The 57,671-nt window shown below is 40.7% G+C and carries 49 protein-coding genes (1 of these 49 running past the window's edge); 31 read left to right on the top strand and 18 right to left on the bottom strand.

Translation table 11 applies throughout. The features are described 5' to 3' along the window. From H5187_RS04125 to H5187_RS04140, 4 genes are all read left to right on the top strand, one after another. The coding region (locus H5187_RS04125; protein ID WP_182761394.1) for an IS3 family transposase at positions 1 to 95 on the top strand (95 nt) is incomplete at its 5' end. Further along, positions 85 to 702 carry a hypothetical protein gene (locus H5187_RS04130; protein ID WP_182797565.1) on the top strand — a complete coding sequence of 206 codons (618 nt, stop codon included), beginning with the start codon at positions 85 to 87 and terminating at the stop codon, positions 700 to 702. The genes H5187_RS04125 and H5187_RS04130, both read left to right, overlap by 11 nt. 36 nt (positions 703 to 738) lie before the next feature. Then, positions 739 to 2,136, top strand: a complete 1,398-nt coding sequence (locus H5187_RS25030) for an RHS repeat-associated core domain-containing protein (protein ID WP_220493235.1) — start codon at positions 739 to 741, stop codon at positions 2,134 to 2,136. Beyond that, the gene (locus H5187_RS04140) at positions 2,133 to 2,627 is read left to right on the top strand and encodes a hypothetical protein (RefSeq protein WP_182761392.1); all 495 of its coding nucleotides are present in this window, start codon (positions 2,133 to 2,135) and stop codon (positions 2,625 to 2,627) included. Before H5187_RS25030 ends, H5187_RS04140 begins: the two co-directional genes overlap by 4 nt. A gap of 100 nt (positions 2,628 to 2,727) precedes the next feature. Here H5187_RS04140 and H5187_RS04145 read toward each other — a convergent pair whose 3' ends face one another. Genes H5187_RS04145 through H5187_RS04155 form a run of 3 tightly spaced genes read right to left on the bottom strand, consistent with a single transcriptional unit; the run spans position 2,728 to position 5,056 of the window. Continuing rightward, positions 2,728 to 3,915, bottom strand: coding sequence for a VWA domain-containing protein (locus tag H5187_RS04145; protein WP_182761391.1), 1,188 nt, complete (start codon positions 3,913 to 3,915; stop codon positions 2,728 to 2,730). 1 nt (position 3,916) lies between these two features. After that, complete coding sequence (locus H5187_RS04150) at positions 3,917 to 4,765, bottom strand: MoxR family ATPase (protein WP_182761390.1); 849 nt, start codon at positions 4,763 to 4,765, stop codon at positions 3,917 to 3,919. Positions 4,766 to 4,816: 51 nt separating this feature from the next. After that, positions 4,817 to 5,056: a DUF1653 domain-containing protein gene (locus H5187_RS04155; protein ID WP_182767256.1), complete on the bottom strand. Its 240-nt coding sequence runs from the start codon at positions 5,054 to 5,056 to the stop codon at positions 4,817 to 4,819. Positions 5,057 to 5,116: 60 nt separating this feature from the next. Between H5187_RS04155 and H5187_RS04160 the strand changes: the two genes are divergently transcribed. The 11 genes from H5187_RS04160 to rpoS all read left to right on the top strand — a co-directional run bounded on the left by H5187_RS04160 (position 5,117) and on the right by rpoS (position 12,769). Further along, a complete protein-coding gene (locus H5187_RS04160) occupies positions 5,117 to 5,599 on the top strand; it encodes a DUF2947 domain-containing protein (protein ID WP_182761389.1) in 483 nt (160 codons plus the stop codon). A 90-nt stretch (positions 5,600 to 5,689) separates the two neighbouring features. Beyond that, positions 5,690 to 6,319: a hypothetical protein gene (locus H5187_RS04165; RefSeq protein WP_182731534.1), complete on the top strand. Its 630-nt coding sequence runs from the start codon at positions 5,690 to 5,692 to the stop codon at positions 6,317 to 6,319. Positions 6,320 to 6,380: 61 nt separating this feature from the next. Beyond that, complete coding sequence (gene ftsB, locus H5187_RS04170; RefSeq protein ID WP_145235264.1) at positions 6,381 to 6,671, top strand: cell division protein FtsB; 291 nt, start codon at positions 6,381 to 6,383, stop codon at positions 6,669 to 6,671. After that, complete coding sequence (gene ispD, locus H5187_RS04175; protein ID WP_182761388.1) at positions 6,661 to 7,362, top strand: 2-C-methyl-D-erythritol 4-phosphate cytidylyltransferase; 702 nt, start codon at positions 6,661 to 6,663, stop codon at positions 7,360 to 7,362. The genes ftsB and ispD overlap by 11 nt, the downstream gene beginning before the upstream one ends. Further along, complete coding sequence (gene ispF / locus H5187_RS04180) at positions 7,359 to 7,841, top strand: 2-C-methyl-D-erythritol 2,4-cyclodiphosphate synthase (RefSeq protein WP_182761387.1); 483 nt, start codon at positions 7,359 to 7,361, stop codon at positions 7,839 to 7,841. Before ispD ends, ispF begins: the two co-directional genes overlap by 4 nt. After that, positions 7,838 to 8,887, top strand: coding sequence for a tRNA pseudouridine(13) synthase TruD (gene truD / locus H5187_RS04185; protein ID WP_182794133.1), 1,050 nt, complete (start codon positions 7,838 to 7,840; stop codon positions 8,885 to 8,887). The genes ispF and truD overlap by 4 nt, the downstream gene beginning before the upstream one ends. After that, positions 8,868 to 9,632 carry a 5'/3'-nucleotidase SurE gene (gene surE / locus H5187_RS04190; protein WP_182797566.1) on the top strand — a complete coding sequence of 255 codons (765 nt, stop codon included), beginning with the start codon at positions 8,868 to 8,870 and terminating at the stop codon, positions 9,630 to 9,632. The genes truD and surE overlap by 20 nt, the downstream gene beginning before the upstream one ends. Beyond that, entirely contained in the window at positions 9,622 to 10,260 is a 639-nt protein-coding gene (locus H5187_RS04195) for a protein-L-isoaspartate(D-aspartate) O-methyltransferase (RefSeq protein ID WP_145235274.1), read from the top strand. The genes surE and H5187_RS04195 overlap by 11 nt, the downstream gene beginning before the upstream one ends. Positions 10,261 to 10,269: 9 nt before the next feature. After that, positions 10,270 to 10,848, top strand: coding sequence for a YqaA family protein (locus tag H5187_RS04200; RefSeq protein WP_182761386.1), 579 nt, complete (start codon positions 10,270 to 10,272; stop codon positions 10,846 to 10,848). 40 nt (positions 10,849 to 10,888) lie between these two features. Continuing rightward, complete coding sequence (locus H5187_RS04205) at positions 10,889 to 11,713, top strand: peptidoglycan DD-metalloendopeptidase family protein (RefSeq protein ID WP_182761385.1); 825 nt, start codon at positions 10,889 to 10,891, stop codon at positions 11,711 to 11,713. 60 nt (positions 11,714 to 11,773) lie between these two features. Then, entirely contained in the window at positions 11,774 to 12,769 is a 996-nt protein-coding gene (gene rpoS, locus H5187_RS04210; RefSeq protein ID WP_145235280.1) for an RNA polymerase sigma factor RpoS, read from the top strand. A 103-nt stretch (positions 12,770 to 12,872) separates the two neighbouring features. Here rpoS and mutS read toward each other — a convergent pair whose 3' ends face one another. Next, on the bottom strand, positions 12,873 to 15,443 hold the full coding sequence (gene mutS / locus H5187_RS04215; RefSeq protein WP_182797567.1) for a DNA mismatch repair protein MutS: 2,571 nt from the start codon (positions 15,441 to 15,443) through the stop codon (positions 12,873 to 12,875). A gap of 21 nt (positions 15,444 to 15,464) precedes the next feature. Between mutS and H5187_RS04220 the strand changes: the two genes are divergently transcribed. Beyond that, complete coding sequence (locus H5187_RS04220) at positions 15,465 to 15,953, top strand: CinA family protein (RefSeq protein ID WP_145235284.1); 489 nt, start codon at positions 15,465 to 15,467, stop codon at positions 15,951 to 15,953. Between the two features lie 68 nt (positions 15,954 to 16,021). Continuing rightward, positions 16,022 to 17,068, top strand: coding sequence for a recombinase RecA (gene recA, locus H5187_RS04225; RefSeq protein ID WP_145235287.1), 1,047 nt, complete (start codon positions 16,022 to 16,024; stop codon positions 17,066 to 17,068). A 198-nt stretch (positions 17,069 to 17,266) separates the two neighbouring features. On the opposite strand, the gene H5187_RS04230 is transcribed toward recA, so the two are convergent. Further along, on the bottom strand, positions 17,267 to 18,430 hold the full coding sequence (locus H5187_RS04230; RefSeq protein WP_145235291.1) for a DcaP family trimeric outer membrane transporter: 1,164 nt from the start codon (positions 18,428 to 18,430) through the stop codon (positions 17,267 to 17,269). A 307-nt stretch (positions 18,431 to 18,737) separates the two neighbouring features. Here H5187_RS04230 and acs point away from each other — a divergent pair, with 307 nt between their 5' ends. Continuing rightward, positions 18,738 to 20,678 (top strand): acetate--CoA ligase, encoded by a 1,941-nt coding sequence (gene acs, locus H5187_RS04235; RefSeq protein ID WP_182783735.1) that lies wholly within the window; start codon positions 18,738 to 18,740, stop codon positions 20,676 to 20,678. A gap of 97 nt (positions 20,679 to 20,775) precedes the next feature. Next, positions 20,776 to 21,429 (top strand): response regulator transcription factor, encoded by a 654-nt coding sequence (locus tag H5187_RS04240; protein WP_145235295.1) that lies wholly within the window; start codon positions 20,776 to 20,778, stop codon positions 21,427 to 21,429. Positions 21,430 to 21,505: 76 nt separating this feature from the next. On the opposite strand, the gene purU is transcribed toward H5187_RS04240, so the two are convergent. Further along, positions 21,506 to 22,336 carry a formyltetrahydrofolate deformylase gene (gene purU, locus H5187_RS04245; RefSeq protein WP_182783733.1) on the bottom strand — a complete coding sequence of 277 codons (831 nt, stop codon included), beginning with the start codon at positions 22,334 to 22,336 and terminating at the stop codon, positions 21,506 to 21,508. Positions 22,337 to 22,565: 229 nt separating this feature from the next. Here purU and H5187_RS04250 point away from each other — a divergent pair, with 229 nt between their 5' ends. The 3 genes from H5187_RS04250 (at position 22,566) to H5187_RS24550 (ending at position 27,441) form a co-directional block, all read left to right on the top strand. Then, on the top strand, positions 22,566 to 25,463 hold the full coding sequence (locus H5187_RS04250; RefSeq protein WP_182797568.1) for a PKD domain-containing protein: 2,898 nt from the start codon (positions 22,566 to 22,568) through the stop codon (positions 25,461 to 25,463). A gap of 207 nt (positions 25,464 to 25,670) precedes the next feature. Next, on the top strand, positions 25,671 to 25,940 hold the full coding sequence (locus H5187_RS04255; RefSeq protein ID WP_145235301.1) for a hypothetical protein: 270 nt from the start codon (positions 25,671 to 25,673) through the stop codon (positions 25,938 to 25,940). A 148-nt stretch (positions 25,941 to 26,088) separates the two neighbouring features. After that, the gene (locus H5187_RS24550) at positions 26,089 to 27,441 is read left to right on the top strand and encodes a PQQ-binding-like beta-propeller repeat protein (RefSeq protein WP_259398733.1); all 1,353 of its coding nucleotides are present in this window, start codon (positions 26,089 to 26,091) and stop codon (positions 27,439 to 27,441) included. Between the two features lie 47 nt (positions 27,442 to 27,488). On the opposite strand, the gene H5187_RS04265 is transcribed toward H5187_RS24550, so the two are convergent. The 4 genes from H5187_RS04265 to H5187_RS04280 form a co-directional block, all read right to left on the bottom strand. Next, on the bottom strand, positions 27,489 to 30,713 hold the full coding sequence (locus H5187_RS04265) for a serine/threonine-protein kinase (RefSeq protein ID WP_182797569.1): 3,225 nt from the start codon (positions 30,711 to 30,713) through the stop codon (positions 27,489 to 27,491). Between the two features lie 8 nt (positions 30,714 to 30,721). Further along, positions 30,722 to 31,291, bottom strand: coding sequence for a sigma-70 family RNA polymerase sigma factor (locus tag H5187_RS04270; RefSeq protein ID WP_145235307.1), 570 nt, complete (start codon positions 31,289 to 31,291; stop codon positions 30,722 to 30,724). Between the two features lie 68 nt (positions 31,292 to 31,359). Next, the gene (locus H5187_RS25035; RefSeq protein WP_182797570.1) at positions 31,360 to 32,385 is read right to left on the bottom strand and encodes an AraC family transcriptional regulator; all 1,026 of its coding nucleotides are present in this window, start codon (positions 32,383 to 32,385) and stop codon (positions 31,360 to 31,362) included. Next, positions 32,382 to 33,302 carry a GGDEF domain-containing protein gene (locus tag H5187_RS04280; protein WP_182797571.1) on the bottom strand — a complete coding sequence of 307 codons (921 nt, stop codon included), beginning with the start codon at positions 33,300 to 33,302 and terminating at the stop codon, positions 32,382 to 32,384. Before H5187_RS04280 ends, H5187_RS25035 begins: the two co-directional genes overlap by 4 nt. Before the next feature lie 335 nt (positions 33,303 to 33,637). Here H5187_RS04280 and H5187_RS04285 point away from each other — a divergent pair, with 335 nt between their 5' ends. The 4 genes from H5187_RS04285 (at position 33,638) to H5187_RS04300 (ending at position 42,106) form a co-directional block, all read left to right on the top strand. Continuing rightward, complete coding sequence (locus tag H5187_RS04285; RefSeq protein ID WP_182797572.1) at positions 33,638 to 36,409, top strand: TonB-dependent receptor; 2,772 nt, start codon at positions 33,638 to 33,640, stop codon at positions 36,407 to 36,409. A gap of 48 nt (positions 36,410 to 36,457) precedes the next feature. Further along, the gene (locus tag H5187_RS04290) at positions 36,458 to 37,780 is read left to right on the top strand and encodes a metallophosphoesterase (protein ID WP_182797573.1); all 1,323 of its coding nucleotides are present in this window, start codon (positions 36,458 to 36,460) and stop codon (positions 37,778 to 37,780) included. A gap of 203 nt (positions 37,781 to 37,983) precedes the next feature. Continuing rightward, a complete protein-coding gene (locus H5187_RS04295; RefSeq protein WP_182797574.1) occupies positions 37,984 to 39,348 on the top strand; it encodes a hypothetical protein in 1,365 nt (454 codons plus the stop codon). A gap of 106 nt (positions 39,349 to 39,454) precedes the next feature. Continuing rightward, positions 39,455 to 42,106, top strand: coding sequence for a DUF2339 domain-containing protein (locus H5187_RS04300; RefSeq protein ID WP_182797575.1), 2,652 nt, complete (start codon positions 39,455 to 39,457; stop codon positions 42,104 to 42,106). 97 nt (positions 42,107 to 42,203) lie between these two features. Here the strand turns inward: H5187_RS04300 and H5187_RS04305 are convergent, their stop codons facing one another. Beyond that, entirely contained in the window at positions 42,204 to 45,644 is a 3,441-nt protein-coding gene (locus tag H5187_RS04305) for a PAS-domain containing protein (protein WP_182797576.1), read from the bottom strand. 389 nt (positions 45,645 to 46,033) lie between these two features. On the opposite strand from H5187_RS04305, the gene H5187_RS04310 reads away from it, so the two are divergent. From H5187_RS04310 to H5187_RS04330, 5 genes are all read left to right on the top strand, one after another. After that, positions 46,034 to 46,297: a DUF4212 domain-containing protein gene (locus tag H5187_RS04310; RefSeq protein ID WP_004586074.1), complete on the top strand. Its 264-nt coding sequence runs from the start codon at positions 46,034 to 46,036 to the stop codon at positions 46,295 to 46,297. 10 nt (positions 46,298 to 46,307) lie between these two features. Further along, positions 46,308 to 48,032 carry a sodium:solute symporter family protein gene (locus H5187_RS04315; protein ID WP_149982128.1) on the top strand — a complete coding sequence of 575 codons (1,725 nt, stop codon included), beginning with the start codon at positions 46,308 to 46,310 and terminating at the stop codon, positions 48,030 to 48,032. A 119-nt stretch (positions 48,033 to 48,151) separates the two neighbouring features. After that, positions 48,152 to 49,990 carry a DUF294 nucleotidyltransferase-like domain-containing protein gene (locus H5187_RS04320; protein ID WP_182797577.1) on the top strand — a complete coding sequence of 613 codons (1,839 nt, stop codon included), beginning with the start codon at positions 48,152 to 48,154 and terminating at the stop codon, positions 49,988 to 49,990. A gap of 35 nt (positions 49,991 to 50,025) precedes the next feature. Next, positions 50,026 to 50,649, top strand: a complete 624-nt coding sequence (locus H5187_RS04325) for a 3'-5' exonuclease (protein WP_182797578.1) — start codon at positions 50,026 to 50,028, stop codon at positions 50,647 to 50,649. A gap of 203 nt (positions 50,650 to 50,852) precedes the next feature. Then, a complete protein-coding gene (locus H5187_RS04330) occupies positions 50,853 to 51,113 on the top strand; it encodes a hypothetical protein (RefSeq protein WP_149982125.1) in 261 nt (86 codons plus the stop codon). 48 nt (positions 51,114 to 51,161) lie between these two features. On the opposite strand, the gene H5187_RS04335 is transcribed toward H5187_RS04330, so the two are convergent. From H5187_RS04335 to H5187_RS04365, 7 genes are all read right to left on the bottom strand, one after another. Further along, positions 51,162 to 51,653 carry a PaaI family thioesterase gene (locus H5187_RS04335; protein ID WP_145235331.1) on the bottom strand — a complete coding sequence of 164 codons (492 nt, stop codon included), beginning with the start codon at positions 51,651 to 51,653 and terminating at the stop codon, positions 51,162 to 51,164. 23 nt (positions 51,654 to 51,676) lie between these two features. Beyond that, positions 51,677 to 52,924 (bottom strand): phenylacetate--CoA ligase family protein, encoded by a 1,248-nt coding sequence (locus tag H5187_RS04340; protein ID WP_182767249.1) that lies wholly within the window; start codon positions 52,922 to 52,924, stop codon positions 51,677 to 51,679. A 45-nt stretch (positions 52,925 to 52,969) separates the two neighbouring features. Then, positions 52,970 to 53,791 (bottom strand): ABC transporter ATP-binding protein, encoded by an 822-nt coding sequence (locus H5187_RS04345; RefSeq protein ID WP_145235336.1) that lies wholly within the window; start codon positions 53,789 to 53,791, stop codon positions 52,970 to 52,972. A gap of 82 nt (positions 53,792 to 53,873) precedes the next feature. Next, complete coding sequence (locus H5187_RS04350; RefSeq protein WP_145235338.1) at positions 53,874 to 55,124, bottom strand: ABC transporter substrate-binding protein; 1,251 nt, start codon at positions 55,122 to 55,124, stop codon at positions 53,874 to 53,876. A gap of 96 nt (positions 55,125 to 55,220) precedes the next feature. Then, a complete protein-coding gene (locus H5187_RS04355) occupies positions 55,221 to 56,294 on the bottom strand; it encodes a branched-chain amino acid ABC transporter permease (RefSeq protein WP_149982122.1) in 1,074 nt (357 codons plus the stop codon). Between the two features lie 68 nt (positions 56,295 to 56,362). Then, positions 56,363 to 57,256, bottom strand: coding sequence for a branched-chain amino acid ABC transporter permease (locus H5187_RS04360; RefSeq protein WP_182797579.1), 894 nt, complete (start codon positions 57,254 to 57,256; stop codon positions 56,363 to 56,365). Further along, positions 57,253 to 57,671 carry the 3' end of a long-chain fatty acid--CoA ligase gene (locus H5187_RS04365; protein ID WP_182797580.1) on the bottom strand. The gene runs 1,543 nt beyond the window's last position, so 419 of the gene's 1,962 nt are visible here — the last part of the coding sequence; its start codon lies beyond the right edge, outside the window; its stop codon occupies positions 57,253 to 57,255. Before H5187_RS04365 ends, H5187_RS04360 begins: the two co-directional genes overlap by 4 nt.

Raw genomic sequence — 57,671 nt, forward strand, 5'->3', positions numbered from 1 at the left:
TTGAATACATCGAGGTTGATTATAATCGGACAAGAAGGCACAGTGCTCTCGGGTATCTAAGTCCAGTTAACTTTGAAAATAAAAATGTCGCTTAATGAAGTGTCCAGTCTGGCTGGAGCAGATCAAAATGGTGTCGGACAGTTAACTAAAGTTACTGATTCTACAGGAATTAAAGAGTATTTTTATACACCACATGGTGAGATAAAAGAAACAAAACACCTACCAACTGGCACAGACTTTGTACAGATCGTTAAATATAACTATAACAATGTTGGTGATTTATCGCAGCAAACATACCCAAGTGGAATGATTGTAAATTATAGTTATAACTCTATAGGGAATATAATTAGCGTTAGTGCTCAAAAAAATAACACAAGCAATATTATTGCAACTAATCTTGATTACTTACCTTATGGCCCTTTAAGTCATTTAGAGTACGGAAATAGCCTAACCCTAGAACAAGGCTATGATAATGCTTATCGGCTGACTAATAAAAAGGTGACTGATACATTTGATAAAAAATATATTTATAACTACCTTAATATTCAGTCAATTGATGACTTATTGCATTCGAGTTTATCGCAAAGTTATGAATATGATTTGATTGATAGGTTAACAAACGCACAAGGCCGCTACGGTGACTTAAGCTACACTTACGACAGTATTAGCAATCGCACAAACAAAGTAGTTAATTCGGTATAAATACCATACACCTACAGCGATGGCGTATTAAACAGCGTGAATGGCGTAAATAGATCATATGATGCTATAGGAAATACGCTTAATGATGGCACAAGAACCTATCAGCACAATCAAGCTGGGCGTTTAATAAAAACTAAATCCGGTACAGTTGAATATGACTACCAATATAATTTTCTTGGTCAACGAACTAACAAACAATGGCAAACAGCTAACTCAAATCAAAACGACCACTGCAAAGTAGTTGAAGTCATTAAAAATGTGAAGGTTCGGTCTGAGCCTGATAAAAACAGTACAAAAGTTGGCTATATAAAAGTCGGGCAAAAGTATGTTGAAACCGGCCTGCAAGGAAATTGGCGACGTATTTGGTATCAAAATGAGCAACGTTGGGTATACGGAAGAGGATATTTAGAGGGATCTATAGAGCAATGTTTTGAAATTGCAAATACTAGAACAGGCAATGTTAATGTCAGAGCAAGTAATACCAGTAGCTCTGATAAAAGAGGTACAGCACCAGAGGGTTCTATGTGGGTTTTAGATAACTCTCAAGGTGATTGGCTTAGCTTTTGGTATGGTGCAGAGCTCAGTTTTGTTCATAGTAATTATGCTGTTATAGATGAAAAAAACAGTAGTAATCAACGTTATTATCAATATGATTCATCAGGTATGTTAATTGCGGAATTGGATGGCAGTGGTAAACCGTTAATTGAATATATCTATTTAAATGGTAAGCGTATCGCATTTGTAACAGCGGATGAAATTTATTACATCCATACTAACCATTTAGATGCGCCTGTTGCAATAACTAACAGTAATGGCGAACCTGTTTGGACTGGTTACTATACACCTTTTGGTAAGTTAGTTGAAACTAAAAATGAGCTCTCAGAAGAAATGGCATTACGCTTCCCTGGTCAATATGCCGATGCTGAAGCCGGTTTATATTACAACTACTTTAGGGATTACGATCCCGAATTGGGGAGATACATTCAGTCTGACCCGATTGGTTTAGCGGGTGGCATTAATACTTACGAGTATGTTAGTGGTAATCCGGTGAGCTTTATAGATCCATTCGGTTTAGCAAAAATATGTACAAGACCGTTAAATGGATTTAAAGGCTTTAGAACTAGTGGCGTATCAAACACTAATATAGGAATTTTTCATGAGCAGATTTTGTATAAGGATGGAACCAATAGTGGCTTTTCTGGTGATGGGTTGTTCGCTGATGGGTTCGCTTATACAGACTCTGAGACAAGTGCATATTCTTGCAAAAGCAAAGAATATGATGATGCTTTAATGAAAAAAGCAGAAGCTCGCGCTCAAATTTCATTTGACATGAAAAACTATAATGTTGTAGCTAATAACTGTCAGGATTACGTTGATGAAGTAATAAAACAATATTACAACGTGCTCGCTGATAAACAGAGAATGCAACGGTGAAAATAAAATATATTACACCAATATTGATTTTGTTGTTAATAATGGTACATCCTTTAAATATATATGCCAAATGGCATTTAAAAACATTTTCTGGTGGTTTTGTTTATACACTATTAAACTTAACTTATGTTCCGTATGACTATTATCGGCAAATAGGGGAAGTTTGGGTTGATACAGATGAAAGTAGAACCGAGTATTTAAATCTAAAGCATCGCTATAAAGGAAATTATGGAGTTTATATCGCTAGTGAAGCCGTTCGAAATAAAAATCATACTTTTTCGGCAACAATGAATTGTTTAGATAAAGCAATTGAGCTGGAATCTAGTTTTAGTAATCTTACTGATTTAAATAGAGAAAAAGCTACTTCACTATTAATTGGAATGTATAGCGTAGGTGATGAATTTTCTAGTGAAATTAAATGCTCAATATCAATTAGCGAGAAAACACAGGGCCAGTTTTTTGTCTTTGTTAAGAAGTTGATACATTACTAATAAAAGAAAAGTTGTTTGAATCTAAAGCCTCACTAGCCGACGCTGTTAGGCAAATTAACAATAGAAAGATTAAACTTCTCAGGATTGAGCCACATTAGTTTCAACTCAGCTCTTTAATCGCATTACTTATGCCATCTAAACTCAGTGGGTACATGCGGTTGTTCATTAGCTGCTTTATAAAATCAATTGATTGATAGTAACGCCAGTGTTCAACCGGTTGTGGGTTGAGCCAGGCGACTTTATCAAAGTGATTAGTGATACGGGCAAGCCAAACACTGCCGGGCTCTTCGTTGTAGTGTTCCACTGAGCCGCCGGGGTAGGCAATTTCATACGGGCCCATAGTGGCGTCGCCAACAAAGATCACTTTATAGTCACTAGTGAATTTGTTGATCAGCGTCATAGTGTCGATGACGTTGGAATGGCGGCGCTGATTATCTTGCCATACGTGTTCGTATAAACAGTTATGGAAGTAGTAAAATTCTAAGTGTTTAAACTCGCTATGCGCGGCGCTAAATAATTCTTCACAGGTGTGAATATAGTCATCCATTGAGCCGCCAATATCAAACAGCATCAATACTTTTACCGCGTTGTGGCGCTCTGGTGCCATTTTTACATCCAGCATGCCGCCTTGTTTGGCGGTAGCACGAATGGTCTCGTTTAAATCGAGGGTGTCACTGGCGCCAGTGCGAGCAAACTTGCGCAGTTTTTTAAGGGCGAGCTTAATAGTGCGTGAGCCAATTTCACGATCGGAATCTAGGTTACGGTATTCGCGTTTATCCCATACTTTTACTGCTTGGCGATTGCGGTTGCCGTCTTGACCAATGCGCACGCCCTCAGGGTTATAGCCATACGCGCCAAATGGCGATGTACCACCCGTGCCCACCCATTTATTGCCACCAGCGTGGCGTTTTTGTTGTTCTTCTAGGCGCTCTTTGAGGGTTTTCATTAGCTCATCAAGGCCGCCCATGGCTTTAAGTTGGGCTTTTTCTTCATCGGTTAGGTGTTTTTCAAACTCTTTGCGCAGCCAATCTTCAGGTAAGTTGTGCTGCTGTTTTAAGCTCTCGAGTAAGTCGATATCGGCAATGCCGCTAAAGTAATCAGCAAACGCTTTATCAAACCTGTCAAAGTGGGTTTCGTCTTTAACCATTATGGTACGGGCTAAATAATAAAATCCGTCAACATCGGCAAATACCGCGCCTTTTTTTAGCGCGTTGATCAAATCAAGCAGCTCGCGCAAACTAACAGGTAAACGGTATTCACGCAGTTTGAAGAAAAACGCAACCAACATCTTAACGGCGACTCATAAAGGCAAGTTTTTCAATTAAGCTGATATCTTGTTCATTTTTAAGTAGTGCGCCAAACATTGGCATTAAACCGCCTTTTTGAGTTTTGTCATGCAGAGTTTTTGCATCGATGTCTTCAGCCATAAGCAGTTTTAACCAATCAAGTAACTCGCTGGTGGAAGGCTTTTTCTTAATGCCGTTGACTTCACGTAGATTAAAAAATACTTCTAGCGCTTGGCGAACTAAATCTTGTTTTACGTGTGGGTGGTGAACATCGATAATTTGCTGCATTTCGTCACTAGATGGAAAATCAATGTAATGGAAAAAACAACGGCGTAAAAAGGCATCGGGCAGTTCTTTTTCGTTGTTTGAGGTGATGATCACAATAGGGCGTTGTTTTGCGATTACACGCTCACCGGTTTCATAAACATGAAATTCCATTTTATCGAGTTCTAATAGTAAGTCGTTCGGGAATTCGATGTCGGCTTTGTCTATTTCATCAATTAATAATACCGGACATTTGTTATGTTCTTCACCATAGGTAAATGCCTGCCACAACTTGCCTTTAATAATATAGTTGCCAATGTCGTTTACCCGGGCATCACCTAATTGGCTGTCGCGTAGGCGTGATACCGCATCGTATTCATATAAGCCTTGCTGCGCTTTAGTGGTCGATTTGATATGCCATTGGATAAGTGTGGTGTCTAAGCTTTTAGCCAACTCCTCAGCCAGCATGGTTTTACCTGTGCCGGGCTCGCCTTTGATCAAAAGTGGCTTTTCCAGCAAAATAGCCGCATTAACCGCTTGTTTTAACGCTGAACTTGCGATGTAGTTATCAGTAGAATTAAATTGCACGTAAATACCTATCTGGTCTGAGCAGTAAACAATATGCCTATCATGCCATAGTTAATCGGCTTCACCAAGGTAGCTAAAGCGTGGAATAATTTGGCCGTCTTTTTCAATCGTTTCGCTAAACATACTAAGCGGTCTTGCCCAAATGCCAAACTCACCATACAAGGCTTGGTAAATAACTAATTGTTCGTCTGTTTCACTGTGAGTGGCGACGTACAGAACTTTGTACTTTGGGCCTTTGTAGTGTTGGTATATGCCTGATTTGAGGGTATGTGGTTTTATTGCTGTAGTCATGTTTTGATCTCTTGTATAATTTGTCTTTGCACTTTTAATGCTAACTAATTTGCCAATACTATGAACTATATTTCGTTAGATGATTACAAAAAAGCGTGGGTTTTTCGTCATAAAGATGCGCCAGTAACAGAACAAGACCTTGCCTTAATTAAACCTATGAGCCATGAGCGTGCCGCTGTTTTATGGAGCACCATGGTGAGCCGTGAACATGACCATCCTGATTTTTTTGAAAAAACAGACTGGTGTGGTAACGAAGACAATTTCTCGCAAATTATTCACTGGGAAGCAGCATGGGAAGCCGGCGCTGAGCAATTGCCAGCGGAGATCCTTGCGCACTTAGGTTGGCAGGCTAATACTACAGTGTATTTTTGTATCGCCCGCGATAATATTATCGAAACCAGCTTTGATGTGTTTAAACGCAATTGGCAAAATTTTATGTTTTTAGCTGATGGTAGTCTGTTATTAGGTAAGAAACGTGATGAAGTAGTGCAGTTTTTAGAAACTGGCGATGCTAAATTAGGTATAAAGTCACAAGTTAAGTAACCTGAGCTTTGCTTTTGTAAAGAGCAGAGCTTAAAAAGCAGTCAATACTGTGCTATAAAACAAGCAACTAGATGTTTTAGAGTATGATCGTTGGCTGCAAGCGACCCCTTTCAACAAGTCGATATTTGGCAATCAGATACACAACGTGTGCTATATGCACAGTTGTGCAATGCTTTTTATGCGCGGGAAATAGGTCAATTAGTTGTTGAAGTTAATGAACAGCGTTTACGCAAGCGATTAAAAAGTCTTCCTTATTATATAGAACGCGCAGCAACGGCCGTGGTAAATGGTCAAGTTCCTTTTCAGTTAGATCCGCACAATGGCTGTTGGCTTGATAAGCAAAAAGCTCAGCCTCCCAACGCAAAAAATAATGATGATTTTTATCAAACACATAAAAATGTAGGTTTAATTGTTCCGCTTTTACTCAATAGCGCAAATCAAACCCGTGTTGCAATAGACAGCATCGACCAAGTAAGCGACAATAAACTTCATTGTAATGAGCATGGTTGGTTTGACTGCCAAGGTCAGCCGCTTGAAGGGCAGTCGGTGGTGTTATTAAAGCCCACAAAGGCAACAATGGCCGCTGCTTGTTGTGGCCATCAGTGGTCTTTTGATAAACGCACTACACCGCGAACGTTATCACTGAGAGAAATGCTGCTAGCAGGCAATATCAATTGGCGTAATTTAAAACGTCCCCATGTTCGAGTTAAAAAAATATAATACCAGTAGCCTTAATCGCATTATAAATTTGTACTGGTAGAGTAAAATCAAGGAGTGTTTAATGCGACTGTTTCAATTCACGCTGCTGTGCTTAGCGTTATTTGTACAATATCGATTATGGTTTGGCCACAACGGTGTACAAGATTATAGTCGTTTAAAAGCTGCTGTTACTTCACATCACGATACTAATGCTCAATTGATCAAACGTAATAAAGTGCTTAAAGCCGATATTGAAGATTTAAAGCTTGGTCAAGAAGGTGTGGAAGAGCGCGCTCGAAATGAATTAGGGATGATCAAACCCGGCGAAACATTTATTCGTGTTTTACCTGGGCAGCAACAAAATGACAACTAATTATACCCTTGCAGCCATAGTCCCAGCCGCTGGCGTGGGAAGCCGAATGCAACATAGCGCACCGAAGCAATACATTCGCTTGGCTGGTAAAACAATTCTTGAACATACACTTGCTAAACTAGCGCAACTCAAACAGTTAACGACTATTGTAGTAGCCGTCAGCGATGATGATCCTTATTTTGCTGCGCTGGAGTTTATTGATCAGCGCATTGTCCGTGCAAGTGGCGGCAAAGAGCGAGCAGACTCGGTACTTAATGGCTTATTAGCGCTTGCAGATAACCCGCCTGATTGGGTGTTAGTGCATGATGCGGCAAGGCCACTGGTTACGCTGGCTGATATTGAGTGCTTACTTAGTGAATGTATTAACGCTGATGAGGGCGGTATATTAGCAAGCAAAGTGAAAGATACCATTAAGCGCGGTGCAACTCATAGCCAACAAACAGTGCCACGGGATGACTTATGGCAGGCGTTGACCCCGCAATTATTTAAGTACCACGATTTAACGCAGGCATTGCAAACTGCGCTTGCTCAGCAGGTTACGATCACCGACGAAGCATCGGCAATAGAATGGGCGAATAAGCCCGTAAAGCTAGTGGCTGGGCGTAGCGATAATATTAAAATAACCACTCCAGAAGATTTAGATTTAGCCAACTTTTTACTCCAAAAACAACACAGTGAGAATGCATCATGATTCGTATAGGCCATGGCTTCGATGTCCATAAATTTGGTGGCGAAGGCCCGTTAACTATTTGTGGTGAAAAGATTGCTTACCCACAAGGCTTTTTAGCGCACTCTGATGGTGATGTTGCGATCCATGCACTATGCGATGCTATTTTAGGCTCATTAGCAATGGGCGATATTGGCAAGCACTTTCCTGATACCGCCATTGAATATGAGAATATAGATAGCCGTATTTTATTACGCCATGTTGTTGATTTAGCTAAGCAGCAAGGCTATGTACTGGGTAATGCGGATGTAACGATAGTAGCGCAAGCGCCAAAAATGCTGCCGCATATTCAAGCCATGCGTAAGAATTTAGCCGCTGATTTAAATGCTGAACTGGACCAGGTAAATGTCAAAGCAACAACCACTGAAAAGCTCGGTTTTGAAGGGCGAAAAGAAGGTATTTCAAGTCATGCAGTGGTTATCATGAGCAAGCAATCACTATGAGCGAGTTAAATTATTTATACGGTGCACCACTATCTAAAGCTGATTTTAAAACCACTGCTGAAGATTTTATGGTGGACGAAGACTTAGGCATCGAATTTACCGGCAGTGGTGAACACGTCTGTTTACAGGTCGTTAAAAAAGGCGAAAATACCCAATACGTTGCTAAATTACTTGCCCAAAAAGCGGGGATTTCGCCACGTGATGTCAGCTTCGCTGGTATGAAAGATCGCCACGGAGTATGTAGTCAGTGGTTTAGTGTGCCAGTACCCATTAAAAAAGACATTGATTTTACTGAGCTAAACAGTGAATCACTGTTTATCATTGCTCAGCAACGGCATAATCGTAAGCTGCGGACTGGCTGCCACAAAGGTAATAAATTCAGCATTATTCTGCGTAATGTAACTCAGCCGTTAGACATTCTTTGTCGTATCAACGCGGTACGCGCCGGGGTGCCTAACTATTTTGGCGAACAACGCTTTGGTCACGATGGTCATAATTTAGTGATGGCTAAAAAGATGTTTGCCGGTGAGCGCATTCGTGACAAAAAACTACGTGGTTTAATTATCTCTGCTGCACGTTCTTATGTGTTTAATCAAATAGTGAATTTGCGTGTTGCTGAGCACGGCTTAGCTAAAACCATGAACCGTGAAGTGTTTATGCTCAGTGGTAGCAATGCATTTTTTGAAGATGCCATTAGCGATGAAAATATCGCTCGTCTTGCCTCTGGCGATATTATGATGTCTGCGCCATTGGTCGGCACTAGCGAAAAAGGTCTCACCGAACAAGAAAAAATATGGCTAGAGCCGTATCAAGATTGGTGTGAAGGGCTTGGTAAGTTAGGGCTGAAAAATGAGCGCAGAATGTTGCGTTTGATCCCACAAGATTTAACCGTTGAAACGATTGATGAAACTACCATTAAATTGAGCTTTGGTTTACCCAAAGGCACCTTTGCCACGGCATTGTTACGTGAGCTGGTGGATTACACAGATGCAAGCCCACGAGTACATAAAGAACAGGACGCTGAAAATGAAAATTCTTCTAAGTAACGATGATGGTGTTAATGCAAAAGGTATTGCAGTGTTGTATCAGGCATTGACGCAAATTGCAGACGTAACGTTAGTTGCACCTGATCGCAATTGCAGTGGCGCAAGTAACTCACTGACGCTACTTAATCCACTGCGTGCTACCACGCTAGATAACGGGTTTATTTCGGTCAATGGTACGCCCACTGATTGTGTACATTTGGGCGTGAATGAATTACTTAATGAAAAGCCCGATTTAGTTGTGGCTGGCATTAATCATGGCGCGAATTTAGGTGACGATACTTTGTACTCAGGGACTGTTGCAGCAGCAACCGAAGGACGTCATTTAGGCTTGCCCGCAGTGGCGGTGTCTTTGTGCTCAAAAGAAGGCAATCATTTTGAAACGGCAGCAGCGGTGACTGTCAGCATAATTAAAGAGCTGGCGTCACATCCATTGCCAAAAGATCAAATCATCAACATTAATGTGCCAGATATTCCGTTATCTGAGCTAAAAGGCGTGCAAGTAACGCGTTTAGGTGCGCGTCATAAAGCAGAAACCATGACTAAACAACAAGATCCATGGGGACGAGACATTTATTGGTATGGGGTTTTAGGTGCCGAAAGTGATGCCGGAGAAGGTACAGACTTTTATGCTATCAATAATGGCTATGCATCGGTTACGCCACTAAGTGTTGATATGACTGCGAAAGATAGTTTGGTTGCGGTTGGTGAGTGGCTTAAAACAATGGAGATCAACGGTGCTGGCTAATTATACTCGAAGTGCCCGTGCGCTCGCTGACCTATTACAGCGTGAAGGTGTTGAAGATAAATTGGTACTCAGCGCTATTGCTGATATTCCACGTCATGTATTTGTTGATGATGTACTTAAGCATAAAGCGTATCAAAATACGGCGTTGCCAATAGGTCAAGGACAAACAATTTCACAGCCATATATTGTTGCCCGTATGACCGAGTTACTGCGTTTGGCTGGCGTGCGCGATAAAGTACTTGAGATAGGCACGGGTTCAGGCTATCAAACAGCGGTGCTGGCGAAAACCTTTTCAAAAGTATTTTCGGTAGAACGAATTAAAGCGTTACAATGGCAGGCTAAGCGCCGTTTACATAACCTAGACTTATACAACGTTTCCATGAAACATGGCGATGGTTGGCAAGGCTGGCAGTCACAAGCGCCGTTTGATGGCATCATTGTAACCGCCGCTGCATCGCAAGTCCCGCAGGCATTACTTGATCAACTCAGTGATGGTGGGGTGATGATTGCGCCAATCGGTAATGAAGATCAACAACTGGTTATGGTTGTGCGCGAAGGCGAAAAATTTACTCAACATGTTATTGCGCCAGTTAGATTTGTACCTTTAGTCCCTGGCGACATTGAATAGGAAGTCACTTTGAAATTGTTTACTAAGTTATACGATATGGCATTAGTGTGGGCAAAACATCGCCACGCAGAGCGTTATTTAGCTGGGATGAGTTTTGCTGAATCGGTTATTTTTCCTATTCCACCCGATGTAATGCTCGCGCCGATGTCGCTTGCACAACCGAGCAAAGCATGGCGCTATGCTACTTTTGCTACAGTTGCTTCGGTGCTTGGCGGTATTTTAGGTTATTTGCTCGGATTTTGGTTGTTTGAACCTGTAGTAGAGCCATTAATAGCGCAAATGGGTTGGCAAGAAAAGTTTAATACCGCTTTAAGCTGGTTTAAAGATTATGGCGTATGGGTGGTGTTTTTAGCCGGTTTTTCGCCAATACCCTATAAAGTATTTACTATTGGTGCTGGGCTTTTGCACATGGCGTTTTTACCTTTTTTATTAGCTTCTGCTGTCGGGCGTGGTGCGCGATTCTTTTTAGTTTCAGCGCTAATGAAGTGGGGCGGAGTAAAAATGGAGCAAAAATTACGTCAATATATTGAGGTACTTGGCTGGGGGGTAGTGATTTTAGTGGTGGTTGCATACTTTTTATTACGTTAAGCATCTAAATAACTACTTTTAGCACAAGGAGCAAAACACCATGAATAAACAGTACGTCTTCTATGTTACTTTATTTACAAGTGTTTTGCTCAGTGCCTGCTCATCTCGACATGCCCCCGCTCCGGTCAGTAGTTTAAATACCAGTGTTAAACCTTATACTAGTAAAGTAAATATTAATGGTGACCGCTACACGGTTAAAAAAGGTGATACGTTATACTCGATAGCCTTTAGCGCCCAGCAAGATTTCCGCACGTTGGCAAAAAATAATGGCATACCAGCCCCTTACATAATCCAACCGGGGCAAACAATTTCTTTTAAAAATGTACCTGAAAAAATAAAAAAGCATAAAAAATATACGAAACCGAGTAAAAAGTCTACAAGTGACATACAAAAAAATAACAAAAAATTAAAGAAAGAGCTTGATCAGCCAAAACAACGAGAGTATGTTCAAAAACAAGCCAATAGGAAAATTAGTAAAAATAACAGTTTGTCCTCGACCCAAGTTAAGTGGTCGTGGCCAGCTAAAGGAACAGTAACTCAGCGTTTTTCAACCAAGGAAAGCGGTTATAAAGGGTTACAAATTACTAATAAAAAAGGTGTCGCTGTTTTTGCCGCAGCACAAGGGACTGTAGTTTATGCGGGTAATGCACTTAGAGGATACGGTAATTTAATTATTTTGAAACATAATGATGATTATCTTAGTGCCTATGCACATAACTCTAAGTTGCTAGTTAAAGAAAAACAGGATGTGAAAGCTGGGCAAAAAATAGCCGAGATTGGCAGTTCAGACTCTGAAGTGACGGCATTGCGTTTTGAAATCCGTTACCGAGGACAAGCTGTTAATCCTGAGAAGTATTTGCCTTAGCTATCGGTCGGGTATTGATCATAGTGATATAAGATCACTTGTTTGCTTGAGGGTACGCTCATGGGTAACACAGCAAAAATAGAAAAAACGAAAGATGCGATTGATGATAAATTTGATGATATAGCTGTCGCTGATACAGACTCTGAATTATTAGATGACGTCGATAAAGATGATGATAAAGAAGATGAAATATTTGCCAAAGAGGAAATCACTAAGAATTTAGATGCGACTCAGCTGTATTTAGGTGAAATTGGTTTTTCGCCATTATTAAGTGCTGAAGAAGAAGTCTTTTTTGCCCGCAAAGCATTAAAAGGCTGTAGCGCTTCTCGTAAACGAATGATTGAAAGTAATTTACGTTTAGTTGTTAAAATCGCCCGCCGTTATAACAATCGTGGCCTTGCGTTACTTGATTTAATTGAAGAAGGTAATCTTGGTTTGATCCGCGCCGTTGAAAAATTTGATCCTGAACGTGGTTTTAGATTTTCGACCTATGCGACTTGGTGGATCCGTCAAACAATTGAACGCGCCATCATGAATCAAACCCGCACAATTCGCTTACCAATCCATGTAGTGAAAGAACTTAACGTTTATTTACGCACCGCACGTGAACTAACGCAAAAGCTGGACCATGAGCCCACTGCCGAAGAAATTGCAGCGTGTTTAGACCGACCAGTTGAAGACGTAACTAAAATGCTGCGTTTAAACGAGAAAATCACCTCTGTAGATACACCTATTGGTGGTGAAAACGATAAAGCATTGTTAGATATTATTGCCGATGAAAAAGGCTTTGGCCCGGAAGGCGAAGTACAAAATAATGATATCAATAAGCACATTGTAGACTGGTTAGGTGAGCTTAATCCTAAGCAACGTGAAGTGCTTGCACGTCGTTTTGGTTTGTTAGGTTATGAGCCATCAACACTTGAAGATGTGGGTCGTGAAATCGGTTTAACGCGTGAGCGAGTAAGACAAATTCAAGTAGAAGCACTGCGCCGCTTAAAAGATATTTTGCAGCATGAAGGATTAAGCACTGATAGCTTGTTTGATCAGTTTTCATAACACTGACTGATACAGCAATAGACGCAGCAACACAAAACACACAGAAAATAATTATTAAAAGCTGAAGAGCTAACTCTTCAGCTTTTTTTGTGCTTAAAGCATGCTACAGCAGCGATTTTAGCTTATATAGTAAATCTTGAGCTTGGCGTGGGCTTAAGTTATCTAGGTCAACCTCAGCGAGTTGTGCTTCTACCTGTGATGGTTCAGCTGCAAACAATGATGGCTGTACTGCATTGATATCAGCAGTGACTGGCTGATGATTCTCCAGCATTTTAAGCTTTTGTTTTGCCTGCTTTATAACTGCTTTTGGCACCCCAGCTAAGGCCGCTACTTGCAAGCCAAAACTTTTACTTGCGGCACCATCAAGTACGGTATGCATAAAGGCGATTGTGTCGTTGTGCTCTATCGCATCTAAGTGAACATTCACCAGCCCCGCTTGTTGCTCGGCTAGTTCGGTAAGTTCAAAATAATGGGTTGCGAATAAAGTTTTAGCGGATATTTTTGATGCTAAATGATCCGCTGTTGCATAAGCTAATGATAGACCATCGTAGGTACTCGTCCCTCGGCCAATTTCATCCATTAATACCAGTGACTGCGCGGTAGCATTGTTTAAAATAGTGGCTGTTTCGGTCATTTCGACCATGAAGGTTGAGCGACCTGATGCTAAGTCATCACTGGCGCCAATACGTGTAAATATACGGTCGATATTACCAATCTTAGCGCTGTCTGCTGGTACAAAGCTACCAATGTGTGCCATTAACACAATCAGTGCAGTTTGGCGCATATAGGTTGATTTACCGCCCATATTTGGCCCCGTAATGATCAGCATTTTACGCTGAGCATTAAGCTCTACAGGATTGGCAATGAAAGGGTCTTTCATTACTTGTTCAACAACTGGGTGGCGACCTTGCTTAATACTAATGTCATCGTTATCGCACAGTAGCGGTTTTGCATAGTTCAATGCAATTGCACGCTCGGCAAGGTTATTTAGCACATCTAAATCTGCCAGTGCTGCCGCCATTATTTGTAGCTGTTCAATGTGCGGGGCAATAAATTCAAACAGTTGTTCGTAAAGTTGCTTTTCAAGCGCCAGAGCTTTTGATTGGCTACCTAACACTTTATCTTCATGCTCTTTAAGCTCTGGAATTATATAACGTTCGTTATTTTTAAGCGTTTGGCGACGAATATAATCAGCGGGCACTAAATGTGCGTTGGCACGACTTACTTCAATAAAAAAGCCATGCACACGGTTATAACCGATTTTAAGGGTGCTAATACCGGTGCGTTCACGCTCGCGCTGTTCGAGTTGTTCAAGAATGTCGGTAGCACCTTGGCTGAGTGAACGCCATTCATCGAGTTCACGGTTGTAACCCGGTGCAATTACGCCACCATCACGAATAAGTACCGGTGGGTTTTCAATCACTGCTTGCTCAAGTAATTGCTGTAAATCAGGTAATTCAGGAGATTGCGCGATGATCTGACTAATGCGAGGATCGCTGGCATCGGTTAATAGCTGGTGCAGTGGAGCTAGGGCTTGTAGTGCGCTACGCAGACGGGTTAAATCGCGCGGACGAGCGGTCCACAATGCTAAACGAGCAATAACACGCTCAATATCACCTATTTGTTTTAACGACTCATGTAGCTCACCACACAGCTGTACACCGATAATGGCACTAATCGCATTAAGGCGAGCGTTAAGCTCAGGTTTAGAACGTATTGGTGTATGAATACGACGCTTTAATAGCCGTGAGCCCATCGCTGTTGCTGTTTTATCAAGTACTTGTGCTAAGGTGTTTTCAAAGCCACCAGAGAGGTTAACGGTCAACTCTAAATTTTTACGGGTGGCAGCATCTAAGATTACTGCATGTTCGTTATGTTCTAATGTGATGGCGCGAATATGGGGTAGAGCAATACGTTGCGTGTCTTTCACATATTGCATAAGGCAACCGGCGGCAACTAATGCAGCAGTTGCTTTATTAACCCCAAAACCGACTAAATCTTTGGTGCCAAACTGCTCGCATAACAAATGTTGTGCAGTGTCTAAGTCAAACTCCCATTCAGGACGACGGCGAATACCTTTGATATGCTCAATCAAATGAAAGTTGGCAAAGTCTTCGCTATAGAGTAACTCTGCTGGTGCTAAGCGTTGTAAAGTTGAACTAAATGCTTCTTCAGTATTTACTTCAACAATATTAAAACGGCCTGAGTTAATATCTAAGTAAGCAATGCCATACACGCCTTTTTTACTTTGCCAAACGCTGGTCAGTAAATTATCTTGGCGCTCTTGTAATAGTGCTTCATCAGAAATGGTGCCAGGGGTAACAATGCGTACAACTTTGCGCTCAACAGGTCCTTTGCTGGTTGCAGGGTCACCTATTTGCTCACAAATAGCGACGGATTCACCCATTTGTACCAAACGAGCTAAATAGTTCTCTACCGCATGATAAGGGACGCCTGCCATAGGAATAGGATCGCCGCCGGCTTTACCACGGTGAGTTTGTGAAATATCAAGCAGTTGTGCTGCACGTTTTGCATCATCAAAAAATAGCTCGTAAAAATCGCCCATGCGATAAAACAGTAAAATATCACGATGCTCAGATTTTATTTTTAGATACTGCTGCATCATCGGAGTTTGTTGACTTATATTGTGCGGTGCATAAAGATCGAACGACATGTATTTACCCAAAGGCTGAATATGGAATTACATCAAGAGATTAAAACACTTGCTGCGCAGTTAGGCGCTATTTTAACGGATAAACGCTTATGGATCACTAGTGCTGAATCATGTACTGGTGGTGGAGTGAGTTATGCGTTAACAGATACCCCTGGCAGCTCGGCTTATATTGACCGTGCATTTGTAACATACAGTAATCAAGCTAAGCAGGATTTACTAGGGGTTACAGAGCAAACCTTAACTTTATACGGCGCAGTGAGTGAGCAAACTGTTTTGCAAATGGCCGCGGGTGCGTGTAAGGCCGCAGGGGCAGATATTTCGGTTGCAGTATCGGGTATTGCAGGTCCAGGTGGTGGCAGTACAGAAAAACCAGTAGGTTTAGTATGGTTTTGTATTCAAATTGGCGAGAAACAGTATCCGAGCCAACAGATATTCGCAGGCGATAGAGCGCAAGTTAGGTTGCAAGCTATTGTTTACTCATTAAAAACCATTATAGAAAAGATAAATTAATAAAATTAGCTTGATACTGTGATTTCATACAGTATACTTGTCTGCATTAGCCGGATTTGGAGAGTAAAATGAACGATAACAAACAAAAAGCGTTGGACGCTGCTTTATCTCAAATTGAACGTCAATTTGGTAAAGGCTCAATAATGAAATTGGGTGACAATAAAGCGTTAGATATTGATGCTATATCAACAGGCTCTCTGGGCATTGATATCGCATTAGGCATAGGTGGTTTACCTATGGGGCGTATTGTTGAGATATATGGCCCTGAATCATCAGGTAAAACAACGCTAACATTACAAGTTATTGCTGAAGCACAAAAAGAAGGTAAAACCTGTGCTTTCGTTGATGCTGAGCATGCACTTGATCCAATTTATGCCCAAAAATTGGGTGTAAATATTGATGAGTTATTAGTTTCACAACCTGATACAGGTGAACAAGCACTTGAAATTTGTGACATGTTAGTACGCTCAAGCGCTGTTGATGTGGTTGTTGTCGATTCGGTTGCGGCATTAACACCGAAAGCTGAAATTGAAGGCGACATGGGTGATTCACACATGGGCCTACAAGCACGTTTAATGTCACAAGCATTACGTAAGCTAACTGGTAATATCAAACGTTCAAACACTTTATGTATTTTCATTAACCAAATCCGTATGAAAATTGGTGTTATGTTTGGTAACCCAGAAACCACTACTGGTGGTAACGCACTTAAATTCTACGCGTCAGTACGTTTAGATATTCGTCGTATCGGTTCTGTTAAAGAGGGCGACGAAGTGGTGGGTAACGAAACCCGCGTTAAAGTGGTGAAAAACAAAGTTGCTCCTCCGTTTAAGCAAGCTGAATTTATCATCATGTATGGTGAAGGCATCTCTAAGCATGGCGAGCTAATTGACTTAGGTGTTAAGCATAAGCTAGTTGAAAAAGCAGGTGCTTGGTATAGCTACAATGGTAGTAAAGTTGGTCAAGGTAAATCAAACTCAATTAAGTTCTTGAAAGAGAACCCTGAGATCTCTAATGAGATTGAAGGTAAGTTACGTGATATGTTGCTATTAAAAGCAACAATTAAGCCTGACGATGTTGAAGATACAGTGTTAGCAGATGATGCTGAGCTTTAAAAGTATTTAATAAGCGCGATTTGACCCGCACTTAACATTAAAAAAGCCGCTAAATAATATTTAGCGGCTTTTTTGTATTTGTAACAGCCAATACCTTAAGCCAATTGGGTGTAGATAATTTAACTTTGATAAGGTATATCACAGGCATAAAAAAGCGGCCAAAGCCGCTTAAGGAAGTAATATAATTTTAGTTTTAGCTTAGAACGCGTATTTAACTGAGAACTGCAGGCGATCTAAATCACCATCAACGCCACTTTCTGTTTCACGTTCTGCATGCTTTAACTCAGCACCAAACGTTAAACGTTTAACTGGTGAGTATAAAATATTAGCGCTATAGCTTTGGCTAGATTCAGTTGGGTCACCGGTAATCGTAAGCAAATCAGTGTTATTGTCTGCTGAGAAGAACGAGTAAAGGAATGTTGAGCGCCATTGGTTATTCCAATTGTGCTGGTAAGCGATAAACCCTGATGTAGAGTCAATTGCATCTAGCTCATCACCATTAAGCACTGCACCATGCGCAACATTTAAGCCAACGTAACGACCTAAGCCTTTACCTTGGGTAAGCATAAATTTAACGTTGTCTTGGCCAACTTTAAACATACCTGATGCACTAATACCAATTGATGTTTCATCAGCGTCAAGGCCGCCCACTTTATAAGTAAGTTGACGAGCAAGCGCTGCAACCACTAAGTTACCCCAATCAGCAGTATGTGTGTAACGTGCTGTGAAATCCGGTAATGATGCATCATCGGTTACAGCCATACCATTTGAAGTTGTAATTGTACTTTCAGGGTTTTCTAACGAGAAAGACCATGCGCCAGTTGTGTATTTAACTTGTGCTTGGCGAACAAATACCGTGCCTTCAGCTGGACCTACAAAATCAAGAGTTTCAGGCAGTGCACCAACATTTTGGAAGTTTGACCATGTTTGACCAAATAACCAGCCGTCGTAAGAAATAAATGCGTGGCGAATACGTGGCGCGTATGAGTTAGATACGCGCTCATTACCGCCAGCAGCAGATGCTAAAAAGTCTATTTCGATTTTACTACTTATGGTTTTGCCGTTGTCTAGGAGTGTTGATGTGCCAAAATTAAAACGAGACTGACGTGCGTGCATATCAAATACAGCATCAGAGTTGTTGTCGGCACCGACTGTTAATGTACTTGGTACATAAAAGTCACGCCCTACATTTGTACCTGCAGGCGCACCAGCTGAATAATCACTCCACATTGCATCGAGTTTTATATAACCGCCATAAGTTACATCAGTGCCACCGATGGTTGCGGCTTGTGCTGTAGCTGAAAGCGCGCACAATACGGCTGTGGCAGTAAGTGTTTTTAATACTGTTGATTTTGTTGTCATAGTCAAAGTCCTATTCGGGGCTGCTTGTTGCATTATTATACTTGTGTTGTGATACCACTTTTGATTAAGTATGCTTTTTACTCAATTACCTATTGGTCTATTAGACTAAGGTGGCAAGCTTGCCATCTCAGTATAAACATATCATTAACATTTTGTATTGATAGCGTAAAATGATGAAATTTTAAAACAATTTGAGCGTACAGTGAAATAAATCAAAGATAATACAACTAAGGTCTAATACTTTCGCCCGCTATGCTGGGTGATCCTTAAGATAGGCCTTAGGCAAGTAATTAAAATGGAGACGACTATGTCACAAAGTATCTATCCAGTTCCTGCACATATCAAGAATGCAGCCTTAGTTGATAACGATAAATATAATACACTTTACAAGCAATCTATTGATGATCCAGAAGGTTTTTGGGCAGAGCACGGTAAACGTCTCGATTGGTCAACACCTTTTACTAAAGTAAAAAATACCTCTTTTGATAAAGGCCATATCAGTATTAAATGGTATGAAGATGGCGAGCTTAATGCTTCGTACAACTGTATTGATCGCCATCTGGCAACTAAAGCAGATAAAACGGCATTGATTTGGGAAGGTGACGATCCTTCGCAAAGTGAGCACATTTCTTATCAACAACTGCATGACGAAGTGGCAAAATTTGCCAACGGTTTGAAAAAGCTCGGTGTTAAAAAAGGCGATCGTATTGCTATTTACATGCCTATGTCACCGCAAGCTGTTTATGCAATGCAAGCATGTGCGCGTTTAGGTGCAATTCACTCGGTAGTCTTTGGTGGTTTCTCACCATCAGCAATTGCTGATCGTATTAAAGATTCTGGTGCTAAAATTGTTATTACTTCTGATGAAGGGCGTCGTGCAGGCAATACAGTGCCGCTGAAAGCAAATGTTGATGAAGCCGTTGCACAACAGTCGGTCACAACCATCGAACACGTTGTTGTACATCAGTTAACGGGTGGCGAGGTACAATGGCATGAACATGATGTATGGTGGCATGATTTAGTTGCTGATCAAGCCCCAGACTGTGCACCAGAACCGATGAATGCAGAAGATCCACTCTTTATTCTTTACACTTCAGGTTCAACAGGTCAGCCTAAAGGGGTGGTTCATACGACTGGTGGTTATTTAGTATATGCATCGATGACTCACGAATATGTATTTGATCTAAAAGAAGATGATATCTTTTGGTGTAGCGCCGATGTGGGCTGGATCACAGGTCACAGTTACATTGCTTACGGCCCATTAGTTAATGGTTGTACGCAAGTCTTATTTGAAGGTGTACCCACTTACCCAACCGCAGGACGTATGGGTGAAGTAGTCGATAAGCATAATGTTACAATTTTATACACAGCGCCAACGGCAATTCGTGCACTGATGGCCAAAGGCGATGAACCAACAGCGACTTCAAACCGCGATAGCCTACGTATTTTGGGCTCGGTGGGTGAGCCAATCAACCCAGAAGCATGGACTTGGTATTACGAAAACATGGGTAAAAGTAACTGCCCAATTGTTGATACTTGGTGGCAAACTGAAACTGGTGGCATCATGATCACACCTTTACCAGGTGCAATTGATATGAAACCTGGTTCTGCAACCCGTCCATTCTTTGGTATTGCGCCAGCATTATTTGATGCTGAAGGTAATGCTCTGGAAGGCGCAGTTGATGGTAACTTAGTTATTCTTGATAGCTGGCCATCACAAGCTCGTACAGTTTACGGCGATCATGAACGTTTTGAACAAACTTACTTCTCAGCTTATCCGGGTGTATACTTTACTGGAGACGGTTGTCGTCGTGATGAAGATGGTTACTACTGGATCACCGGCCGTGTTGATGACGTATTAAACGTATCAGGACATCGCTTAGGTACTGCCGAGATTGAAAGTGCACTGGTTGCTCACCCTGCGGTTGCCGAAGCTGCTGTAGTAGGTTACCCGCACGATATTAAAGGCCAAGGTATTTATGTTTACCTAACGCCAAACGAAGGTATAACGGTCAGTGACGAATTAACCAAAGAAGTTCGTAACTGGGTTCGTAAAGAGCTTAGCCCAATTGCATCGCCAGATATGATCCAATGGTCACCAGGTTTACCTAAAACCCGCTCAGGTAAGATCATGCGTCGTATTTTACGTAAGATCGCTGCAAATGAGCACGAGCAATTAGGTGATACCTCAACACTTGCAGACCCTGGTGTGGTTGATGAATTAATCGAGAACCGATTAAATCGTTAAATATGCGTTAAAAACTTGATTAGAAGTTGATTCTAAACGTAGTATATCGGCTGTCAGCTATTTGATAGATGGCAGCCGAATTCATTAGGAGTGAACCATGAGTCAGTTTTTAATAGCGGATGACCACCCGTTATTTCGCGAAGCACTAAAAGGGGCATTAACGGCAAAGTTTGATGGTTTAGAGGTTTTTGAATCTGAAAATTTTGAAACTACATTGCAAGTGCTTAGTGAACAAGAAGATTTAGATATCTTACTACTAGACCTACATATGCCCGGCAGTGGCGATTTATATGGCCTAATTCGCATTCGTGAAGATTATCCAAGCTTGCCAATTGCTGTTGTCTCTGGCAGTGAAGATATCAATATTGTTTCAAAAGTTATGAGCTACGGGGCGATGGGATTCATTCCTAAGTCATCATCATCAGATGATATTGCCGGAGCAATTAATCAAATACTCGATGGCGATGTATGGCTACCACCTGAGCTTAAAGACAAAGTAGCGAGCGTTACCAATGAAGATAAAGAAATCGCCGCTCAAGTAGCCTCCCTTACCCCACAGCAATATAAAGTGCTGCAGTACTTACACGAAGGTTTGTTGAATAAACAGATCGCTTATGAACTACATATTTCAGAAGCAACGATCAAAGCGCACATCACCGCGATATTCCGTAAGCTTGGAGTGTATAACCGCACGCAAGCGGTGTTGATAGCTGCAAAATTACAACTCGAACCTATCGAGCAAACACATTAAGTACAGTATAAAAGTAGTCAATAATAAAAAAAATAAAGAGGCGTTGAGCCTCTTCATTCTACTCTATTTCTAGAACCTAGCTAAATACGACGGTTCGATTACCATTAATAAATAGCTTATGTTCTGATGCTAATTGCAGTGCTTTACAAAACACTGTTTTCTCTACATCTTTGCCCATTTTAGCCATCATTTCAGCGGTGTTTGCATGGTTTACATGGGTGACGTCTTGCATAATAATCGGCCCTTCATCAAGCTCATTATTAACAAAATGCGCCGTCGCACCAATGATCTTCACACCCCGTTCAAATGCCTGATGATACGGTTTTGCACCGATAAAAGCAGGTAAAAATGAATGATGAATATTGATAATTTTACCGTCAAAACGGCCTACAAATTCAGGGCTTAAAATCCGCATATATTTGGCAAGGCCAATGATATCGGGATTGTAGCTGGCAATTAAGTCACCCACTTGCAGGTCGTGTTCAGCGCGTGATAACCCTTCATGGCTGACCACATGAAACGGCACATCAAAGCCCTTCGCCAATGGCGCTAAGTCAGGGTAATTAGCAATCACAGCCAATACTTCAATATTCAGTGCTTGCTCAAATTGCTTTAGCAATACGCCCCCTAAGCAGTGGGCTTCTTTAGTCGCTAGTAACACCACTTTAGTTTTCTCGTCAGTGTGCAGTGCTAATTGCGCGCCATCGGGTAACAAAGCTTGTAATTGATTTAAAAAATCTGGATGTGGTTGGCCCGTTAGTTCAGTGCGCATAAAAAAGCGCTGAGCATCTTTATCTACAAATTCATTATTGCGGGTAATATTTAAATTATGCTGATGACAAAGCCCGGTGATTTTCGCTATTAAGCCGACATCATCGGCACATTGCGTGGTTAGTATCGTGTTCATTTTTCCTCATTCTAATCCCGTGAACAGTGGCTCCATTATTTGTTAATTTGTCACAATAGCAAGGGCTTTATTGAGAAATTCAGTATTGCCTAAATTGCTATAAGTGGAAAATAAAAAAATATTTTAATTTTGTGAGAAATTATTATACAGATTTCGTTATGGGTTATTTATTGTTCATTATCTTATTATCGTCAGGTAGACAAAATATAACAACGAAAGGGATAATTTTATGAATCTAATTAAATCAATGCTTGCGGCATCTATTTCGCTGGCTTTATTGTCTGGCTGTGAATCTGATTTTGTTGATCACCCTGATGAGCCTATAAATACCGCACCAGTTATTAGCGTAAGCGATACAGCAGTAGTTGAAAAACAAGCTATTTCAATCAGTGCCACAGTGCAAGATGAAGGCCCCGTTACTTATCTTTGGAGCCAAAATGCAGGGTTGTCAGTTGCATTAGAGAACACCAATACAGGGACTGTTAGCTTTATTGCGCCAAGTGTTAGCGAAGATAAAAAAATATCTTTAAATTTAACTGTTACAGATAGTGAAGGTTTAACGAGTGAAAAAAATGTTGTAGTTGATATTCAACAGCAGCTGGTTAAATTATCACTGGAAGGCATAGCAACAGATTCCCCCTTAATTGACGCGGCTATAAAAGCCAAAATAGGATCGCAAGAGTTCACGACAACGACAAATAGCGATGGTTATTATAGCTTAGAGTTAGCACTTGACGATGATGCTGATATGAGTCAATTGGTGACAATTGAAGCACAGGGTAAAGAGCAACAACAAGCCGCTTTGTTGCAGTCACGACTAATGAGCTTTGCAAGCTTAAAAACGAAAGCGGGCGATGACGCTGTACTTACTAATGACGAAGACTTTTCGGTAAATATTACTAATCTAACCACAGCAAAGTCGGCGCTTTTGGCGCGAGAAAATTTATTCGTAGACATTAAAAGCGAGCAAGACTTGAAACGCTTGTCGAATGAGATTAGTGCTGATGAGCTCGTTAAGGTTGCTACGACTATAAAAGTTATTTTGGACAAATCAACGAGCAATGAATTATTTGCTTTACCCGAGGGAGTAAATAATGTTTTAGAGCTGGCTTTAGATAATGAAAAAATGACTCAGTATATTAAAAAAGTGGAGCAAACGCCCGAGTTTAGCCAGGCCCAAGAAGAAATGCTAGCTGATGAGAAGGTTGTTCAGTCTACAAAGAGTAATAACATTAAAACTTTTTACTATAATCGTGGCAATTTATCTATTAATCAAGTTATTGAATTAGATAACGACGGCACTGGTCGTTACCTTCTTCAAAATTATGATGGTCGCTTCGACTGGATATATCAAAACGATGTGTATACCTTAAATAATCCTGAAGGTTTTTATGCTTATCAGACTACTGCTGATATTGAAATTGATGGTGAAACAAAGCGGGTTCGCCAAGAGGTTACTACTTATAAAGCAGAGCTAAAGTTAATTGCGGCAACTGAAAATGGTTTTTTAGTCAAAGAAACTGAGTATAAAAATGTAGAGTACCCAGATGGTGAGTTAGAAAATTATCAACTCACTAACGAGTCTATCCTTAAAGTATTCACTCAAAATGAGCAAGTTGATTTTACCTTCGCGCAAACTCAAAACCCTATTGCATTGCCTGCACCGCATATTTTCGTTGATCAAGTATCTCTTGGTGCGATTACGTTAATGTTAAATGACGATGGAACAGGTGCTGTTTCAGAGCTTGGAAATACGCCTATTACTTGGCGAATGATAGAAGATAATAACAAACAGTCATTACATATCACACTGAGTGATTACGATAATGAAACAATACTATTTAGGCAATTAACAAGTGATGGTGATATTGCAACGTTTGCTGCATTTAGTGAATTTGACGGAATTAAAAATGCGAGTGTAGGTACTGGCAGCATTATCGACGAATCAGAGACATTCAATATTGCAACAATCCCTGGAATATATAGCTACAACTTTGATGGTAAGAGTTTAGATGAGTTTTGGTTTGAGCTTTGGCCTGATGGCAAAGCTATTTCGATGAGTGTGTACGACAGCAATGAGGATGGGCAATTATCAGTTGCTGAAAGTCGAATTTATGCTGGTAACTGGCATCTTGATGATGACATTCTTACAATAACGCGAAACCTAAATGGACGAGATGATTGTTACTACGTTGAGCAAGATCCTAATTGCTGGTTGTGGAATACTCGGCAATGGAAGCTAATTGAACAGATCGAAGATACTATTTATGTAAATAACATGCATCAATTTACCTATAGCCAAGGTGAGGAACCAAGAGAGAAAACGTTCGATAATCGCAAGTTTAATCGAGCAACTGAGCGGCCTATTTCGTCTCCACTACCTGATGAAATTTTACAACAGATAGGCTATCAGCCCCCTGTTTCTTTGACTGGCCTAATTAGCCCTAATAACTACTTGGGTAAGCGTTTGTATTTTACAGATCATGATTATAAAGTGGAAGGCGAGCTTGGTTATTTTCAATTTGATGACAATAACTCATTTCAATATTATCAAGATAACAACCTATCAACAGGGACTTACCAGATATTTTCTGATAATCAATTAATATTACGCGATGGTTCATCATTAATGTATGGGGCTAATTATAGTTTATTAATTGGCTCGAGTAATGTGGTAATTGCTACTTTTGAAGAGCATATTTGGCCGCATTTTACTAGCGAAAACGATGCCAAAGAATACATGAGTATTGTTGCCGACAATAAACCAGTAAGTAACGTCGAACATTTAATCGGGCGCGATATATATATGGTCGACCGAGATCGAGATGATCAGTGGGTGGTTAGTTATTTGAAGTTTGATGAAGATAAAATCACAATTTATAGTGATGAAAGTTTCACAACCATTAATACAGAGCTTGATTACAGTGTTGATGACACAGGCATGATTAGCTTCCCGGGTGATCAAAATACAATGTACTTATCGTTAGTGACTGATGAGTTTAATATTATTATTACTAATGATGTAGGAAATAGCAGTAAAGATTTTAACTATTTCTTATTTGATCAGCAAAAAGCAAAAGATTTTGTTAACAACACAAATGCATTAAGAGAAAGCGCACAGCGTTAACTCCACTTACAATCTTTTAGTTTTAACAAAAATAAAGCGCGATAATTTTTATCGCGCTTTTATTCGTTTTAGTGGCCTGCAAAATTACCGTCGCAGAGATTTTATATCACGTAAAATGTGTAAATGTTAGGTTATAAGGCCGACGCGGGGTAAACCCTTAAAAGAACGGGGGTAAACCCGCTGTTATGGTGTTGTATGGAGGTGATTGTGGCTCGTTTAATTTTTTGTTGTTTGATGGTTGGTGTTTTACCAGGGTGCGCGATGAGTGACCCATCTGCAGAGATTGATGAAAATCAGTATGTATATCCTTATAAATGTACACATAAAGGAGAGGTTGAATATCATTCAATCACGGCACGTGAGCCTTTAAGTAAAGCGTTTTTAGCTAAAATGCAAAATGCATTGCACGAGGGCTTTGAGCTAGACCCTAATAGTTGCGTGCCTGTAGAGGCAATACCAGACGCTAAGAATAAGTAATTCGTCTCAACGATTTAGTAACGCCATTAAGACAGATAAAAATATTTTAAATTTATGAGAAAAATTTAACTTCTATTCGTGTCTGTCATTGTTGTGATTTCTTCGTAAAATTTATTTAGCTATAAATAATAACTATCTAAGGAATTACATGAAGTTACAGTTTGAATCACCTAAAGTTAAAACATCAATTTTATTCACGTTCAGTCTTCTTCTATCTGCTTGTGGAGGTGGTAGCGATGACTCACAAACTACAAAATCTGATGCAGATAAACAGCCAGATAAAGTAGAAGCGTCGCGCTTAGTGTGGGAAAAATTATTACCAACAACAAGCTTTGCTTATTACTCGTCACCGGCACTTAGTGCTGATGAGCAAACAATTTATATAGGCACAGCTAAGAATGTACGCAATGACCCCGCAGGCAGTGATTTGATGGTAGCTTATAACCGCAATGGCAGTGAAAAGTGGCGTTACACTTTGCCTAATGGTGAAGAAGTGCGTTCAAGCCCTGTTGTACATAATGAAAATATTTATTTCACTGTTGATAAGCGAGTAGGTGAGTTTGAAAAAGCATATCGCGATTTAGTAGCTCTAAATAGTAGCGGCGAGCAAATGTGGCGTCAACGCGTATCTGATTATGGCTTTCAAACAGGTTCTGGTTTAACCAAGGTTGCGGCTTTTGAAGGCCAAGTTATATATACCGGTTTAGATATCCGCGCTTTTAATGCGCAAACGGGTGAGAGCTTGTTTGAGCGTTTATGTAACTGTGCAGAGCGACAAGACCGATTTGTAAATGGAGCGGTAAATCACAATGGAGAATTGGTATTTTATGATGAAGGGCGTGTACTTAAGCTTGATTTAAATAGTTATGAGTTAGTTGGCGAATTCAAAGATATAGACACCTTTGAAGGTGACTTGGTTTACTCTACTCCAGCTATTGATTCTAACAATAATATTTACTTTGGGTCTGAAGCCGGAGTTTTATACAGCTTTGATGATAATTTGGATCTTCGTTGGCAGTTTGAGTTAACAAACCCGCAGGTGTTCGAGGCGCCATACATTCGCTCATCGGTAGCGATAGATGAGTCGCGTAGTACGATTTATTTTGGTACAAAAAATAATGATGATAGTGAGTTTTACGCACTCGATATCAATGATAAAAGTATAAAATGGCAAGTGGCAATTACCGGTGATGTTTATGTGTCTCCTACCATTGGCGATAATGGTAATGTGTACTTTTCTTCAGAAAGTAATTTACTTTATACATATAAACCAGATGGCACGCTTGCATGGCAATATGATTTAAAAGCAAATGTAACTTGGTCTTCTCCAGCTATCGATAGTCAGGGGGTTTTATACATAGGTACTTTATCTGAAAGTAATGTATCGGCCGCAAGTGCAACAGGTAAGCTTGTGGCTATTCAAACCGACAGCACAGGTTTAATGCCTAATACTTGGTCTAAAATTCACCGGGATAATCAAAATAGTGGCGTGGTTAAGTAAAGTTAAAGTAAAGCAGTCGCACTAGTGTGCGATTGCTTTAACTAAAATTACAACGGGTTTACCACTGAGAACCGTTTATCAGAAACACTCCAGTAACCCAGATCAGAGACGATTAAAATTTTATAATTGTTACCTCGGCCATTAAAGAGTGCAGGGTCTAAGTTAAACTCTCCTGTATTTGGCAGTTCTTCAGCGAACTGGTACCAGCGCCTATTATTCACGATATTTAAATCCACTTGTTGCTTATCGCCAATTCCGCGAGAGTCATCATGCAGAACATACATAGCAACGGTTTGTCCGTAGAGTTTATTGGCGTTCCAGGTTATCGTTTTTTGCTGACCTACAGGGTAAATATCAAGGGCTTTAGGTGTGATAATAGTTGTAACCAATTTGTCTTTTAGTAAAAAGTGCTCTAAACCGTTATCAACAGTTTTACCTGAAGCAATACTAAAGAAACCATCAGATAGGCTCCAATAGCCTAAATCGCTGATGAGCATAAGTTTAAAGCGATTTGTGCCATTGGCCATAAAATGATAAGGGTCAATTTGGGCTGTTCCCGTGTTTTTTAAATTAGTTGCCGCTGGGTGCCAATCAATTTTCTTCAAATTATTAAAATCATCAAAGCTGTTAACTTTATAGTTGACGGTATGATTGACTAATACACTTATCGTATTGCCAATTAATCGTTTGCTATCCCATTCAATCGTAAATTCAGAGCCTATTTTTAGTTGGCTTGCATGTTTAGGGGCCGTGATCGAGCTAACTCGCTTTGTTTCACTTATCGCGTTGATATCTCTGGCAGGGCTAAATTGGTTCTTTGTGGAGTGTGATATATGGTTTTGCTTTTCGAGTTGTGCTAACCACTGTGTGTGTGGATTATTGTTTAGCTTATTAATAGTCGCTATTAATTCAAATGCCAAGGGAGAGTTTGATTTAGCATAAACAATGAGCTGCTGCATTTGCTGTGAAGTTAAAGTATTAAACATATTTGTTTTTATCACAAGCTCTAACCATTGAACTTGCTGTTGCTTGCTTAGTTGTGTTAGGTCAATATCAAATAATGCTGTTTTATTCAGTGTATTTTGTTCATATTGCGCCGTGTATTTTGCTAAGGTGATATCGTAATATTGGCTTGATTGTTGTGTACCATTGGCAAGCCATAGCTCTGCATTCTTTAAGGTTTGTGAGTACTTACGCAAACTTAAACCTAGCATGGTACTTTCATAACGCCCCTTCATGCATTTTTGAACACTTGTCGAACAATGTAGTAGCTGTTTATTTAAAAAGTTATTTGCTTGCAAATAATCACGTTCTTTTAGGTAATATTGATATTGCTCATATAGTACAGTACTAAGTTCATGTTCAAAGTTTGGGAGTAGCTGTTGATAGATAAACATGGCTTTATTCAGGGCTTGTTCTTGCGCAAGTTGTGCACCTGCTTGAGCATATAAATTTGCCGCAAAATGGTTTAATTTTGCGAGCTCACAATGTAGTGGGTGGTAGTTATTCGCAGCATTTTTTAATGTTGAGTCTAGTAACTTAATTGCTTGGTCTATTTGATTATCTTCTATCAGTAGGCTGCTTTTCATTAACGATTGCCATGCTTTTTGCGAGGCAGACGTTGCTGTCGTATTTTCATTCTCGAGAATTAATTGACGGCTGAGTATAGGGTGATTATCACGATGAGTAAAAATATGTATTAATAATTCCAGTTTTAGTTCGGATGCATCGCTATTTTGAAAAGCTATTTTGATCTGCTTTATGTCACCAGCTAAATAGCTATCTTTAGTAAGCCAACCAAGCAATTTAATGTTGCTGTTTTGAGGGTTTTGCTGCGATAGTTTTTGCCAAAGAATTCGTGCTTTTTGTTGTTGATTTAATTTAATTAAACTTTTAATTTTTAATATTTGCATGTCAATCGAACTATCGCACAACGCCAATATATCTAAAGCTGCTGTAAAATTTCCATGCAAGTATAAGCTTTGGGCAACGGTTAAGAGTACGCTTTGTTGGTTTTTTGGGCTTAATTGACTCTGCATTACTTGTTCAACACCAGCAAGTAACAAGGCCGATACCGACAGTTTTGCACCTTGCGGCGCTAGCGGTGTGCTGCTAATTAGTAAGTTTTGATAAAAGTTGAGCAGTTCATACTGTTGCTTTGCGGCTTGCTTTTGTTCATCTTGATAAAGAAATAAGCTAATACAGGCGACACCCAAAAAAGCGATAGTTGAGGTTATTAGAGCAGCAGTAAGAGGGGAGCGTCTTATAAACTTACCTAATATATATGTTTTTGAGTGTTTAAACCAAAGTAATGGACGATGCGCCAGATAAGCGGCGATATTTTGTTTTAATGTATCTGCTGATGCAAAGCGTTGCTGTGGTAGTGGCGCCAGTGATTTATTGATGATTTCTTGAAGCTCTGTACTAATAGGTTGTATAAGTAGTTTTTCTAAAATACGCCCAAGGCTATAGATATCAGCTTGGGTTGTTAAGCTTTCACCAGCCAGTTGCTCTGGGCTTGCAAACTCGTGACTAAGCGCTTTTATATATGCGTTATGTAATGGTATTTCATGATTCATGGAACTGGAACGCGCAACCCCAAAATCAACAAGTTTAGGTTCACCATTGTTATCTACTAGGATATTTGAAGGCTTTAAATCTGCATGGATCACCCTATTTTGGTGAGCATACTCAACGGCATCACATACTTTTTGAAATACCTCTAACCTTGCTTTTTGCGAAAGGTTTTTTGCGTAGTTAATTAATGTATCACCGGCTATATATTGAATGATGATGTAAGTGCCAATACTGCATTTACCGACATCTAATACGCTAGCTATATTGGGATGTGATAATTTGGCAAGATATTGCGCTTCTTGTAAAACATGTTTTTGTCCATGTAATTGTACAATGGATGGATAAAATAACTTAATCGCTACCTTTTGATTTAACTGGCCATCATTTCTAGTCGCCAAGTAAACTGCACCCATTCCCCCATAGCCAATTAATTGCTCTAACCTAAAGTGACTTATTTCGCCGCCTTGCAGTTGTAAAAGCTGATGATCATTAGTAAGTAAATTTAATTGGCCATGTAATAAGTCATTAAACAATGAGCTTTGATCATTACTTGTATGTGCATTTATTAATTGCTTCACTTCAATGATGAATTGTTCATCAGATAGTTGTAATTGCAGCAATCCTGAGGTTAAGTTGTTGGCATGGTGTGTAAGTAAGTGTTCAAAACACGAAAGCGCGTCTTTAAATTGATTCATTAATTATCTTAATTTGTTTGAATACGCACTTTTATAAACGCTTTAGCAGCATCTAATTCGCGATAAATAGTAGCAAGTGAGACCTTGAATTGTTTAGCTAGCACTTTAGTATCTAGGCCCAAAAAGTAATGTTGAGAGAATATTTGAGCTTTTTGCGGATGATTTTTTTCTAGATGATTTAGGGCGCTATCTAATGCTAAAAAATCCTCTTGGTGTTTTAGTTGATCGTTTTGTTGCTGGATTTTTTCTGCGTTAGGAGTGCGTTTGAGAGTTTGAAACTTGCGAATTTCATCGCGTAAAATATTACGGATAAATACACTTAAATAAGTATTAAATTGTGTTTGGTGATTAATGCTTTGTTGTGGCGGGATTAATTCAATAAGTGACTGATGTAGTAGCGATCCAGTATGCGGTAAGTGCTGCAATACATAGGTTGAATCGATTTCATTACGGTAACCTTCTAAATGTACATGACAAACTTGTTTCAGGTGGTAGTAAAGCCGAGCTTTAAGTTCATCAGCACTTTGCGGGCAACCATTTTGCCAGCCATTGATTAGATCTTCTAATGATGCCTGCATCGATCTTCCTTATTTCGATATTTCAATTAATAAGGTACATTTGCGGGACTTTAATTACAAGTGTTAACTTAATGTTCGTTAATCAATTCTCTCAGCTGTGAGGGAGTCGTCCCAGTCCAGCGTTTAAATGCGCGGCGAAAGTTAGTTAAGTCGCTAAAGTTAAGTTCGCCTGCTAGGGTTTCGTTACTTTGCGCTAAAGTGGCGATATTAAACACCGCGGTTTGGCGATTGATACAATCTTGCAAGGCGCTAAAACGAGTATGATGTTGTTTTAGTTTTCGCTTAAAAGTGGCGGGGCTCATAGCGAAATGCTGGGCAACTGTTTCGAGGTTTTGTTGTGGTTGAGCGCCAATATGATTGCGCACTAATTGCAGCCAAGATGCCGCAGGTAAAGGGTGCTGCTTTATGGTTGCTAATGATTGCAGCAGCAGGCTCGGACAGCTATCTATTAAGTGTTTGTTATAAAGTTCATCACTAATACTGACCATAAATAATTGTTGTGAAAACTTGCAGTTGGCTTGTAGGTTAGTTTGATATTGCTCTATGTGTGAGGGCTGCGCATAGGGAAACGAAAAACATAAATCACTGTTATTACCTATTCGCCATTTACATGTTGCAGCGATAAAACTGGCAAATAATTCGCAGCAAAATTGTTCTACGGCTGCATTTATTGCCCCGAAGCTGAGGTTGATAATGAAGTAATGTCGGCCTTGATGGTATTTATGTTCGGCATTAAATAAGTTAAAGCCATGTAAAGGAGTGCGTGTGAGTAGTTTTTGCAGTGTGCGTAAACTTTCTGCTTGAGAAAATGCGCTATATAACGGATTGTGATTAAGTAGTTTTCGCCCTAGTAAAAAACTGAGTTGGTGTTGATTATCAAATTGACGACAGTTTTCTTGTAATCGATAAAATTGCTCAACACTGATCGAAGCCGTTCCAGCTGCAAAATCTTGATAAAATAATCGAGTCCCTTTGAGTAACTTATCAGGGTGTACCCCTCGGTGCTTGGCTAAATCCACTAATTGCGCCGCCCATGACTGTAAACCTTGATAAGGAGAGTCGATATAACTGCTGTTGCTAAGGTTTGCACTCACGCAGTATGTCCATGTAAGTTTTTGTTCGTTAGTAATTTTTGATGCAATTGACTGAGTAAACCAGAGGTCGAATCACGGTGCGTTGCAGCTACTAAACTGGTGTGTACTTTTTGTTTGTAGCTCACAGCTTTGTCGCTGCTATTAAACGAAAACGCTTCTAAAGCACTGACTAACGATACGCTTAGCCGCTCTGCAACAGCGAGTTCGGTATTGGGTAACATGACAATAAAGCAATCACTGGCGTAACGGCAGACTAAATCTTGTTCACGTACATTCAAGGTGATCACTTGAGCAAACTCTTGTAACAGCTTATCGCCTTCTGCATCACCGAATTGACGATTAAACCGATCAAATTGAGCAATATCTAACATCAGTAATGAAAATCCATGCAGGCTATGATGGAGCAAATTTAGCTCGCGGTTGATCTGGCTTTTCATATAATCGGCGCTAGCTAGGCCGCTGATAGCATCACTGAGTTGATGCTCTCGATAAAAGCGCTCGCGATTACGTAATTGTTGATTAATGGTCATTTGCTCTTGGTGCCAATGATACAAAGCCATGGTCATTAAAATCATCCCAAATGGTGCAGGAATGGATTCAATAGTACTGAGCCATGCTTGTTCATTGCTGTAATATACAAATTCATCAATAAAATCGAGGGTCATCGATAGATTCATAATCGCAAGGCCTGAGAATAATAAGTTAGTTACTCGTCCCTTTGGCCTACTTAATAGAATAAAAAAGATCCACAGCAGGGTCATGGCAGTAATACCGCCTTCGCCACCTACATCAAACCAATCGATCTGGCTATGGCCTTTATAGTGACCGTAGCTAAGTGTCAGGGTTAATACGCTGGTTAACATCACCACTAAGATAAGCAGTAATGAGCGATGTAATTTTAAAAACGATAAATTCATTGTCAGCTCAATAGGTATATTTGATAGGCAGAATAAGCAAACAGCTTAAACACCACTAGGGTCAGATTAGCTCACAGTGATGACATATTTTTTACGTTGGCAACTTTTCAAACGGATTATTGTTGATTTTTGAATTAAAAAACCATAAAAACAGGGGGTCAAATCAGCTCATTTTGCCGTATTTAACTACTTAAAATGCCCTTACAATGGCTAATTATCAAGGACGTAACGGGTACTGACATATTTCTTTCATGATTGTCCCTTAGGGTGTTGCTGCGAGCCAAGCATGGCCAAGTAAACAATCAAAATCATTAGCAGCAACCAAGAGAACAATTATGAACCCTTTTATCAAATCGAGTATTGCATTAGCGTGTTGTGGTATTTTATATGCGACCCCAGCCTTAGCGGATGGTCGTGTGCAAGGTCGCATCACTGATGCCAGCCAAAGTGTGTATTTTGGCGGCGCGAAAGTATCGGTTAAAGAGTTAAACTTAAATACGGTAAGTAACCGCGATGGTTCTTTTTCATTTAATAAGTTGCCAGCGGGTGATTACACCCTAGTGGTTGATTACATTGGTGCCCCCTCGGTAGAACAAAAAATTACGGTGGTTGATTCACAAGTTTTTACACAACAAATTATAATTGGTGAGCAACAAGAAGCCATCGACAATATCATTGTTTATGGCCAAAGTGCTGGCCAAGCAGGCGCAATTAACCGCCAAAAAAACGCAACTAATTTAAAATCGGTAGTCAGTGCAGACTCGATTGGCCAGTTCCCTGATCAAAACGCAGCAGAAGCATTACAGCGTTTACCGGGTATTTTTATCGCTCGCGACCAAGGTGAAGGGCGATTTGTTGGTATTCGCGGTATTGATCCAAATTTAAACAACGTTACGGTTAATGGCTTAAATGTGCCGTCGCCTGAGGCCGGTGTTCGCTCTGTGGCGATGGATGTATTGCCAAGTGAACTAATTCAAAGTTTAGAAGTAAGTAAAACTGTTACCCCAGACATGGATGCCAGTGCTATTGGTGGCTCTATCGAAGTAAAAAGCTTAAGTGCCTTTGATAAAGCAGGTGAAAGCTATAGTTTTACTGCGCAGGGCTCATATAACGAATTAGAGTCAAAAACTAGCCCGAAGCTTTCAGGTAGTTACACTAATGTTTATGAGCTTGATGGTGGTCTTGATCTAGGTGTAGCAACAGCTATTTCGTGGTTTAAGCGTGATTTTGGTTCACGTAATATGGAGACCGACGGTGGTTGGAGTGAATTTGATGTTGAAGATGCAGCAACTGGCGACAAGGTCTCATTATTTGGCGCTGAAGAAATTGAGCAACGCCAGTATCAAATTACCCGTGAGCGTTTAGGTGCAGCACTTAATTTAGATTTACACAGCGGCGCCACTGATAAATATTATTTACGCACACTATATAGTGACTTTTCTGATGATGAGTATCGCCAACGTAATGAGTATAAGTTTAGCGATGGCAAACTATTAGATAGCAACGAGAGCGGTGCAAACTTTAGTGGTGCAGAAATGGACCGCGATACCAAAGACCGTTATGAAGAACAAAGTATTCTTTCACTGGTACTTGGTGGTGAAAATCAATTAGATAATTGGTTTGTTGAATATAATGTTGGTTATTCTAAATCAGAAGAAAAAGAGCCAAACCGCTTAGATGTGACCTTTGCTGGTAAAGATATTGATATGGGCTACATTGCGCGCGTTGATACTCCATTATTAAGCCAATCGACTAATGCCCACGATTTAAGCCTGTTTGAGATGGATAAAATTGAAGCGGCCAATAACCTTAGTGAAGACGAAGAGCTTAGCTTTAAACTCGACTTCAGCCGTGATTTTGTGTGGCAAAATAATAATGGTGAATTTAAGTTTGGTTTCAAACATCAAAATCGCGAAAAGCGTAATGATGTAAAGGTTGCTATTTATGATGGCGACTTTTTAGATGCTCTTGGTAGCGACTTTGTCGCGCCTGCACCTGACTTTGATTTGGGAAGTTTTGGACCGGGCCTTGATCGCGGCGCGATTCAAGCCTTTGTGAGAAAAAATAAAGAGGCGTTTGCTTTCAATAGTAATGAGTCACAAGTTGAATCTGATGGTCAAAGTTATGTAAGTAATGAAGATATTACCGCCGCTTATGCGATGGTTAGTATGGATATTGATAAGTTACATGTTGTCGCGGGCGTGCGTTATGAAGGTACTAAGTTTGAAACGCAAGGTAACCAAGTTGACTTAGTAGTCGATAAAGTAAGTGATACAGAAACGGTTACCACAACGCCTTGGCAAGTAAGTAAAGATTATGACTACTTTTTACCAAGCTTAAATTTACGCTATAACATCAGCGATAAACTAGTGACCCGTTTTGCTTATACCAATACTATCGCGCGGCCAACCTTTAGCGATTCGGCTGCTTACCAATTAATTGAAACTGAAACAGTTGAAGATGAAGGCGTAATGGTTACAGAGCGTAAAGCTGAAGTCGGTAATCCAGCTCTTGACCCTTATGAATCAATGAACTTAGACGCATCAATCGAATATTACCCAGGTTCCATTGGGGTGTTATCTGCTGGTGTTTTCTATAAAGACATCGACAACTTTATTATTCAACAAGAAGTACAAGATAACGGTGATTGGGATGGTTTTGACGAAGTAGTGCAAATGGTTAATGGCGGTAAAGCGTCATTAACGGGGATCGAGCTAAACTGGAACAAAACCTTTAAATCAGGATTTGTGCTTGGTGCAAACGGAACCTTTATTGATGCGGATGAAAAATTACCAAATCAAGCAGACACAGTGGCAAATATCATTGTGGGCTTTGAAAATCATGCTATTAGCACTCGTTTAAGCGCATCATATAAGAGTGAGAGTTTCCAGTTTGATGATGCTGATATGGCGGTTTATGAAGATAGCCACATGCAATTGGATTTCAGCAGTAAATATTACTTAAACGATAATATGAACGTGTATTTCAATGCCACCAACCTAACAGATGAGCCAATGTACTTGTACCACGGCGAAAAACGTTACAACTACCAGTACGAATCTTACGGTCGTACATTTGAGCTAGGTTTTACGTTATCTTCTTTGTAAGGTGAATATATGAGCCTGCTTAACAGTAGGCTCATTGTTGAGGATATTATGATTAATAAAACTATTCTATATATTGCACTAACCGCATGTTTAGCAACGGTGGGTTGTACAGCTCAAAGTAACAAACAAAGCAGTACTGACGTCGCAAGTATCAGTAACAAAGCCTCCGACAAGATTGAGTTTTTAGCTTTTGGTGATGGTGGTTATCATGTTGACTATCCAAAAACTAAACACATAACCAACCCTAAAAACAAGCAACAGTTTATAGCCGCAGAGCTTGCTGATTGGTTAGAGGATTATCGCCCTCGCGATGAATTTGACCATGCACCAATATATATTTATCCAGGCACTGAGATTGCTACAGAGCAAGGTGGCGCTCAGGCTGTGGGGATCGCAATGGCAAAATTGTGTGAAACAAAAGCGTGCCAATTTGCTATTCAGCTCGGTGATAACGTATACCCTGATGGTGCCGATGCTAATGATGGTAAAGACGACCAAAAACGTTTACACGACTTAGTGTATGCGCCGCTTGAGCCATTATTTAAAGCTGAGCCTAATTTAGTGGTGTATTCCGCATTAGGTAATCATGATTGGAAAAGCTCGCGCAAAGGCGTAGCGGTACAAACGCAATGGATGGCAGAGCAAGCGAACTTTTACCTAGACGAAAAAGGCTACTATAGCTACAAAATGGGTGAGCCGGGTAACGATGTAGAATTTTTTGTGCTCGACACTAATATGTTACTGGCAGGGCAAAGTTATTATGATGTGCCGCTAAACCCAGATGGCAGTGAAGCAGATGAGCAACAAGCAATACGTGATGGCCGCGCAGATCTTGAAGTACATGACCCCCATGAAGGGCCACAAAACGATGAAGACCTAGCTCAGCTTATATGGCTTAAACAAGGCATTGCAAACTCGACTGCTAAATGGAAACTGGTTTATGGGCATCATATTTTATGGTCAATTGGGGGCACTAAATATAGTGAAGGCCACGTACTGCGTAAATTACTAATGCCAACTCTTTGCAAATATGCAGATGGTTATATTGCCGGCCACGAGCATGACTTAGAGTTACTAACCGATGATTGCTCAAAGTTTGATACCGGTAATAGCGTTGGCAAATTGCCGCTGATCATTTCTGGCGCTGCGTCTAAAATGCGTGGTAAACATACCCCGTTTGCACAGTTTCAAGAACGCCAATACCCTGAATATGATTTGCTTTGGTCAAAAAGCTTTGTATGGGGGTTTAGTCACATCAGTTTGGATAATCAAGCCAATAAGCTAGATGTGAGCTTTTATACCACGCCACGAGATTTAACTGGCAGTATTATTGATGAAGGTAGTTTTAGTTTTTCTAAACGCACTCGATAAACTTATATTCTGCATAAAAACCAGTGTAACTACGCTGGTTTTTTGTTGTTTTAATGTGTAAAACTGTGCATTTTTTTGCATCTTTGTACATTTATTTACGGTTACGTAAATATTTGCAAGTGGAGGTAATGCTTTGTAAATTATGGAATTATTGCTTTTGTTAATGGTCAAATTCAAACTATTAACAATAAGGAATTGATTCCATGCGTAGCCCGTTATTTAAAACTGCACTAACAACCTCTTTACTTGCAACCCTTACTGCGTGCTCTGGCGATGACTCAAGCTCGAGTAAAAGTGGTTATATCCAATTATACAATGGCTCTTATAATAGCCCGTACACCCGTTTATTTATCGACGATGCTGAGCGTTCAGGCACTGATTTTGGTGGCGTTACCACTCGTCATAATTACAGTACTAATAACTATGATGTGAGCTTTAAGTACCTTGATGCAAACGACAGTTATATAACGATCAGTGAAAAAGCAGTTTCGGTAAAAGACGACATGACCCAATTATGGGTGATGGATGGCGATTTTTCAGAGCCAACATTCAGTGAGTTAAGTGTACCAACCGGCAGTGATGAAGGGGCTGTTAATTTAGGCTTCTTTAATATTGCCGGAGAAAACATTAGTTTTGATGTGTATTTAGCAAATGATGATGGCTTATTTGAAACCGCTGAGTTAATTGCATCACCACGGTATTTAAACGAACTGGCACTGCAAAGCTTTGATGAAGGATATTACACACTGTATTTAACTCAAAGCGGCAGTACTGATGTGCTATTTGAGTCTGCTTCGATTTACCTAAATGATGATGCCAGTTATGTTGCGATGATCAGATCAAGTTACGCCACTGAAGAACATGGTATTACGCTAGATCTCGTTACTTCAAGCAATACCGTAACCACGCTCAAACATCAAAATGCCCAAGGGCAATTGCGTTTTATCAATACTATTGATGATTACCCGCAAACTAGCTTTAGTGCAACGCGGGGGAGCGCAAGCAGCACTTCGCAAGTAACCGCTAATGACAGCTACTCAAACTACATTGAGCTTGCTCCAAACAGTTACAGTATTGCTATGTTAGATGAGCAAGGAAATGCAATTGTTGATAACTTTTTACTAACCCTTGAGCGCGAGCAAAGTAATGTTGGTGTTTTTTATAAAGATAAAGATTACGGCCCGCGAATGATGACAGTAAAAGAAACCTTAACGCCTAGTAGCTACAGTCATAAGGTGACAGTCGTTAATTTAATTGATAGTTACGCGGGGCAAAATATTACTGACGTTGATGTGGTATTTACCCTCAATGGTGAAACCGTAGATGATGCTAAAAATATTATTGATGGCATCGATCAGTATGATCAAGAAGATCAGGTTGTCGATAATGAAATTTACACCACTTATGTGCTTTATGAAGATAATGGCCAGCAAATTGTACTCATGCAACAAGGCGATATGGACTTTAGCCAAGAAGGTAACTACATATTAATTCTTGAGCATGATGAAACAACCAGCACTGGCTATAAAATGACGCTAGAGCGAACGGTTACTGATTCGGTAGAGTAATCTTACTTTAATTTCAGCCTCGTAATAGCGAGGCTGAGATTTTTGGGTATATTTTCAATACACTTTACGTTATAAGGGAATATTAAAAGCAGTCAAGGATTGAAAAATGGACGATATTTTAGGGCTCATAGTCATTTTATCGTTAGTTGTAGTCGCAGGCTCTATTGCCGGTCTTATTGCTTTAATGCAAATAAGTACGTTAAAGCAAGATATTGCGATATTAAAAAAACAACTGCGTGGAGTCATGGTAGACAATACCGGGCAGCATCAAGTGCCGCGAGACATTGCTGCTAATATAACTGAGCCGCAAGTAGAGCATCCGGTTACGCTAGAACGATCATCCCAAGCTGAGGCAATTTTACATCAGCAACCACCGGTAAAAAAATACGTAAACACCGCACCGACTATAATAACAACTTCTCGCCAGAAACAAGCTTCTCCCTCAGTTATTGATATATTCTTTAGTAAATTAAAAACACAGTTCCAAGAAAATTGGATGACCTGGATTGGCGGCGTCGCGCTGGCCTTTGGGGGGATATTTTTAGCAAAATACAGTCTTGATGCCGGCTTATTATCACCAAGCTTACGACTCACCTTAGGGGGCTTATTTGGTGTCGCATTAATTGCCGGTGCCGAGTATTTACATAGAAAAGGTATTGTCTTCGAAGGCTTTAATAATTACGTGCCTGCAGCACTTGCAGGTGGCGGGTTTATTAGCTGCTTTGCATTAACGTTATTAGCTTATTCAAGCTATGCCATGTTAAGCCCAACCGTGGCGTTTGTGATGCTGGCAGTAATTGCACTGGCTGCAAGCTCTATGGCGCTGCGTTTAGGGCCTTTATTGGCCGTGCTTGGCATAGTTGGCGCTTACAGCGTGCCGATTTGGGTTAATACTGGCAGTGGTAACTTAATGGCGTTATTGATGTACATTGGCTTTGTTACTTTTGCTGCGGTATTAGTGGCGCAAAAAGTAAAACGTAATTGGTTGTGGTATTTACTATGGGCTGGGCATATAGGTTGGTATTGGGTGGCACTGAGTGTAATCAATACGCAGCAATATTGGATTGTTGGTGGTTTTGCACTGCTCTCTATTATTGGTTTAATTGCCATTGCACGATTAGGTTTAACTTTGCGTTTATTAGAATATCGCCCACATAGTTTACAGCGATTATTAAAATTACAGCCGGATCATCCGTTATTGCTAGCGATAGTAATTCCTTTATTGCTGACGATAATGGCAGAGGCAGTGAGCTTACAATGGCAAATTGTGATGGTGTGTTTAATCGTCATGCTGTTATTTTTAGTGCTGCAAAATAGTCGTTGGGATCTTTGGCAAGGTGTGGCGTTAGTGGTTGCGATGTTATTAGTCCTTAGCCAACAACGTTATAGTGTCGATAGCAATGATCATTTGTTTGTATTTAGGGAAATGTATGGCGTAGGGTTATTACTCGCGGTTGGGCTTTGTCTATACGGGCTTTATTTTGGCGCGCGTTACTATAAACGTTTAACGTTTCATTTAGTGGCTGCGTTTAGTGTGTTTACCTTGATTGCAACGCTCTATACCATAACACCCGAGCAAGGCTTAGGCGTTGCGTATCCGCTATGGACTGTATTTTTGCTAGTTACGAGTGGTGTATTAATTAAACGCGCACAAACAGCTCACACTCAATGGCAGCAGTTTAGTTATTGGGTTGGCGCTAATGCTAATATAACTCTTTGTTTAACTATGTTATTAGCCGATAGCGGGTTAACCCTCGCACTGGCTGCTCAAGTGTTGGTTATTAGCTATCTGGTGAAACGCCATGATGTGCCTATGCCGTATTGGCCTATTAAAGTGCTGGTGGCTGTGGTGCTGGCAAGGCTAACCTTTGCACCGTGGACGGCACATTATTTTGATCTAACCATATTTTCAATACATTGGAGCGCAATTGTGTATCCATCAGCGGTTGGGTTATTTTGGTTTGCCGCAAAACAGTGGCAACAAACAGATATGAAAATTTGGCTCGAAGGGGCTGCATTACATTGCTTAGCATTATTTATCACTACCGAGACCAGCTATCAATTAGTCGGGCATTATCCACAGCTTACTTCTTTAAGCTTTTATGAGCAGGTATTACTCAGTTGTAATTGGTTAGTACTTGGCTGCGTTTATTTGCATCGGTCACACAGCGCAGGGCAACTGGGTAAACTTTATCGCATTGCAGGGCTTGCACTTGCGGGACTCGCTGGCTTGTTGTTGATAAGTACAGCATTATATGAAAATCCACTATTTATACGCCTTTACGTTGGTGAAATGCCATTATTTAATTGGCTGTTATTAACCTGGCTCGTACCAAGTATTCTTACACTGTGGTTGGCTAAATTAGTTAAACCACTTAATGCTAAGTTTAGTCAAATAGTACTAGGTGCATCAGGCTTATTAGCAGTGTTAGCTATCAACACATTGATCCGCCAATATTGGCAAGGCGGGTTCATTTATCTTGATAAAGCGACCAGTGACGCCGAGCTATACAGCTATTCGATCATTTGGTTATTACTTGGCGCGTTGGTGGTCATTACCGGGCATTTAAAACAACAGTTGCTACTACAAAAAGTCGGCTTAGGCATTCTCGGCGCGGTTATCGTGAAGGTATTCTTAATTGATATGGCAAGCCTGACCGGCTTGCTCAAAGCTGTATCATTTATTGGTTTAGGCCTGTCGCTCGTTGGCCTAAGCTGGCTGTTTCAAAAGCTCAGGAGTAAAGCACCAGCGGGGTAATTTAACTCAAGCAGTACACCCAATAAGATTGTTGGGTGTACTTAGTTATGTTGTTTAACGCCAATCTGTTCTAACCTTTTGCCTAGCCCCTTTAACTTCACGCACTATGATTCAGCAGTGCTTTTAATTTCCCTGGCTTGATTGGTTTAGACAAATAATGAATATCAGCGGCTTTAGTCGCTTGTTTTAGCTCTACGTCGCGTACTGCGGTGATTAAAATTGCCGGCACATTGGTTTGCCAAATTTCCCGCAGGGCTTTAATTAATGTAATACCATCGTGTTCATGGCCTAACTGATAATCCATTAATATCACATCCGGTGCGCTGTGTTCATTTGCGTATGCGAGTACGCCTTCAACTTGATCAAACAACTGATAATTAGCTTGCCACTTTTGTAATAAACTGGCCATGGCGTTTAGGTTTTCAGGGTCGTCATCAACGGCAACGATATTCATTGCAGAGCGCTCTTCAAACAAGCTATTGGTAACGTGTTTTTGCTGAACAAATTGGCTTTCGCCATAAGGGACTTCAATACTAAAGCAGCTACCTCTTTGCGGGGTTGAGCGCACATCTAAGCGAATCGACAGTAAATCTACCATACGCTTTACTACGCTAAGGCCAAGGCCAACGCCTTTATTGTCAGAGGCCTCTACGCGGTAGAAGTCGTTAAATATTTTTGCTTGCTCTACCTCGCTAATGCCAGGGCCGGTGTCCCACACTTCAATGCGCAGGTGATGTTTGCGTTTACGACAGGCTACTAATACTTTGCCCATATTGGTGTATTTAACTGCATTTGATACTAAGTTCTGCACAATTCGCCGTAGATAGGTGATATCACTGTGGACAATATGCTGTCCGCTGCGCACTGTGAGCTTGAGGCCTTTTTCGCTTGTTAAAATGGCGTATTCATTGCGCAGTGGTGCGAGGATATCATCAATACTAAAATGGCGAGGGGTGGGGGTCATCGCACCTTGTTCAAGTTTGGCAATTTCTAATAGGGCTGACATTAAATGCACTGTTGAATCGAGGCTGGCACCGAGCTTTTCGAAGTTATTGATATTATTATCAGCGAGGGATTTTTCATCTATCGCAGCAAGGTATAAACGGGCGGCGTTGAGCGGTTGCAAAATATCGTGACTTGCTAAAGCTAAAAAGCGGGTTTTACTGTCATTGGCTTGCTCTGCTTCTCGTTTTGCTAAAGTGAGTGCTTGCTCTGTTTGTACGCGGCTTTCTATTTGTGCTTCGAGATCTTTATTGATAGTTCGAATTTCTTGGGTACGCGCTTCAATACGATTTTCCAAATCCATATTCACTTCTTCAAGTGCATTTTGTGTGGCAATGTGAGTGGTAATATCTGAAAAGCTAGTAACAAAGCCGCCATCAGGCAGTGGGTTACCGATCATTTCGTACACTAGGCCGTTACGACGGTGACGGATAAAGTGATGCGAACTACCATTTTTTAAATGTTGCACGCGCTTTTCTACTTGGCGTTCTATTTCACCAGGGCCACATTCGCCGCGCTCGGCATTGTAACGAATAATTTGCTCAATCGGTTGACCTACTTCTAAAAATCCTTCGGGGTAATTAAACATCTCTGCGTAGCGCTTATTCCACGCAACAAGATTAAGCTCTTTATCAACAACTGAAATACCATGACTGAGATTCTCTAAAGAGGTGAACAACAGGTTTTGGTTAAACTGTAGTGCTTGCGTTGTTTCATCAAAAAAGTTAACCACTTCTTCAAATGCCATTCGCTTGCCCGATGCTACCGTGTGGATCAAAGCTTGCGCTGAAGAGGCGCCTAATACACCAGTCAAGGCGCGTTCGCAGTAAGCTATAAACTCAGGATCGGGGTGAGTGTTATTGTCTCCGAGTTGGTGAGTTAGTGAAAAATGCGTCAATACTTGTTGGCTACGCTGGACTCCTAAAAAGGTTTGTAACAGTACTTTAAAATCGTATACCGTGGCTTTTACGTTTTTGTTTAAACGTCTTGCAAGTACTGCTTGCTCCTTGGGATTAACGAATGCTGCTGCTTGAATTTTATCAATTAACCGCTCATCAGCTCCCAGTGAAAAACTAATATAACAGCCAATATTGGCAAATAAAGCGATCAGTGTGCCGCGGGTAATAAGGGTTTGTTGTAGTTCGGTGTCAAGTGTATTACCTGCATCTAAAATAGGTAACATTAAAAATAATATCCAACAAATCAATCCTGCTAATAAACCAGCATAAACACCGTAGGCATGACCTTTGCGCCAGTATAGGCCGCCCACAATGGCCGGTAATAATTGCGTTACCAAAGAAAATGCCACTAATCCCATGCTGGCAAGTGCTTTGCCGTGACCAAACCATTGCTGATAAAAATACGATAAGATCAAAATACCGGCGATGGTAAAACGCCTTACCAGTAATATTTGTGGCTTATAACTGCTGGTGATCAGGTTGCGTTTGAATTTACGTCGCAGCATCAGCGGTAATACCACATCATTTGAGATCATAGTACTTAGGGTCAAAGTGGCAACCACAATCATCGCAGTCGCCGCAGATATTCCGCCAATAAACACAAACGTGGTAAGCAATGCATTGTCATTCATTAATGGCAGTGCCAATACAAAACTATCAGGAGAGAAGCTATTGCCGATCTGTGGATGAATAGCTGCGGTGGCTATTGGTAAAATCATTGCTGCAGTCAGCAGTAAATACAGTGGAAATGCCCAACGAGCGGTAAATAGGTGACGTTTGTCTTGGTTATCAACCACAGTAACGTGAAATTGTCGTGGCAAACAGATGATTGCAGCAGCGGCCATCAGTGATTGGCCAATAAAGTTAAAGCTTAAAAAGTTAAAATTATTCCAATGTTGCCATAAAGATTCTTTTATTTGTCCTTCATTAGCAGTGGGTAAATTATATAAGGTGTACACCGCCAAAGCCGCCACTGCTACTAGTGCCAGTAGTTTTATCATTGATTCAAATGCGACTGCGAGCATTAATCCTGAACGGTATTCGGTTACATCAACTTTACGGGTGCCAAAAAATATTGCGAACATAGCCATGATCAGGGTGGCAGAAAGCGCGACCATTGAACCCGATATTTTATTGTCACTTTGTAGTAGTAAGAAGCTGTTGCTCAGTGCCTTTAACTGTAAGGCGATATAAGGAATAGTTGCTAGTAGCGCAATCATAGTCACCATAATGGCGGTGGTTTGACGCTTACCATAACGGGCAGAGATAAAATCGGCTATGGTGGTGATATTTTGTTTTTTACTCACTAGTACCAGTTTGCGCAAAAATCCTTGTCCGAAAAAAAACAACAGTGCAGGACCAAGTAGAATGGGTAAATAACTCCAACTGCTGGTAGCTGCAGTACCAACAGAGCCGTAATAAGTCCACGAAGTACAGTAAATACCCAGCGAAAAGGAGTAAACAAAAGGGTGATGGCTAATTCGTTTTGCCAGCGGTGTGGTTTTATCGCCCCAGTTTGCTAGCCAAAACAATATGCCAATGTACGCTAAAGCGACAAAAATTAGTGCAGCAGTCATGTTTTTATTCAATTTTTATTATGTTATTGCACACCATACCAGAAGTTTTCACTATTTTGAGCTGTCAATTTTTGTGAGTATTCTGAAAATAAACATATTTATTTGATATATATGAGAAATTTAATGTTTTATTGATGTATTAGACTAATGTCGCAAGTGTGCAATATAACCTGGATGAATAGTTAAAATCACCGAGTGGAAAGACTTAACATTATGATAAAAAACGTTTTTTACTTTTTCGTAACAAGCACTTCAGTACAGTTTACGTAAACGTTAACTTGTTGTTACGACTATGGTCTCAATTCAATATTGTTCAGGCATTGCTAAGTTTATAGCCGAGAATAAATCGAACACATCACTTTTTACAGATGTTAAAGAGGAAATAAAAAATGGCTTTTAAAGATGAAGAACAAGCAAAAGCTTATTGGGCGGAAAACATTTCACTGCTGTTTAAATTATTAGCAGTTTGGTTTGTCGTGTCGTTTGGCTTTGGCATATTACTGGTTGATGTACTTAATGAAGTGCGTTTCTTTGGGTTTAAACTTGGCTTCTGGTTCTCCCAGCAAGGCGCGATTTACACCTTTGTGGCTTTGATTTTTGTGTACGTTTTCAAAATGAATACGTTAGATAAAAAATACGGCGTAGACGAATAGGAGCTAAGCAATGGATGTTCAAACACTCACGTTTATAATTGTCGGGTTGAGCTTCGCGCTTTATATCGGCATTGCAATTTGGGCCCGAGCAGGCTCAACAAAAGAGTTTTATGTAGCAGGTGGTGGTGTTCCGCCTCTGGCTAATGGTATGGCAACAGCCGCTGACTGGATGAGTGCTGCGTCATTTATCTCAATGGCGGGTATCATCTCTTTTGCAGGGTATGATGGCGGCGTTTACTTAATGGGGTGGACCGGTGGTTATGTACTACTTGCTATGTGTTTAGCACCTTACTTACGTAAATTCGGCAAGTTTACTGTGCCAGACTTTATCGGCGACCGTTACTATTCACGCACCGCGCGTTTAGTGGCAATCTTATGTGCCATCTTCATTTGTTTTACGTACATTGCAGGGCAAATGCGTGGTGTAGGCGTTGTATTCTCACGTTTCTTAGAAGTTGAAATTGAAACTGGCGTTTACATTGGTATGGTTATTGTCTTCTTCTATGCGGTACTCGGTGGTATGAAGGGCATTACTTATACCCAAGTAGCACAGTACTGTGTACTGGTATTTGCTTACCTTGTTCCTGCCATCTTTATCTCTATGATGATGACGGGTCACTTCTTCCCACAAACAGGCTTTGGCGCTACATTAATTGGCAGCGATGGTGTATACGTACTTGATAAACTGGACGGTTTAAGTGCTGAACTTGGCTTTGCACAATACACTGAAGGCTCTAAGAGCATGATTGATGTGTTTGCTATTACTGGTGCCTTAATGGTTGGTACTGCCGGTCTTCCTCATGTAATCGTACGCTTTTTCACTGTACCTCGCGTTAAAGATACGCGTATTTCAGCGGCATGGACTTTAGTATTCATTGCGATAGTTTACACAACAGCACCAGCGGTTGCAGCATTTGCCCGTGTTAACATGATTGATACCATAAATGGTAAAGACGGAAGTGGTACTGAATACGCTGAAGCACCAGTATGGGTAAAAAATTGGGAAAGAACGGGCTTAATCACTTTTAATGATAAAAACGGTGATGGCAAAATGTTCTACACAGCAGGTAAAATTGATGATCCAAACAGCGCTAACGAAGTTAACGTTGACCGCGACATCATGGTACTTGCTAACCCTGAAATTGCTAACTTACCAGCATGGGTCGTGGCACTTGTGGCCGCCGGTGGTATTGCTGCGGCACTATCAACAACCGCAGGCTTATTATTAGTTATTTCGACTTCGGTATCGCATGATTTACTTAAGCGGACCTTAAAACCAGACATTAGCGATAAACAAGAGTTACTCGCAGCGAGGTTGGCTGCCATGGTTGCGATTGTTATCTCCGCTTACTTTGGTATTAATCCGCCTGGATTCGTGGCGTCGGTGGTGGCATTTGCATTCGGCTTGGCCGCAGCAAGTTTCTTCCCGGCGATCATTATGGGTATCTTCTCTAAGAAGATGAATAAAGAAGGTGCGGTTCTAGGTATGGTTACAGGTATTACCTTTACTGCGGCATATATCATCTTCTTCAAGTTCATCAGCCCAGAACTAAATAGCCCTGAGCATTGGTTCTTAGGTATTTCACCAGAAGGTATTGGTCTAGTTGGTATGCTTATTAACTTTGCAGTTGCTGCAATCGTGGTTAAGTTTACCGCTGATACACCGCTTGAAATTCAAGAAATGGTTGAAGGCATTCGTAATCCTAAAGGGTCTAGTGAAGCTCACGCTCACTAACAACGCTGATACTCTATTAATTAATATTGATAGATCCAAAAGCCCGACTTAAGTCGGGCTTTTTATTTATCGTTGATAGCAGTACAGTGATTGTACGATTGTTTTTTGCGAGTAGACAAATGAATAATGAGCAACAGGAAGTCGCCCAGTTTGTGCTAGCACAAATGCCATTTAGCGACCTTGATAGCAGCGCAACAGATTACTTTATAAAACATCTCGATGTTATTTATCTAACCCGTGAAAACCAAACGCAATGGCTGCAATCAGCCTCACCTAAGCTGTTTTTAATTCGCTCTGGTTTGTATGACTTAGTGGATGCAAAAGGCGATGTGATCACTCGTTTAGCACAAGGCGATTATTTTGGCTTTCCTTCACTGCTGACCGGCGAGGCAATTCAAAACCGTTTAGAAGTGCAAAAAGAGGGCATAGTTTATATGCTCAACCAAGATGCTTTCGACTACTTACGCCGTGAATATAAAACGTTTGAGCAGTATTTTGTTCGCGCGCATGCAAATCGGCTGCTTTCTTCACATTATAAAAGCCAAAACGATAGTTGGTCTGAACGTAAGATATCTGAACTGATGTCACGTAAAGCGGTCACTTTGTCGCCTGATGCAAGTATTCGCCAAGCAGCTAAAAAAATGAAAGAGCACGGCGTTTCGTCGATTATGGTGACAGAATTTGAACGCTTGGTTGGTGTGGTTACAGATCGCGATTTACGCAACCGGGTATTAGCCGATGAAATCGATCCCAAACAAGCGGTTAGCACTATCATGAGTGTCAAACCCAAGTTTATTTTTGAAAATAACCGTGTTTTTTCAGCGCTGCATTTAATGCTCAAACATAATATTCACCATTTACCAGTGTTGGATGAACACCATAAAGCGTTGGGCATGATCACCAGCACTGACTTATTACGTCAGCAAAAGAGCGATCCCGTTCAATTGATTGGCCGTATTTATAAAGCTCGCAGTGTCGCCGATTTAAAGCGTTATGCGGCAGAAGTACCTAAATTACTGCGTAGTTTTTCTCATAATATTGATGATATATCTTTAATAGGTAAATTACTCAGTGGCTTAACTGATGCGTTAACCTCACGACTAATATATTTATTCCAAGAAGAGTGCGGTGCCGCTCCTACTAGCTTTAGTTTTATTTGTTTTGGCTCTCAAGCGCGTGAAGAGCAAACCTTACATTCTGATCAAGATAACGGCTTATTACTACCTGATGACTTAAGCGAGCAACATCAAGATTACTATCGCCGCATGGGGGAGTTTGTTTGCGAACAGTTGGTTGAGTGCGGTATTAAACGCTGCCCAGGTAATATTATGGCAAGCAGCGAATTATGCAGAATGAGTATATCGGATTGGTGTGAGCGCTTTTTTAACTGGATCAAAAGCCCGACACCTGAAGCAATGCTCAACTGTAAAATATTTTTTGATTTACGTTTTATTGAAGGCTCAACGGCACTTTACACTGCATTTTGTGAGCAACTAACCCGAATTTCTCGCAACGAATTATTTTACGCCGCAATGGCAACGGATATTAAATCGAATTCTGTGCCGATAGGGTTATTTAATCAATTCAAGTTAGAAAAAGATGCTAAGCAACATAGATACATTGATTTGAAAAAGCGTGGTGTGGTTATCATCAATGACATTGTGCGCTTGTATGCGTTAAAAGCAGGCATACGCCGAGCAAACACCCAAGAGCGCTTAGATGCATTGCTGAAACACTCATTGTTAAGTAATCACGATGTATATAATTTGAAAGACTGCTGGCGATTTTTAACTCAATTACGTTTACGTACACAAATAAATGAAGAAGGACTACCGAGTAACTGTATTAATCCAGATAGGTTAAACTCGCTAGAGCGCCATCAATTAAAAGAAGCGTTTTATTTACTCAAGCTCGCACAACAAGCTGCGGCATTTAAGTTTGCTCGTGGAAGTTTATAAATATGTGTTTTGCTATGAATAAGGTGACAAGCTAAGTGGTTAAACGTTGGTTGAGTCGTTATTTAGCACGTAAGCGATTACTTGCTCAAAACGCACTAGTACAGCGCTATATAGTGATTGATTTAGAGTTGACTGGACTGGATCCAAAACTGCATGAAATCGTCTCGATTGCGTGGGTGTTGATAGAAAAGCAATGCATTAAATTGAGCCAAGCTCAGCACGCCATAAATAAAGAAGTGCTGCGCCTTGAGCAAAGTCCTGTTTATCATGGAATTGCCCAGCAAGATGTCGCTAATGGAAAAAGCTTAGCGGCTATTTTAGCTAAGCTAAGCGCTCATTTTTCGGATGCTATTTTGGTGTTTCATAATGCTACTTTAGATTGGGGATTTTTAAAGCAGGCATTTCAAGCACATAATATTGATGTGCAGCCTTTATTGATTATTGATACTTTTCAGATTGAAAAAAAGCGCCTGCACCAACAAGGCTATGAAATAGGCTTAGACGATTTAACTCTCAGTGCCTGCAGGGCGCGGTATGAGCTACCTCATTATGGTTGCCATCATGCACTTACCGATGCCATGGCTACCGCTGAATTACTGTTAGCACAATGCCATCAAATTAGCCGTGGCAATGAACTAAAGTTGGCTGAGTTGGTTTAAACCTAACGCTGATTAATTACACTCTACCGTTCTCATTATTATTAATATATATCCTAGCTGAACAACTGTTTTAATTGTTAACTATATCGCGCCGTAAGTATTAATTTTTATTCTTAAAAACAGGCTTTTATCGTAATCTTTTTAGGTACTTTATTTGCTATTGTAGAGCACTAACATTTACTTTCTCGTTTGGTTTTTTATCTATGAAAAATAATTTACTGCCATCTTTAGCTGGCGTTTTAGTAAGCTTGTTTGTTGTATGGTGGCTACATGGGTTTTTATTGGTTGACCGCTGTTTAGACAGTGGTGGAGCTATTAATCATAAAACAAACTTATGCGTGGGCGCAAACGAGCAAATAATAGAACTTGCTACACCGTCAGGTATGTTAGTTATTTATGGTGTGGTGATTATGGCTTTGTCGCTATCAGTCAGTGTACTGCTGAAAAAGCTAGGTAAGCGCTAAGTTTTGAATTGAAGAGCGAACACGGCAGTTCGCTCTTAACTTTGAATGCTAACTGATAAAGCTCGCTGGCATTTTCACAGCAATTACGCTGCCTTTAACACAGATCACGTTGTTCGCTGATAGCGTGATGTCGACAATCACTTTGTTGGGTTTTACTTCAATGAAGCTACCTATTAGCTGCAGCTCTACCCCCATTGGAGTCGGCGCTAAAAAGTTAACATTTAAAGCCCCTGTAACAAAACGAAATGCAGGTTGAGTCCCCATCTCTCGCTCTGCATATCGATAAGCTATAGCAGCGGCACTGCCTGTACCATGGCAGTCAATCAGGGACGCAAGCAGCCCACCATAAACAAAGCCAGGGATTGCTGTATGGCAAGGTTGCGGCGTAAAGTGGGCGATAGTTTTATCGATATTGCCTTGATTTTGCTCATCCTGATACCAATAACTTTTTAATTGGTGACCCTGCTCATTGTTTTTGCCACAGCCATAACAATGGCTGAGCTCATCGGGGTAATAATCTTGAAAGGCTATATTGTTCATTAAAACTCCTAGTTCTAATTGGGTTATCCGATGACTCGTTGATCATCAATCACTTTGCCATCATCAGCTAAGCTGCCTAGCTCGACCAACTCAACACTGCCATTTAATTTTGTGTATTGTTTTAAGTTATCTAGCAATACGCCGGTGAGTTCCAGTTTAGTTAGCTCTGATTGGTCTTGATCGTATTCACACAATAGCTGCATTTTGTCTTGATGATCTTGTAGCTTGACCACTAAGCGCATTTTCTTTATCCCCTTAACACTGAGTCTAATTCGCTCTATTTGTTGAGGATGAACAAACATACCTTTTATTTTCGTGGTTTGATCGGCTCTACCTAACCAACCTTGAATGCGCATGTTAGTCCGACCACACGCACTTTGCCCTGGCTTGATAGCCGATAAGTCACCGGTTGCAAAACGGATTAACGGATAATCAGTATTGAAACTTGTAATAACCACTTCACCAATCTCACCATCTGCGACTGGAGTGAGGCTGCCTGGGCGCACAATTTCGACAATTAAATCTTCAGCGATAATTAACCCATCGTCAGCAATGGTTTCATAGCCAATTAAGCCTACATCGGCACTTGCGTAAGCCTGTAAGGTGTTGATACCTTGTTGTTTAAACGACTCGCGCAGTTCATGAGATAATGCCTCTCCAGTCACCAGTGCTTTTTTGAGGCTGCTAACGTCACGTTTAGTTGCCTGCGCTTTATCCAGTAATATTTTTAAAAAAGAGGGAGTGCCACAATAACCTTGCGGGTGTAAATCTTCTATTACGTCAAGTTGTTGATCTGTTTGCCCTGGGCCTGCGGGTATAACCACACAGCCACACGCACGCGCCCCTGAATCAAGAATAAAACCGCCAGGAGTCAAATGGTATGACAAACAATTTTGTACTAACTCACCTGCTCTAAACCCCGCAGCATGAAAGGCTTGGCCCATTCGCCACCAATCTTGCTGGCAATTTTCAGGGTCATAAATAGGCCCCGGTGATTGAAAAATTCGATTTATATGGCCACTTTTAGATGCGAGACCGCCAAGCGGAGGCTGTTGCTTTTGTATGTCTAAAAGGTCAGATTTTCTGGTGATCGGCAAAGTCGCTAGTTGTGAGCGAGTAGTGATATTCGTGGCATCAATGTTCGCTAATATAGCCTGATAATAGGGGCTGTTATTTTTTGCATAGGTAATAAAGTCAGCTAAACGGGACAATAAATTTTGTTCTCTGGTTTCAGAGTGTTGATGTTCATTGGCATGATAAAAATGGCTCATAATAGCTCCAGTAACATAGAAAAAGTAGAGAGATAGATAGGTTGATTACAACCAGCGTTTGCGACGTTTATATGACTTAAGATCTTTAAAGCTTTTACGTTCTTCGTTACCGCCACCGAGGTAAAACTCTTTTACATCTTCGTTGTTTAAAAGCTGCTCTTGTGTGCCATCTAATACAACTTTCCCTGATTCAATGATGTAACCATAATTAGCCGCTCTCAGTGCATAGTTGGCATTTTGTTCTACCAACAGCATAGTAATACCTTGATCTTGGTTAATCTTTTTTATGATTCCGAACACTTCTTTAACCAATAATGGCGATAACCCCATCGATGGCTCATCGAGGCAAATCATCTTTGGACGTGCCATTAATGCACGGCCAATTGCCAGCATTTGTTGTTCGCCACCTGATAAATATCCAGCTAAGCCTGTGCGTTCTTTTAAGCGAGGGAAATAGTGGTACACCATTTCAATGTCTTGATTTATTTGTGCGTCTTTGCGGGTAAAGGCGCCGAGTTTTAAGTTTTCTAGAGAGGTCATATCTTCGATGATACGACGCCCTTCCATAACCTGAAACAATCCACTGCGCACCACATCTTCGGCATTTTTATTGTCTATTCGTTCGCCCATAAAGGTAATGTCGCCTTTAGTGACTTCGCCATTTTCAGTTTTTAATAAGCCAGAAATGGCTTTTAAGGTGGTTGATTTTCCTGCGCCATTTGGCCCAAGTAGGGTGACTATTTCACCCTCTGGCACATCTAAACTAACACCACGTAAAACTTGGATGACTTCATCGTAAACAACTTCAATATTGTTAACGCTTAGAATTGGTGATGCAGGTTGTATTTTTATAGCTGCTTGTGACATAGCTAACTCCGTGAAAAATTAATAATTTATCAGCGGATGAAAATAACGAGATGCTTCATCCGCTGCTATGTTTAACGAGCTATTAAAAACCTAACCACGCATCACGGCGCTCAATGGTTACCAGTGATAACTCTTCAACGACGACATTGCCTTCGTTATAGTTGCCTTTGTAAATGTAAACTTGGTTAGTGCCACGGTGATCTTGTTCACTCCAGTTGCCCGCAAGGCATACGCCTTCAAGTCCTGCTGGTACCCAATCTTTACGGGCATACATGGCTTTTTTAATATTTTCACCGGTTATTCCGCCGTTATCTTTTGCCCATTCCATAGCCTCTTTCATAAAGAATGTTGAGCACACGCCACGAATGTAATGATGAACACGCTCTTCTTGGCCTGAAGGGTCTGATTGTTTTGAAATCTCCCTAACGAGTTTCATGCCAGGTACTTGATCAGTCCAAAACGGCGTCATAGCTGGAAATACATAATCTTTAATGCCTTCGCCCGCAGCTTGGAATATTTTTTTATCGCCCCCCCATATATTCGACATAAACTGAATATCGGTACCAACGGTGTTACATGATTTAACTAACGACAATACTGAACCACCTAGATTGCCTATATATCCGTAATTTGAGCCTGAGCTTTTTAAGCTTAAACATTGCGCTTTAAAATCACCTGGTTTCATCGAAATAACAACCGCAGGTTGTACATCAAAGCCTAATTCGGTGGCGTACTCTGCACAGGCTTCTTTCGGTGCATTAGGGAAGGGGTGATTTGCACCAATATGAGTAAACTTAGGTTTGCCTTTGCCCCCCTTTTTTTGCCAGTCCTCAGCTGCCCACTGGACTAAACCGCGGCACGCATCTGAATAGGATGCGCCGTAAAAAAAGTTATAAGGAGCTGGTTTCTTTGTATGTGGGTTTTTACCCATAGGATCCGTTAAGTGGCCAGAGTAAGACGCTGAAAATACTGGTAGTTTATCTTTGGCTACAAATGAGATCAGTGCTTCGGTATCAGCGGTGCCCCAGCCTTGCATGGCAACCATGTTTTTACGCGAATGCCACTTTTTATAAGCGGCAATCGCTTGCGGCACTTTGTAAGCGTAATCAATTGTTTCATATTCGAGTTTAGTGCCATTGATGCCACCATTTTCGTTAATGTAAGCTAGGGAATCACGCACGCCGTCAGCGTAATTTTTACCAACAAAAGCTGTCGGGCCACTCATATCAGCTAGATGACCAACAAAGACTGAGTCTTCAGCGAATGTTTGTTGGCTGGTGCACAGCGCGCTTACTATTAATAGAGACGTTAATTTTGCCTTATGATTGTGCATAACTATTTCCTTTTTCTTTTTATGGCTAGATTGCCAATTATTTACGCATTAATGATGCTCATGTGTGTTGTATATGCTTAAGTTAGTGTCTATTGATTAGTACGAGAACGGGTAAAACTTCCAATAGTTTTTAATTTGTGCCCAGCGGTGTGCCATGCCTTGCGGCTCAAAAATAAGGAATAAGATAATCACTAAGCCAATGGCCATTTCTTTGATATAGGCCAGGCCATCAACCACCATTGGAATATTGCCCCAGTCGGTCATTTTCATTAAACCTACGCCGCTTTCGAGCACTTCAGGTAAAAACACCATAAATACCACACCCATTAAGGTGCCTTTAATTGAACCCAAGCCGCCGATGATGATCATGGCTAAAAATTGAATCGACATAAATAAGGTGAAGCCTTCGGCAGAAACATAGCCTAAGTAATGGGCATATAAGGCACCGCCAATACCGGCATAAAAAGACGATATACCAAAAGAGAGTAAGCGATATTTATTGAGCTTGATACCCATGATCTCAGCTGATAGATAATGGTCACGTACTGCAACAAAGGCGCGACCATCACGACTGCGCATCAGATTACAGCCCCAAATATACATAATAACTAAGGCTGCTAAGGCGATATAAAAGAAGCTTTCATCGCTATTAAAAACAAAGCCAAATATACTAATTGGGTCGGCAGATGAGCCGGCAGAACCACCAGAAAACCAGTCAGCACGGGCAAAGAAGTCTTCTAAAATAAACTGCGCAGCCAGTGTGGCTATAGCTAAGTACAAGCCTTTAATTCTTGAGGCCGGTAAACCAAACATCATGCCTACAGCCATTGTTAAAAAACCAGCCAGTGGAATACACAGCAATACAGGAATACCAAAGGAGATATTGAGCCATGCTGATGCAAAAGCACCAAAGCCAAAAAATGCGCCATGACCTAATGAAATTTGTCCGGTGTAACCGACCAAAATATTGAGCCCTAGTGCGGCTATCCCTAAATATGAAATTTGAATAAATAGGGTTAGGTAATATGCATCGACTAAGTATGGCGCTGCACATAATAGGGCAATTGCGAAAATTGCCACATTTTTGATGGTTGTTGTTTCAAAAATTGTATTATCTTGTTTATAACTGGTGCGGAAATCGCCGCAGGGTCTCATGGTTAAACTGGACATAATAAACTCCTAAAATTTACCTTTATCTGCACTTGTTAGGCGCTATTGATGCACCTAAATCGGCTTGTTTAAATACGTTCAATATCTTTTGTGCCGAACAAACCGTATGGTTTGAACCAAAGGATGACGAGCAACACGTAAAATGGTGCGATGTCATACATATTGCCAACATGCAGATATTGGCTGTCGAAAAACTCAGCGACATTCTCTAATACACCAATGATCAAACCACCGACAATAGCGCCGATGATAGAATCTAAACCGCCAAGAATAACTGCAGGGAAAACTTTGATACCAATTAATGACAGTGAATTTGAAACCCCGTTTACCATGCCAATAACAATTCCAGCTGTGGCTGAAACCGTAGCAGCAATACCCCAGCTCATAGCAAAAACTTGTTTTACCGAAATACCTAAGCTTTGTGCAATCTGTTGATCAAAGGCTGTGGCTCGCATTGCTAAACCGTATTTTGAATGTTTAAAGAATAGATAGAAGGCAACCATAATTATTAAGGCGATTATGGTGCTCATTAAGTAAGCGGCTTCAATGTTCAAGCCAAATATTTGGATGCTATTAGTGGTAAATACTTGCGGGTAACTTTGCGCTGAAACACCAAAAATCCATTTCATCAAGGCTTGAAAAAAGATTGATAAGCCAATGGTGATCATGATCACTGAGATAATAGGTTCACCTATCATCGGGCGTAAAACAATCATTTGCAGCAGCACACCAAAGATTGCCATAAAGGCCATTGTCAGTAAAAAGCCCACTACAAAAGGCAGCTCTAAATAAATCAGTACTGCCCAGCATACCCAGGCACCCACTAATAAAAACTCACCTTGGGCAAAGTTTACAATTTGCGTTGATTTGTACACTAATACAAAGCACATCCCAACGACGCCATAGAGTAAGCCGACAATTAAACCATTGACGATTAGTTGAATTAGCAATTCAAAATTCATGAGACTCTCCGTGTTATGTTGATAGTGTTATCAGCAGCCGTGCAGGCTGTTTCGATCAGCGAAGTGACTTTAAGCTGGGTTTGAATACGGGTTTTAGTACCATCTTGAAATACCACCATGGTATCAATATCAACATTTTCCTTGTTGTCATAAATGGATGAAATAATGTCGCCATATTTATCCGCAATAACACTACGGCGAACTTTACGGGTTCGTGTTAATTCGCCATCATCGGCATCAAGTTCTTTGTAAAGTAATAAAAATTTATGGATTTTTTGTGATTCAGGAAGTGACTCATTGACGCGCATTATTTCTTCGCCAATTTTTTCGTACACTTCAGGCAGGGTTGATAAGTTGGTGTAGTTGGTAAACGACAGCCCTTGTTGCTCAGCCCATTTCGCAACAATACTAAAAC

The organism is Pseudoalteromonas sp. SG44-1, from assembly GCF_014164315.1.
In the GTDB taxonomy this organism is placed as follows: Bacteria; Pseudomonadota; Gammaproteobacteria; order Enterobacterales; family Alteromonadaceae; genus Pseudoalteromonas; species Pseudoalteromonas rhizosphaerae.

Excerpts from the sequence above, each read along its gene's own strand:
- H5187_RS04340 (WP_182767249.1), bottom strand. The coding sequence starts at position 52,924 with ATGAGCCATTTTTATCATGCCAATGAACATCAACACTCTGAAACCAGA.
- H5187_RS04250 (WP_182797568.1), top strand. The coding sequence starts at position 22,566 with ATGAATCTAATTAAATCAATGCTTGCGGCATCTATTTCGCTGGCTTTA.
- ispD (WP_182761388.1), top strand. The coding sequence starts at position 6,661 with ATGACAACTAATTATACCCTTGCAGCCATAGTCCCAGCCGCTGGCGTG.
- H5187_RS04315 (WP_149982128.1), top strand. The coding sequence starts at position 46,308 with ATGGATGTTCAAACACTCACGTTTATAATTGTCGGGTTGAGCTTCGCG.
- ftsB (WP_145235264.1), top strand. The coding sequence starts at position 6,381 with ATGCGACTGTTTCAATTCACGCTGCTGTGCTTAGCGTTATTTGTACAA.
- H5187_RS04145 (WP_182761391.1), bottom strand. The coding sequence starts at position 3,915 with ATGTTGGTTGCGTTTTTCTTCAAACTGCGTGAATACCGTTTACCTGTT.
- H5187_RS04345 (WP_145235336.1), bottom strand. The coding sequence starts at position 53,791 with ATGTCACAAGCAGCTATAAAAATACAACCTGCATCACCAATTCTAAGC.
- H5187_RS04330 (WP_149982125.1), top strand. The coding sequence starts at position 50,853 with ATGAAAAATAATTTACTGCCATCTTTAGCTGGCGTTTTAGTAAGCTTG.
- truD (WP_182794133.1), top strand. The coding sequence starts at position 7,838 with ATGAGCGAGTTAAATTATTTATACGGTGCACCACTATCTAAAGCTGAT.
- ispF (WP_182761387.1), top strand. The coding sequence starts at position 7,359 with ATGATTCGTATAGGCCATGGCTTCGATGTCCATAAATTTGGTGGCGAA.
- H5187_RS04355 (WP_149982122.1), bottom strand. The coding sequence starts at position 56,294 with ATGTCCAGTTTAACCATGAGACCCTGCGGCGATTTCCGCACCAGTTAT.
- H5187_RS04155 (WP_182767256.1), bottom strand. The coding sequence starts at position 5,056 with ATGACTACAGCAATAAAACCACATACCCTCAAATCAGGCATATACCAA.
- H5187_RS04360 (WP_182797579.1), bottom strand. The coding sequence starts at position 57,256 with ATGAATTTTGAATTGCTAATTCAACTAATCGTCAATGGTTTAATTGTC.
- H5187_RS04130 (WP_182797565.1), top strand. The coding sequence starts at position 85 with ATGTCGCTTAATGAAGTGTCCAGTCTGGCTGGAGCAGATCAAAATGGT.
- acs (WP_182783735.1), top strand. The coding sequence starts at position 18,738 with ATGTCACAAAGTATCTATCCAGTTCCTGCACATATCAAGAATGCAGCC.
- H5187_RS04285 (WP_182797572.1), top strand. The coding sequence starts at position 33,638 with ATGAACCCTTTTATCAAATCGAGTATTGCATTAGCGTGTTGTGGTATT.
- recA (WP_145235287.1), top strand. The coding sequence starts at position 16,022 with ATGAACGATAACAAACAAAAAGCGTTGGACGCTGCTTTATCTCAAATT.
- H5187_RS04205 (WP_182761385.1), top strand. The coding sequence starts at position 10,889 with ATGAATAAACAGTACGTCTTCTATGTTACTTTATTTACAAGTGTTTTG.
- H5187_RS04320 (WP_182797577.1), top strand. The coding sequence starts at position 48,152 with ATGAATAATGAGCAACAGGAAGTCGCCCAGTTTGTGCTAGCACAAATG.
- H5187_RS04265 (WP_182797569.1), bottom strand. The coding sequence starts at position 30,713 with ATGAATCAATTTAAAGACGCGCTTTCGTGTTTTGAACACTTACTTACA.
- H5187_RS04300 (WP_182797575.1), top strand. The coding sequence starts at position 39,455 with ATGGACGATATTTTAGGGCTCATAGTCATTTTATCGTTAGTTGTAGTC.
- rpoS (WP_145235280.1), top strand. The coding sequence starts at position 11,774 with ATGGGTAACACAGCAAAAATAGAAAAAACGAAAGATGCGATTGATGAT.
- H5187_RS04160 (WP_182761389.1), top strand. The coding sequence starts at position 5,117 with ATGAACTATATTTCGTTAGATGATTACAAAAAAGCGTGGGTTTTTCGT.
- H5187_RS04305 (WP_182797576.1), bottom strand. The coding sequence starts at position 45,644 with ATGACTGCTGCACTAATTTTTGTCGCTTTAGCGTACATTGGCATATTG.
- H5187_RS24550 (WP_259398733.1), top strand. The coding sequence starts at position 26,089 with ATGAAGTTACAGTTTGAATCACCTAAAGTTAAAACATCAATTTTATTC.
- H5187_RS04335 (WP_145235331.1), bottom strand. The coding sequence starts at position 51,653 with ATGAACAATATAGCCTTTCAAGATTATTACCCCGATGAGCTCAGCCAT.
- mutS (WP_182797567.1), bottom strand. The coding sequence starts at position 15,443 with ATGTCGTTCGATCTTTATGCACCGCACAATATAAGTCAACAAACTCCG.
- H5187_RS04220 (WP_145235284.1), top strand. The coding sequence starts at position 15,465 with ATGGAATTACATCAAGAGATTAAAACACTTGCTGCGCAGTTAGGCGCT.
- H5187_RS04230 (WP_145235291.1), bottom strand. The coding sequence starts at position 18,430 with ATGACAACAAAATCAACAGTATTAAAAACACTTACTGCCACAGCCGTA.
- purU (WP_182783733.1), bottom strand. The coding sequence starts at position 22,336 with ATGAACACGATACTAACCACGCAATGTGCCGATGATGTCGGCTTAATA.
- H5187_RS04295 (WP_182797574.1), top strand. The coding sequence starts at position 37,984 with ATGCGTAGCCCGTTATTTAAAACTGCACTAACAACCTCTTTACTTGCA.
- H5187_RS04270 (WP_145235307.1), bottom strand. The coding sequence starts at position 31,291 with ATGCAGGCATCATTAGAAGATCTAATCAATGGCTGGCAAAATGGTTGC.
- H5187_RS04290 (WP_182797573.1), top strand. The coding sequence starts at position 36,458 with ATGATTAATAAAACTATTCTATATATTGCACTAACCGCATGTTTAGCA.
- H5187_RS04350 (WP_145235338.1), bottom strand. The coding sequence starts at position 55,124 with ATGCACAATCATAAGGCAAAATTAACGTCTCTATTAATAGTAAGCGCG.
- H5187_RS04280 (WP_182797571.1), bottom strand. The coding sequence starts at position 33,302 with ATGAATTTATCGTTTTTAAAATTACATCGCTCATTACTGCTTATCTTA.
- H5187_RS04240 (WP_145235295.1), top strand. The coding sequence starts at position 20,776 with ATGAGTCAGTTTTTAATAGCGGATGACCACCCGTTATTTCGCGAAGCA.
- surE (WP_182797566.1), top strand. The coding sequence starts at position 8,868 with ATGAAAATTCTTCTAAGTAACGATGATGGTGTTAATGCAAAAGGTATT.
- H5187_RS04310 (WP_004586074.1), top strand. The coding sequence starts at position 46,034 with ATGGCTTTTAAAGATGAAGAACAAGCAAAAGCTTATTGGGCGGAAAAC.